Genomic DNA, 57,671 nt, shown 5'->3' on the forward strand with positions numbered 1-57,671 from the left:
CTGTTTTAATACAGAATTCGCACTTCGTTTGTGAATCCACCCCGGTATATTCCAAAATCCTATAAGGTTTGTTATGTAAAATAGAGAAGAATTTCCATCTCTGTGACCCTCAGGCATTGTCCAACGACTTCGGTACCTTTCGCTGGTCCAACTTCAAGGGAATGACGCGTCTATGCTGAGAATTGCCGCATAAAGTCACGATCAATCTTGTCCTTCAAGCGCCACATCAAGTGACCTGAAAACCCATATCCGGTTTTCTCGCCGAAGGCGTGTTTTCCTCCGAGTGAAACCAGCTTTAGATAGTCGGATTGCGGCTGGTAGGTTCGCAGAGCCCCACCAGACAGGGACAGGTGCAGGTTGGCCGTCAGAACGGGTGCCTGCCTTACGGCGAAAACACCGGCCTTTGGTCGTGGGTCGAAAGACATGTGCGCGCAATCGCCAACTGCAAACACGCCCGGCGCACTGGTTTGTAGCGTTGCATCGACTTCGATGAAACCGTTTTTCAGATGTAACCCAGTATTCCTGACCCAATCGTGAGGTGTGGCACCCGCAGCCCCGACAACGAAGTTTGCGTCAATAGACGTGCCATCCGTGAAGACAACAGAAGATGGCGTCACCTCGGCCACGTTGGCACCCTCCAGAAGCTCAACCGAGTTCCGCAATAGCGCCTGTCGCACAAGTCGTTGGGCTGTCTTGCTGTTGTGCGACAATATCTGACTGCGATCCAAAAGCTTGATGGAAACATCGTTCGGGTCGTTGCGCAGGGCAAAGGCCATTGCCATAGCGATTTCTGCTCCGGCGATACCCCCACCGATGATCGCCGCGTTCTTAGGGCCCTCGGCAGATCGATAGGTATCCCAACGAGATGCAAACTCTGCCAGCGGCTTGGCCGGAATGCCGTTTTCGGCAAAACCCGGAAGTGCTTTCATATGCGACGTGATACCAACATCAACGGACGCCAGATCATATGGCAGCCTGGTCTTGTCTTGCAGAATGACATGCCCCTCGTCGACGTCCATACCTACTGCGCGGCCATCAATGAGTGTTGCCCCAACACGATCAGCCAGTTCTTGAAGATCGATATCCAGATCATCGCGTTGATAGTGACCGGCGACGAAACCGGGCAACATACCAGAGTAAGGCGCGGTTTTGCCGGGGTTGATGACGGTCAGATCCACGTTTCTCAGTGGATCCCTTTTCAGTACATGAAGCACCAGGGCATGCGTATGGCCACCCCCCACAAGGACGACCTTCTTTCGCAAATTTCCGGGTGTGATCACGGTCACAGGCTCACCGGAACTTGCCCATTCAGTTCGGCAGTTGTTGGCGATCTGAGCGGTAAGTCGCGGGCGATCCAGCCGGGACCGGCACCGGACCCAAGCATACCTTCCGGCACATCGAGGATATCGGTGAATCCAGCAGCTTTCAGACGCGTGTTCATGCGATCGGAACGAACGCCTCTGGCGCAGATCAAAGCGACGGGCCTTATGCCTTGTTTGTCATACAGCGCCTGAAGTGTTGCCTCGAAATCCTTGCGGCGCATGTCGATGGGTATGGCCGATTGTCCGACACCCGTGCGTTCCCATTCATCTGGACGGCGAATATCAATGAGATAGATTTCCCCTTTTGTCGCCTGTGCGTCGGCGGCTTCTACCGAAAGTGCGCCTTTGGCATCGGCATCTGCAAAGATGTTGAACCACGTGGCCGCAAAAGTGCCGCCGCCCACCACCGCTGCAAGCCCGGTGCCCAGCATCCAGCGACGGGTGTAATTGTTTTTTGAGTTCGTGGGCATCACCAATTCCTACCAATTGGATTGTGGGCTAGAGACCAGCATCCAGTAGCGATTTGATTTGTGACTGAGAGGTGCCTGCGACAATGCGGCCCAGTTCGTCTTCGCCGCGCAATAGGATCAGTGTTGACCGACGCGGTATCCCGCGAAACACTGTCACTTCATGGTTCTTATAAGTGTCCCAATCGACTTTCACAAAGGTCATCGCCGCGTCATAGGACGGGTTCTCAGCGCGCAGCCCATTGATAACCCGTTCTTGGCGCTTGCACGTACTGCACCATGGCGCAGAGTAGTCAACGAATACCGTTTTGCCATCTGCCAATGCGGCTTCGATCAGGCCGGGTTTGTAATCGGTGAAGTTGGCTGCCAGTGCAGAAAGCGGTGCGACTGTCGCGGCGGCCAGAGTTGCCAGGAGGTGACGTCGTTTCATTTTCGTGTTCCTTTTCTAGAGGGCGACGGACAAGTCTTGCAGCCAGATTGGCATGATATCCAGCAGCCATGCTTCGATGACGTGATGAACCTTGAAGAGCAGCATTGCACCAACTGTAATGAAGGTAACCCCAATGATGGGTTTGGAGCGTTCCGCGAGGCCGCGCAATGCTTGGGCGCGGGTTCGGATTGCTTCGCGCGCACCAAGGCCGAGGCCGATGATCAGCGTCGATACACCAAAAGCGAACGCACACATAATGAGGGTGACATAGCCCAGGCTTTCACCTTGTGACGCCAGTGCGATAGCGCCCCCGAGCGTTGGTCCGATGCAGGGCGACCAAACTGTGCCCAACAGCAATCCGCCAAGGAATTGCCCCCATAGAGAACCTGTATCAATGCCGTCCATCCTCATATCTGCACCCGCCGCCATGCCCGCAGTCGCCACCTCGAAACGTCGCGCAAACGCCGGGGTTACAAGGATCAGTCCGAACGCGATCATCAAGACCGCGCCGACCGGCGCCAACCGGTCCTGTGTCAGCCCGATCCCCGCTCCGAAAGTGGTCACCAGGACGCCGAATGTAACAAACGAAACACTCATGCCGGCAGCAAGCGCGACTGGCCCGGCCTTGCTTGCGTTCAGGGCACCGACAAGAACGATTGGCAAGACTGGCAGGACGCAGGGATTGATCAGCGTCAATAGACCAGCAAGGTAGGCAAAGATAAATTCCATCGGATACTCGGCGCTCGACAACAGGGCATTCGGATAAGGGCGTAGACTATACCAGACGCCAAAAAGTGACACTGTCACAAAGACACTCTCACGTTCCTGTGTACGATGCGTTCAACAAGCTAATTCTTGCCTTTCGCGATAGACACATTCATATTCGTATACAAGAATTTATCGAGAGGATTGAAATGCCATTTTCGCGCCGAAGCGTGTTGCAAGGTGCGGCCACCCTGCCCCTTGTCACCTCCTTTCCTCTGGTTACCGAGGCAGAGCTCTCGTTCGGTAATGCAACACTCACGACTGTGAGTGACGGTAATCTGGTTCTACCTGCGGAGCTGATTTTCGAGCCGATGCCAAAAACTGAGCTTGCGCCGATTCTCACAGAATTTGGGATCTCATCTGAACGTCTGGCCCCTGAATGTAATCTGGCACTTTATCGCGACGGGACGAACACAGTCTTGTTCGATGTTGGCTCGGGACCGGATTTCGCGCCGACGGCTGGCAAAATTGTCGAAAGCCTCGACGCAGTAGGTCTCGGGCCCGAAGATGTGACTCATGTGGTTTTCACCCACGCCCATCCGGACCACATCTGGGGGCTTCTGGATGATTTTGATGAGCCCCTGTTTTCGGAGGCGACCTACATAATGGGACGTGCGGAATGGGATTATTGGTGGAACCCTGAAACCGTCAACACAATCGGGGAAGCGCGTGCCGCCTTTGCCGTGGGGGCAAAACGCCGGATGGAGGCGATCGAAGATGCGGTCGCGCTTATTGATGATGGTGATGAGGTTCTGCCCGGCATTTCGGCTGTTTCATCACCGGGTCATACACCGGGGCACATGGCGTTCGAGGTCCGCAAGGGGTCCGGCTCTGCTCTGATTATCGGTGATGCAATCGGCAATCATCATGTGGCGTCCCGAAAACCTGAATGGATCAGCGGCTCTGATCAGGATGGTACGTTGGGCGTCAAATCTCGCAAGATGCTGCTGGACCGACTGGCCGCAGAACAGATGGCCGTGATCGGCTTTCACCTGCCCGGTGGCGGTATGGGTCGGGTGGAGCGTGACGGCGATGGTTACCGCTTTGTGGGCACATGATGATGCGGTGGGTTGCCTTGCTTTGCCTGATGGCGCACCCGGTTCTGGCGGATGAGGATATTCCCGACCAGTACCCGGGCTCGCCGCTCTATTCCAAACCCATTGAGGTCATTCCAAACGTCTGGTCCGCCATCGGGGCCACTGCCCCGCCCACATATGAAAACTCGGGCCATAACAACAACCTCAGCTTCATCATCACCGGCAACGGGGTGATCGTGATAAACGGAGGCGCGGCCTACATTCTGGCCAAGGCCCTGCACATGGAAATCCGAACGATCACCAATCAGCCAGTGAAACTGGTGATCGACGAAAACGGTCAGGGCCATGCAATGCTGGGCAATTCCTATTGGACGGAACAGGGCGTTCCCATTTTGGCGCATGTGGATGCTGCCCATGAGTTCGAAGAACGTGGCAACCGGATCCTGGAAGGTATGAAACGCTACAACCGTGACAAGGCAGACGGCACCTTTGTTGCCCTGCCAACGGAGACGTTTGAAGACAAACGCGTTATCGAAATGGGTGATTTCACCATCGAAGTCCTTCACCTTGGACCCGCGCACGGCCCCGGTGACACGCAGGTCTGGCTGCCGGAGCAAAGCATGGTGATTGCCGGTGACATGGCTTTTCATCAACGTATGCTGCCAATCTTTGAGGAGACTATTGTCCATGATTGGATCGAAACCTGGGATGACGGTTTTGAGGCGTTAAACGCGACCTACGTCATCCCGGGTCATGGCACGCCCACGAATATGGCACAGGTGCGTCGCTATACGCGGGACTACCTTGTCTATCTACGCGAGAAAGTCGGCGAACATCTGGACAATGGCGGAGATCTGGCCGAAGCCTATTACGTGGATCAAAGCCCTTACAGACACCTTGATACGTTCGATGAACTTGCCACCCGCAATGCGGGCCGCGTTTACGAGCAGATGGAATTTGAGTGACCTCACCTGTACCGCATGATCTTTCGGCATATTTTGCCAAAGGCGATCGCCTTGAGGCACCCGATGGCGCATGCCTTTTTCGACCGGGTGATGAAGGGCGCGCATTTCTGATCGTGAAATCCGGTGCGGTGCGGGTCGAACAGACAAACGGTGCCGGGCGGACTGTCGTACTTTACCGCGTTGAGGCGGGTGACAGCTGTGTGCTGACAACCACGTGCTTGCTGTCCGGCAAGCCATACTCGGGCTATGGTTATGCCGAAGGCGCAGTCGCCGCAGCCGCGATATCAGCGGACAAGTTTCGCACACTGCTCGGCACGGATCTGCGGTTTCAGGCGCTTGTCTTTCGCGGGTTCGCCGCGCGGGTCGGAGAATTGACCGATGTCATCGACGACCTTCTGGAACACCGCACTGATCTTCGTCTGGCCCGCTGGCTGGCGCAGCGCGAAACATCGAACATCCGGATGACACAACAAGAGCTTGCGCAAGAGCTTGGCACGGCACGTGAAGTCGTCTCGCGCACGTTGAAGTCCTTTGAAGCACGCGGCTGGATAGAGATCGGTCGCGGTTCTGTGAGCGTTCTTCAGCCATCAGCCTTGGCAAGCTACGGAAACACGCAATGAAATGTGACACAGTCACTGATCGTTTTGCGCGATCCTGTTTGAATGCATCCCATGCAACAACAGGAACCTTAACGCATGACACGCAATCTTGGACAATTCGACCGCATCGCCCGCCTCGTGCTTGGTGCACTTTTGGCATTACTGGCGGTGACAGGAACAGTCGGCATCTGGGGCTATCTCGGCCTGGTCTTCGTCGGTACCGCCTTCGTGAATTTCTGCCCCATCTACAAAGTTCTTGGCCTCAAGACGTGCCAAGACTGCTGATCCAACGCTTCCTTTGGGTGATGGGTCTTGTGGCTGTCGCGGCTGTTGTCCTGATGATCGCAACCGCAGCTGTTTTCGCATAAACACCTGTCCTCAGCGTACCTGAAGCCTCTGAAAAGGCGGCTTTGGGCGAACTCATGCTGTTTTGGATATCCGCCCGCCCGAGAAATGGCGGCGATGCGGCGTTGCCAAAGGGGCTTGGCCCCTAACCGCCTCTTGAGCCTGCACATTGATAGCCCCAAAGCAGAATAGTGCGAGAATCAATTCGGATCTCGGGTCATCCCCGAAACGTGCCGCTGCTTTTGGCGGAATGATGAAACAGGCCCCGAGCTGAAATCGGGACCTGCGTTCATTGCTCAGACTTTTGCACCAAACATGTCGGCAGTGATGCCTGCGTACCAGCCTTCGGACTCCTCGTAGGTGGTCTGGCGCACTTCCGCGCTTTCACCTGTTGTGGAGATAAAGCCGTCAACCTTGGCAATCTTCTCGTCTGTCGCCTCATAAGTGGCACCGACTTTGACGCCATCGTTGGTATCGATCAGTGACCAGCAGGTGTTGGCGAACTTGGCGGGGAATACTTTTGACCCCGTCAGCGCACCACGAACCGCATTGGCGCAGACCTTGGCCTGACTGTTGGCAGCGAAACCGGATTTCGGCATATCACCCTGCTGGCTCGCGTCACCCAACACATACACATCCGCGTCTGCCTTCGTGGACATGTCCGCTGCGTTGACCGGTGCCCAGTTTCCATCCGTGACGCCAGCAATCTGTGCAATGCGGCCGGCCTTCATGGCGGGGATCACGTTGCAAACGTCAACCTTTGTCTCTTCATCGTCGATGCTCAAGGTCATGCCAGAAGGATCGACACTGACATTGCCGCCACCGAAGTCTTCGCCGATCCAGTCGATCATACCCTCGTAATGATCTGCCCAGCCTTCCTGGAACAACGCCATTTTGGAAAACTTCGGCTTGGGATCCGCCACGATGATCTTGGCTGTGGGGTTGTTGGCCTTGAGGTAATGCGCAACCATCGACACCCGCTCATATGGCCCGGGAGGGCAGCGGTATGGGTTTGGCGGTGCCACCATGGCAAAGGTGCCGCCTTCGGGCATTGCCATCAGTTGTGCTTTGAGAAGTTCGGTTTGCGAACCCCCTTTGTAGGCATGGGGCATTGCGTTCTGCGCATTCAGATCCCAGCCTGCGACAGCGTTATCCACGAAATCAATGCCGGGGCTGAGGATCAGCTTGTCATAGCCGAGGGTCGCGCCGCCCGCCAATGATACGGTCTTTGCGTCGCGGTCCACATCAACGGCCCAATCATGTACGACATTCACGCCGGCAGCGGCGAGACCACCATATGAATGACCAAGGTCATCCATTTGTTTGATCCCACCCAAATACAGGTTGGAGAAAAAGCAGGTGAAGTAAGTACGCGTGGGCTCAACCAATGTCACGTCGACAGCACCTTTGCTGTCCTTGGCGATATAGCGCGCTGCCGTTGCGCCGCCGGCACCGCCGCCGATGACGACCACGCGCGGCTCGGCGTGGCCATCGGCCAGAACCATAGGTGCCGCCAGCGTGGCTGATGCCGCCGCAGCCGTCCCGATAAAAAGTCTTCTGTTTATAGTCATATGGGTCTCCTCCCTAAAGTGGCCTCAATTTTCGAGGCTCTTGAAATATGCCGCGAGTGCAGCAATCTCTTCGTTGGACAGACGGCTTGTAACCATCTGCATGACCGGGTGCTCCCGGTTTTTCTGTTTGTAGGCATGCATGGCTGTTACGAAATCGTCGGTCTCCCAACCCACAATGGCGGGAATGCCATCGTCCGACCCGCTCTCCTGGTGGCAGGTGGTACATTCCGATGACAGGTATTCGCCGTACTCGACATCGCCCTCTATGGCCAGGATATCTGCGGAAATCACAAACCCCTCATCCACCTGTGCGGCCATGGCGCCACCAGAAAAGCTGGCCAGATAGGCAATCACATCAATGCGGTCTTCTTCGCTCTTGAGGCCCCGAAAACTCATCTTTGTGCGTGGGACCATTTGTTTGGGATCTTGCAGGAAGGCGTCGAGGGTCTCTGCTGTCCAATGCAGCCCATCTTGAGCGGCCTCTTTTATCGCTTCCGAGTACTTGAATTCAGGAACGCCAGCCGCGCGCGCCGACAGGATGTTGTTCAGCACCGGACCCACCCTGTTGCGGGCCTCGGGCCCCACCATGTGGCAGCTTGCGCATTTTTTATAGACCTGTTGGCCCCGCTCAGGATCACCGACAACTTCAGCCGCAGCGCCCGTGACAAACACGGACACTGCAACCGACAGGGAGAACCACTTAATGGACTTCATCGTTACTATTCCCCGAACGTCTTGAGGTATTCGGTGACGGCCTCGACATCACCGTCTTTCCTGAGGCCCGAGAAGGACATCTTGGTTCCCTTCATGTACGCCTTGGGCTTGGCGAGAAATCCGGCCAACGATGCCTCATCCCAGATCCGCCCGGCATCCAAGGCGTCTTGAAACGCCGCAGAATATTCGAAGCCGTCAACGGCACCCATTGTTCGGCCCATCAGCGCATTAAGCTGTGGTCCTGACCGGTTCTTGGCACCTTCACCTATCTGGTGACATGCTTTGCATTTCTTGAAGACTTTCTCACCTGCCGCCACAAGTTCCGCATTACCATCTGTGGGCTCAGTTGCCGCTGCTGCCTCTGTTTCTTCAGTGGGTGTTTCCGCGGGTGCATCTTCCCGCGGCTTTTCAGCGGCGACCGGAATAAACGAAGGCCCCGCCGCAGAGAAGGTTGGCAACTCTTCCACGCTGGCATGGTTCATCGTCGATTCACTGCCACCCTCCTCGGGTGTTTCCACAAGGAAGACAGAGCGCATCGTGACAGCGACCTCTTCTTTGCAGTTCTCCATGCAAGGCTCTGTGCGCCATTTCGCGTATTCCTGCGCGGGGCGATCATCGATAACAAACCCGCCACCGTTCGGCATCTCGAAAGTGCCGAGGTTGTCTCGGGTCAGCTCGAACTCATCGTCAATCAGGTCGTTTGAATAGAGAATATAAGCAACGATTGCATAGGTCTCATCCGGGGTGAGCGTGCCTGCCTCACCAAAGGGCATGGATCGGTTCACATAGTCCCAGACCGTCGACAGATGTGGCCAGTAAGAACCGACAGTCTTGACCGGGTCCTTGTCACCCAACGTGTCAAAACCGCCCGCCAGCACCGGCCAGTTGTCGACACCTTCGGCAAAGTCGCCATGGCAGGCGGCACATTTGTCAACGAATATTTCCTCGCCATCAAATGCGTTTCCTGACCCCGCGGGCAAACCCCTACCGTCAGGCAGAACATCAACGTCCCAAGCCGCAATTTCTTCGGGCAGGGCGGGGCGACCAATCGCAAGACTACCGTCGATCTCCGGCGCTGTCAGATTTACAGCTATTGCACTGCGTTCTGCGGCAGCGGCGTGCATCTCAGCAACCCTGGCTTCTAGCTCCGCAGCCCGCGCGGCTTCAGCTTTGGCCTTTTCGGTTGCGGTCATGGCGTTGGCTTCGACCTGGCCCAAACGGGTCTCCAAAAGCTCGATCTTGTCGGCACCATAGTCGCGCGACGCAACGCCATACGCCAGGCCCACAGCCAGTGCGGTGCCACCCAAAGCGGGAATGAAGATGTTAGGAGACTTCGACATTCTCGGCGATCCCTTCTGCGTTCACGTACCAGGTCTGGATACAGTTGTTGTGATAGACGGAGTTCTCACCACGCTCGGTGCGCAGTTGCTCTTTGGTTGGCTGGACATAGCCGGTGTCGTCCATTGCACGGGCCTGGAGCAGCATCGGCGCGCCGTCCCATTCGGTATCGAGATAGAACCGGGTAAGTGCTTTGGTGTCGCCCCGCTTGCCAAGACGTGCGGTTTCCCAGGAAATGCCGCCGTCTTTGGACACATCCACGCGGTTGATTTGCCCGTGACCGGACCATGCAAGACCTGAAATGACCGTCTGCCCCGGCCCATGCTTGATCGGCATCTGAGGGCTGGGCGACGTGATCACGGATTTTGCATCCATTACCCAGGTCCACTTGCGCGCGGTGCCGTCTTCCAGAACGTCGGTGTATTTCGAGGTCTCTTCTCGGCTTTCCACAGCCATGTCCGTGATCTCGATCCGGCGCAGCCATTTGACCCACATGTTGCCTTCCCAGCCCGGCACGACCAGACGCACAGGGTAGCCATGTTCCATCCGCAGCGCCTCGCCGTTGGCCTTGAAAGCCACCAGCACATCGTCCAACGCCTTTTCCATCGGTATGGAACGGCCATTCGAGGACGCATCCGCGCCTTCCACATAGACCCATTTGTCAGGTGATATATCAGCGCCCGCCGCCTTGAGCAGCGCCCGCAACGGCACGCCCGTGTATTCCATGTTGTGGATCATGCCATGCGTGAACTGCACACCGTTCAGCTGTGCGCCCGCCCATTCCATGCCGGTATTCGCGGCACATTCGCAGAAATAAACATGGTTCTCGCGTGGCAAGCGTTCGATGTCGTCATAGGTAAAGACCAGCGGTGTCTCTACCAGCCCGTTGATCATCAACCGATAGTCTTCCTTGCGCATTTCAATCGCACCGGAATGGTGACGTTCAAAAGCGCAGCCTTGCGGGGTGATCGTGCCGTCAAGCGCATGGATCGGTGTGAAGTTGATCGAAGAGATGGGCGAAGCGGTCAGCCACTCCACGTTGCGGCGCACCACATGCTTCTCGAACTCGATGGGCATGCCGTAAGGGACTTCGTCCACTCCGACGCCTGTGTAGGACGCCCAATCCTGCAATTCGGTGATCAGCGGGTCCGCCTCTTGTGCAGCGGCGGCTCCGGCAACGGACCCCGCAGCCATTGCAGCACTTCCTCTCAGAAACGCGCGGCGGGACGGTTTGAACATCTCATCCATGTTTCAATGTCTCCTGTAATTCGGGTCAGGCGCCGACGATTTCGACGCTGTTGTTTTCCTGCACCGTGACGGTGCCAAGCTTGGCGATATGGCTTTCCACCACGTCCCAGATCTGCGGACCTTCGGTGCCCTCATTGACGCTGGCCCATCCGGCAACAACGTAGTTGCGGGCCGCATCAATCGGTGTACCCGTGCCAAGCAGCGTCATGTTGGAAATCCGCGCGCCCTGGGGTTTGGAAATGTCGATGCGGTAGCCAAGACCGCCCGTGCGCACCATGTCACCGCCCTGCTGATAGTAGGGATCTGGGTTGAAGATATTGTCAGCCACATCTTCCAGAACCACCTTCAGGAATTCCCCTGTGAACTCGGTCCGATAGGCCTCTCCGTAAGTCATGGATGTCACGCCAAAGATGTCCTCGCGCGTAATGTCCTGACCGGGGATCAAGGATGGCCCCCAACGCACACCGGGGCTGAGGGCGATCTCAGCATCCCGCTCGCTGATGAGCGCATCGCAGATCAAGTCATCCCAGCTACCGTTAAAGTTACCCCGTCGATAAAGCAGGCTGTCGGTCTGACCGATGACCTCTGCCATCTCTGCCGCGTAAGGTGCGCGTTGCGCATCGATCAGAGCCGCTACATCGGCATCCGGCGCAATCACGTCCGAAAACAGCGGAATGAGCTTGGTCTTGTAGCCCATCATGCGCCCGTCCCGAATATCGAGATCTATGCGACTGACGAACTTTCCGTTGGATCCCGATGCGATGATGATCGTCTCGCCAATCAGCACAGGCTCGGGAAGCGCATCATGGGTATGGCCCGACAGGATCACGTCAATGCCGGGCACAACGCTGGCCATCTTCTTGTCCACGTCAAAGCCGTTGTGGCTAAGCACGACAACACATTCGGCACCGGCGGCACGTACCTCTTCGACCATCGCCGCCATGTTTTCATCACGGATACCAAAGGAATACTCGGGGAACATCCAACCGGGGTTGGCGATAGGCATATAGGGGAAGGCCTGTCCGATGACGGCGATCTTGGTGCCGCCACGTTCAAACATCTTGTAGGGCTTGAACAACTCAGCGGGCTCGTCCCATTCGGAATCAAAAATGTTCTGCCCGAGGGCGGCAAAGGGCAACCTTTCAACAATCTCGTTCACCCGTTCAGACCCGAGCGTAAATTCCCAATGGAAGGTCATCGCGTCGGGCTTGAGCGCATTCATCACGTTCACCATGTCTTGACCTTCGGTCTTGAGACAGGTGTAGGAGCCATGCCAGGTATCACCACCATCCAGCAAAATCGCATCAGGCCGGTCGGCACGGATCGCGTTGATCACCGTTGCCATGCGATCCAAACCACCAATACGGCCATATGTCTTTGCCAGAGCGGAGAAATCTTCAGAACTCAGCGCGTAGTGGCTGGGGCTCCCATCCTCGATCCCATAGAGCCGGCGAAAGTCGGCACCGGTCACGTGGGGCACAACGCCTTTGTTGTCTCCCACGCCGATATTTACTGATGGTTCACGGAAATGCAGTGGCTTGAGCTGGCCGTGAATATCCGTCACATGGATCAGTGACACATTGCCGTAAGTTTCGAACTGCAAAAGCCCGTCCTGCGACAGAGTCTGCTGTGCTGCCAAACGCGCCCAATTGCCAAAGCCCGAGGCACCCACCATGGCCGATGCCGCCATGCCAACCTGAAGAAAATCACGACGCGAGATCATGTGCTGATCCATTCCTTAAGTTAAATGCGCATATTTGAATATCGCGCATAAAGAAGAACCCCGAACAAACATGTGCGGGGTCAAACTTCAGATCAGTTGCGCACGGAGGGGGACTCGACTGCAAGGCCCTGACCACGAGACGCAAGATACAGCTCAAGCGCCTTGAACTCATCACCACCTTCGGCAAACGGTGTCGCACGAATATTCTTCATGCAGCCTTTGAAACGCCCATGCGTGGAGTTCAGCTTGGCATTTTTCAAACGATAGGTCGGGAAACCGTTGATTTGCCCCTGTGAAAGGTGATCGGCGCGGATCATCGTACCGTAGTTGTCCTCGTGGCAGTTGGAGCAGGACATATCCAGCTGACCGACACGGGTGTAGTACAGCTCTTTGCCTTTTTCCCAGAAGGGAGCTGCATCGCCGTCAATCGCCACATCGATTGGCATGCCGCGCGACTGCAACCCGATCAGGGCCGTCACAGCAGTCATCTGGCCACCAGACCATTTCCAGGGCTCTGCACCCATCCGTTCGGTCCGGCAGGTGTTGACAAGATTTTCCATGGAAACCAGTTTACCGTCCTGAACGCGCGGCAGTTGCGGGCGCAGACCGGCAAAATCCTCGATGTTCTCGTGACAGGATGAGCATGCCTTGCCCTCCGTGCCGTCAATCTTGCCGAACTGATCAATGCCCTGATCGACAAAGACCATTGCAGGATTGTCAAAGTCGTCCGTTTGCAGTGCCTGCGTTTCGCCAGAGCGGAAACGCCACCCCGAATAAATCGTGTCGACATTTTCCATATGTGAGGGTGCCGCGGCCTCAGTGACAAGGGCTGTGCCCTCAACATTGAGCGCTTTGCTATCCTGTGCGACAGCAGCCCCGCCAAAACCCATTGCGACCAGCGCAACCCATGGTGCAGACTTCATCATATTCCCTCCCTGACAATCCTGCGTTTTCTTATGAGACAGTGATTGACTTGGTTTCCTTGTAAATATCCCCGTCGTCGTCGTACCATGTGAACTGGAAGTCACCGGATTCAGGGACAACAGCCTCGAACTGGAAGTAGGGGTTTGTCGAGATCGCAGGTTCAAGCGTTACGTCAATGACGTTCTGGCCGTTAAAATCCGCCGTAAAGCGATTGATGATCGAACGCGGGATGATGTTGCCGTCATCATCCTTGCGCTGACCACTTTCCATCTTGTGGCTGATCAGCGTCTTGATGGTGATCGTATCACCCGCTGCGGCGTTCTTTGGGACTTTGACCCGTGGTTTTACACCAGATGCCATGGTTTATCTCCTTGTCTGTTTGCTTAGCCGCCGCAGCCGCCAATTGTGACTTTCACGTTGGCTTTCGCCATCTGGAATGAGCCGTCTTCCATCTTGGCCACAGCGACGACATTCTGCGTGGTGGCGAGCCGGATCCGCGTAGACGCGCTGCGCGACGCGCTGAGTGGGCCGAATTTGAAGGTTGCGACGTTCGGAACCGGGTTGCCGTCCGCGTATAGCGTCACTTCGACGGCACCGGGCGCGTCGACTTCGATTGGGACAGTGTTGCCGTTCTCAGCGATTTCCGGCGCGGTCAGCTTGATGGTGCCCTCACCCACATCCGCCCCGCCCGTCAGCTCGGCAATCGCATCATCTGTCAGGCTCGCAAATGCAGGCAGGCTGGACAGCGTTGCAAAAGCAACTGATCCGGCACTGAGGGCAAGAATCTTTCTACGTGTCAGTTCCATGTGAACCTCCGAATTGAGAAGTTTAGTCTTCTTTGAGCGTTATAAGGTAGGCAACGATGTCCTCGACCTGTTGTGCGGTCAGGATGCTCTTGCCTGCGAATTCGTCCAGCGGGCGTTCATAGCCGCTGTCGACGTAAAAGGCGGGCATGATCGTGCCCTCAAACATCATCTTTGAATTGGTCACGATGCCGCGCAGTTCAGCTTTGGTCCACCGATCCGCGACCCCATCCATTGGTGGGCCCACTTCGCCGTGAAAGCTTTCCTCGGGCAAATCGGCATTCATGTGACATGCAAGGCAATTTCCCTGCTTGCGGTTGGCAAACACTTTGCGACCGTTCGCCGGGTCACCTGCTGTACTTGTCAGCGCGGCCTCAACCGACCCATCCGCAAAGGACACGGCCATCGGCTTCACATCCTCAGCGAAAGCCATTGATGCGCCAAAAACGGCGATCGCGGCAAATCCCATTGCGTGTTTCATGTACCCTCCCTAGGCAGATTCTTCACGGATCTTTTTTCGGTACACTACGGCACACCCAGTTTCTGATGCAACGATAAATTCAATTACATGAATTTTAATATGTTTGCGCGCACAGCATCAGTAAGGCAATTGTCTTCCCGGATTCGGCACTACTGGGATTGTTCCGCAAATTTGCGTGCGTGGTATTTCTGGAAGGGTTCATCACTCTTGTACCCTTCCTCCACCACCCAGCTAAGCATGTTGAGAGTGGTCCAGTGCCCAAAGGCACCCGGCATGTTTGCAACGGCAGCCTGCGGTACGGTTTGGCTGCGTTCAACCTCTTGCGGGAGGAAGTAGATGTTGGGCGTGAACAAGGCACCCCATCGCTTTGCCATGTCTTTCTCAGGCAACACTGTCCCGTCAAAATCAGTGACCTCCACGTCGCCAAACATGTTGATCTGCACAACAAAGTATTTGTCTTCAATGTACTGCGCGATTTCTGGCACCACAAAGACTTCTTCGTGCATCTTCCTGCAGTAAATGCAGCCGCGCTGCTCGATGATGACCATCAGGCGTTTGCCTTCCGCGTTTGCCTCGGCCAGATCTTCCCCCAGATCCTTGAACGTGTCACGCATCCAGTCCGCCTTGTGCAAACCGTCATCACCCAATTCGGCGGCATGCAGGCTTGTGGCGATCATGCACGCCGCGAGAAATGCCAAAAATCGTTTCATGCGTTTTCCTCCTATCCAATGGCAGAGAACCAAGGGATGGTCTCCAGCATCCATTGCGCAATGTAGTTGATGGAATTGGTGGCGATCAGCACACCAAACAGGATGAGCAGCACGCCCATCCCCTTTTCCACAAGCCCAAGATGACGCCGGAAACGTGCCATGAACCGAATGAATGGCCCGATGAAAAGCGCGGCGATCACAAATGGCAAAGTCATCCCGACACCATAGACGAACAACAGCCCGGCCCCTTGCCCGGCTGTTTCCTGACCCGCAGCCGTAAAGAGGATCGCGGCCAGAACGGGCCCGACGCAGGGTGTCCAGCCAAAGGCAAAGGCCAGCCCGATCACAAAGGCACCAATGTAACTGACCTTTGAGCCGTTGCCCGCATCTGCCCGAAATTGTCGGTAAAGGATGCCGATCCGGATCACACCCAGAAAATGCAGGCCCATCGCGATGATGATGCCCGCAGCAACCCAACGCAGCACGTCAAAATACTCTCGCACCATTTGGCCAAAGATCGTGGCAGTCGCGCCAAGACCCATAAACACGACAATCACCCCGAAAGCGAAGAACAGCGCAGAGATCACCGCCCGGCGACGCACGGCCCCGGTCACCTCGGCTTCTGCACTGATCTGGTTCATCCCGACCCCTGCCAGATAGCTGAGATAGAACGGGACAATCGGCAGAATGCACGGAGATAAAAAGGAGAGCAGACCTGCGACCAACGCCCCAACGAACGTGACATCAAACATCAAGTGCCGCCTCTTGCCTTGAAGTATTCAAAGATTAGATTATGATGTATACAACAAATACGTCAACCACGGGAATTCAAGCAGTGTTGAAAGTGGTCTCACTGGCCTTTGGTCTCGCGCTTCCTTTGCCAGCAGCAGCAGACACGTATCTTCTGATGGCAGAGGAAAGTGGATGCTATTGGTGCGCGCGCTGGAACGAAGAAATCGCACATATCTATCCGAAAACCACTGAGGGCCAGATAGCGCCACTCCGGCGCTATGACCTGCACAGTGAAACGCCTGATGTGGATTTTGCCAAAAAAGTGCACTTCACGCCGACATTCATCCTTGTTGAGGACGGAAAAGAACAAGGACGTATCGAGGGGTATCCAGGCGAGGACTTTTTCTGGGGTTTGCTGACAATGATGTTCGAGGGGGCAAACATCTCCTTGGAAAAGGCGAGCTAGGTCAATATGAAAATGAAGATGTCCATCGATTCTGATACATCAGTCGTTACGCCCTCCGGATTGCCCGTGTTCAACAAGAATATGTGCGCGGAAGATATCGACAAAATGATGCAGAACGCTCAGGAGGCTTCCAACTTTCTCAAGGCCATCAGCCATGAGGGAAGGTTGATGATCCTGTGCCACCTCGCGTCCGGCGAAAAGACCGTTACCGAGCTCGAAGAATTGTTATCGGCACGTCAGTCTGCGGTATCGCAACAACTGTCACGGTTGCGCCTGGAAGGGATCGTCAAGCCCCGCAGAGATGGTAAGGCGATATACTACAGCTTGACAGACAGCCGCTCCACACAAATCATGGAAGTGGTCTACGAACTGTTCTGCAAGCAGGACTGACCTGATGCCTCGCCAGTATTGGGTACTGGGAGGGAAGCTATGCTGGAATTTATCGGAGAGACGAATGCCGTCGCTCTTATTGGCCTTTTGGGTGGGATCGCCCTTGGCCTTGCTGCGCGCATCGGTCGGTTTTGCACCTTGGGCGCAATCGAGGATGTCCTTTACGGCGCTGACGACCGCCGCTTGCGCATGTGGGGTATCGCAATAGGCATCGCCATAATTGGGACCCATATCGCCATGCCCCTGGGTTTGTTCGAGAGTGCAGAAACCGCATATCTGGATCGGGTCTGGAACCCCGTCGGAACGATCATTGGTGGTTTGTTGTTCGGCTACGGCATGGCCCTCAGCGGCAACTGCGGTTACGGTGCACTTGCCCGTTTGGGCGGGGGCGATTTGCGGTCTTTCGTCATCGTGCTTGTGATGGGGCTGTCGGCCTATTTTGTCATGTCCGGCCCGTTGGCACACGCCCGTGTCTGGCTTTTCCCTGTGGAAAACGACGCATCCTCGCCCCAAGGGTTTACTCAACTACTGTCAGCCGTCGGTGTCTCCCCACTTGTTACCGGCCTTGTGGCCGGTGGGGCACTGCTGATCTTTACACTGTCCAAGGCCGAAATGCGGGCGTCTCCATCGTATATCTTCTGGGGCGCTGTGGTCGGATTGGCTATCGTCACAGGCTGGCTTGGCACATTCTGGGTGGCCGCATACGGTTTCGAAGCCGAGCCCATCGAAACACATACATTCGCCGCCCCGATCGGAGACACAATCCTCTACAGCATGACAGCATCGGGCAACACCCTGTCTTTCAGTGTCGGGTCCGTTGTCGGCGTCGTCATTGGCGCGGCCCTTGGCTCCTACTCGAAAGGTCATTTCCGATGGGAAGCCTGTGAAGATCCCCGCGAACTGCGACGACAGATACTCGGTGCCGCGATCATGGGACCAGGTGCCATCCTGGCAGTTGGGTGTAGCGTCGGTCAGGGCATTTCGGCCTTTTCTGTCTTGGCATTCAGCGCCCCTGTTGCCTTCGTTGCAATCTTACTTGGTGCTGCCTTTGGCCTGAAACAATTGATCACGGGGTTTGCACCCGCCGAGTAGGACCTTGCACACCTCGCCTGTCGTTCTCTCGGGACTCTTCACAGGCTTCCCACCGGATCGCTCACCGTCGCGCCAACGGGGTCGACGTCAGAACCATTCAGGTTTGGGTTCAACAAATCGCGGCCAGAGCGAAGGGTTGCGAGGAAAGATGGGGCAAGATCAGGCAGGCAGGTCGCGTGACGTAGCGAAATGCGCTCGCTCCGCAAACCCCACGCCCGGCCAGCATCCGGTTGGCGTCACCAGAATCACGAAACATGGCGGGAGTGCGCAAAACATTCCTGACCATTTTAATCAGAAAGGGTTGCCTTGTACGCTCAATCCTGTAATTGACTATTTCTGTAAGGTTAATACCCCAGGAACCGGGAGAGCTTCCATGACGACCAAAACAACATTCGTAACGCTGGCCACACTGGCGATCACAGCCACCAGCGCCGTGGCCGAAGGCGAGTTGAACCTCTATTCGTCGCGCCACTATGATACAGACGAACGGCTCTATTCTGACTTCACCGAAGCCACCGGAATCACCATCAACCGCATCGAGGGCAAAGCCGACGAACTGATCGAGCGGATGAAAGCCGAGGGCGCGAACTCGCCCGCTGACGTCCTGTTAACGGTCGACACATCCCGGCTCGAACGCGCCAAGGATGCGGATGTTCTGCAATCCATCGACAGCGACGTGCTTGAGCGGCGTATCCCCGCCAGCCTGCAAGATGCCGACAACCAGTGGTTCGGTTTTTCGCAACGCGCGCGGATCATTTTCTATGACAAGAACGATGTGACAAACCCACCCCAGACCTACGTCGATCTGGCGGACCCCGCCTATAAGGGTCAGGTGTGCCACCGCTCGTCCTCAAATGTGTATTCCCAAACCCTTTTGTCTGCCGTGATCGAGAACCACGGAGAAGAGGCGGCCAAGACTTGGGCGCAGGGCGTCGTTGACAACTTTGCACGCGCGCCTCAGGGCGGTGACACCGACCAGCTGCGGGGTCTTGTGTCGGGTGAATGCGACATCTCGATTTCAAACACCTATTACTTCGCCCGTGCCGTGCGCAAAGACGTTGATGGCCTGCCCGCAGAGGCGCGCGCCGATATCGGTTGGGTCTTTCCTGCCCAAAACGGCGAAGGGGCCCACATGAACCTGTCGGGTGGTGGCGTCGCCGCCAACGCGCCGAACAAGGACAACGCGATCAAGTTCATGGAATATCTGGCAAGCGATCAGGCGCAGCAGTATTTTTCGGCCGGCAATGATGAGTATCCAGCCGTGCCGGGCGTGGGTCTCAGCCCGTCAGTGGCAAGTCTTGGGCTGTTCCGCCCTGACTCGGTTGATCTGAGCAAAGTGGCGAAGAACGTGCCAACAGCGCAAAGGATCTTCAATGACGTGGGTTGGGAATAACCCATCCGGCAAAAAAACAGACAAAGGCGCGGCGGAAACCCGCGCCTTTTTCTTTTCTTAGTTTAATACTCTGGATTGACGTATCCGACTAAAACAGTCAACATCTCTACAGTGAGTCTCAGCCACCCGACATTGGACAGCCCGGACGCCCCGATTTGACAGGAGCTGAGACATGGCAAAGACCCAGAAACGCGAGGGTACCGACGCGATCAAGCGTTGCGAAAGAGATTGGCGTCGCGAGTTGTTGCAGGAGGCCATGATGGGGGCCGTGCCCGCTGACCAGTGCCTCGAACGCATGCTCGATCATCTGGAGCGGACCCCATGAACGCGATGAGCCAAATTCCCGGCACCACCGCCGCCCCGGATCGGCAAACGATCGACACCTATGATGCCCGCGCGCTGATCAAGGACGGCGTTCAGGCCTGCATCGTTCTGGACGCGCAAATCTACTACCTGCGTATCACGCGTGCCGGAAAGTTGATCCTTACAAAATGACACCTCCACATCACGCACACGGCGGTGCCGCCATCGCCGCCCTGACCAGCATGGACGCTTGGGAAGCCGACTTGATCCTGAATCTGCGCCTTTGGTGCGACGGACCACGCGGTCAGGCAAAGGCCCGCCATGCCTATCACAACCTCTTCCCCGAGACAGAGGCGGATCGCGCGTGGTATATGTTCGAAACCCTGGTGACCAAGATTGTCGGGACCGCGAACCGCCCCCTTGTCCGGCACCAGCTTGGCTGCAACTGCGTCGGCTCGGATGAATGCGTCTTTGTGCATCTGATCCGCACCGCCTCTGACGGGCACCTGAACGATGCGGCCCTGATCGCCACATTGCTGTCCGGGGCAGCCCATGCCGAACATATCGCCATCCTCGCAGGCGAGGTTGGCAGCATCGCCCGCAGCTTTCACCGCAAACGCAAACCGCAATCGACCGCCGCCGCACCCAACGTGGTGCGCCTGCACTAGACCCGCTGAATGAACCAACAAGGGACAGCCACCTATGACTTTCAAATTTACGACCGCCGTCGGCACATTGCTATGCGCCGCCGCGCCCGCCTTTGCGGACAAGGCCGCGGTTCTGGACAATTACGCCGACATCGCATTGGCCAAATACACGGACAGCCTGACAACGGGCCAGTCCCTTCTGGCGGCGGTCAACAACCTCACTGAAAACCCCTCTGCCGAAGCACTGCAAGCGGCCAAGGACGCATGGCTTGCAGCCCGCGTGCCCTATCAGCAAACCGAGGTCTACCGTTTTGGCAATGCCATCGTCGATGACTGGGAGGGCAAGGTAAACGCCTGGCCGCTGGACGAGGGGCTGATCGACTATGTGGACGGCACCTATGGCGGTGCGACGGACGAAAACGAATATGCGGTGCTGAACGTCGTGGCGAACCCGTCCTTCACCCTGTCGGGCAACACGATCGACGCATCCGACATCACGCCTGCCCTGCTTGAAGGATCGCTGCACGAAGCGGACGGCGTGGAATCCAATGTCGCCACCGGCTACCACGCCGTTGAATTTCTGCTCTGGGGTCAGGATCTGAATGGCCACGGCGCAGGTGCAGGCAACCGCCCCTGGACGGACTATGCCTCGGGCGATGCCTGCACAGGCGGAAACTGCGACCGCCGCGCTGACTATCTGACGGCGGCAACGGCGCTGCTGGTGTCCGATCTGGAATGGATGGTCGCGCAATGGCAGGACGACGGGGACGCCCGCACCCAACTCAGCGCAGACGAAAACGCCGGGATCAGCGCAATCCTGACGGGCATGGGGTCACTGTCTTACGGGGAAACGGCGGGCGAACGGATGCGCTTGGGCGTGATGCTGAATGACCCCGAAGAAGAACATTCCTGCTTTGCCGACAACACCTACAACGACCATTTCTACAACGCGGTGGGCATCCGCAACGTTTATCTGGGCAGCTACACGCGGGTGGATGGGTCCATCGTCTCGGGCGAGTCGCTGGCATCATTGGTCGCCGCTGCGGATGCAGGCGTGGACGCAGAGATGCGGGCCAAGCTGGATGCAACCATCCTGAAAATGCTGGACATGAAGATCGCAGCCGAAGCCGGGTTTGCCTACGATTCAATGCTCGAACGTGGCAACGCCGCGGGTGAGGCGTTGATCATGGGCGGGGTGGACGCACTCATCGACCAGACCCGGTCGATTGAACGGGCCGTGGTCGCCCTGGGCGGCAATGCGATCGAGATCGAAGGATCCGACAGCCTCGATGATCCGGAGGCCGTGTTCCAATAAGGCTCCCCCGCGCGGTTGCGGCGTTCCCGAAAACGCGACCGCGCACATCTGTCACCCTCGGGTGGCACAGCGCGCACCGGTTGCCTTCGCAGGGCCGGTGCGCGTGTTGATTCCCTCAACCTTCAGGAATTGTCCGCAAGCGATGGACCATAGTCCGAAATGTGACCAACCAGATAGCGGATCAACCGACGGTGTTGCGGCAGCACGCGAGAACCCAACAGAAAATTCATGCTGGCGCTGTCACCGCGCGCATGGGCCTTGCCCAATTCCACCAGCCATGTCTCGTCAAAACTCATTTCAAGCGTGCCGGGTGCATGTAAACGAGGGGACTTGCCCAAGGCCTCGGCCAGACAGCGCATCAACGCCTCGGCGTGTGCCTCCCGGCTGGCGGATCGGGTCACTTGCAACAAGGCGCAGGCCTCAAACAGGTCCGCACGCGGTTTGGTGCGACATTCCATCGCCTTGAGGCGCAGCTGATCGAGATAGGCAAAAGCCTGCGGTGCAAGTGGGGTGACGGGCCGGGGCTCAGCAGATACATTCAAACGTAAGGGCACCATGTCGCAGGTCTTTCTTTGCAAAGCAGGCATGAATCATTTTGCCAAAACCTATTCCTGAGTATATTTATAAGTTATGAAGCAGATCACAACCTTTAAGCTGACACTTGTTGCCATAAGCCTGTCAATTCCTGGGGGTGCATCCGCTGAATTGGCGGATCTGCACATGCCGGTAATCCCCCGCACACAGGCCGAAGCCGAGCGGATCCTTCAGGTCATCGCCCCGACCACGGATTTCGAAAAAGCTGAACAATTTGAAAGCAATTCGGCAGGTTCGGCGACCGTACGGGTCATCAATACAGCCGATGCTTTCTCGTTGCCGTCAGACAATATCAGCTTTGAAAAAGAGCTGGATTTCAAGGTTGGGAACGGACTTTTCAGGAAGCTGTGGGTGTCCGCGCCCTCGTCCACGCTGGCTTCTGACGGTCTTGGACCCCTGTTCAACGCGCGGTCCTGCCAACGCTGCCATCTCAAGGACGGGCGCGGCCATCCGCCCGATGGCCCACATGACTCCGCGACATCAATGCTGATGCGCATTTCGGTCCCCGGCGGTGTCGCACCACAAGAGATCGCGGATTACATCGCAACCCTGCCAGAGCCCACCTATGGCACACAGATACAGGATGCTTCGGTGGCCGACATCCCCGCCGAGGCCAAAATCCAGATCACCTATACCGAGCAGACAATCGCACTTTCGGGGGGTAAAACGGCGACTTTGCGCCGTCCGGATTACGCATTGACCGATCTCGGCTATGGCGATCTGCACCCTGACGTTATGGTCAGCCCGCGCATCGCGCCGCAGATGATTGGCCTTGGCCAGCTTGACGCGATCCCGGCGGCGGACATTCTGGCGCGCGCAGACCCGGACGATGCAGATGGCGATGGCATTTCGGGCCGCGCCCAGATCGTGATGTCGTCGCGATACGGCGCACCGATGCTGGGCCGTTTTGGGTTGAAGGCAGGTCAGCCGTCGATCTGGGAACAATCCGCCAGCGCCTTTGCGGGAGATATCGGTATTTCGACCACCCTGCACCCTTCAGGGTTCGGGGATTGCACCCAGGCACAGACCAAATGCCGCACGGCCCCCAACGGGAATACCGCGGCGCATGATGATGCAGAGATCGGGGATATGGGTCTTGAGCTTGTATCCTTTTACTCCACCAATCTCGCTGTGCCTGCGCGCCGTGATGTAAGCGATCCGCAGGTCCTGCGCGGCAAACAGGTGTTTTATGAAACGGGCTGCATTGCCTGCCACACACCCAAACACGTGACCCACCGGCTTGAGGGGCAGCCCGAACAGAGTTTCCAACTGATCTGGCCTTATACCGACATGCTTTTGCACGATATGGGCCCGGACCTTGCCGACAACCGGCCCGAGGGGCGGGCGACGGGTCAGGAATGGCGCACCCCGCCGCTGTGGGGGGTCGGCTTGACCGAACAGGTGTCAGGCCACACCTTTTTCCTGCACGACGGGCGCGCGCGCAACCTGCTCGAAGCGGTGCTGTGGCATGGCGGCGAAGCCGAGGCGCAAAAACAATCCGTCATCGACATGGACCCGCCGGATCGTGCCGCCCTTCTCCGTTTCCTGGAAAGCCTCTGACATGCGACTCGCCCTTATCCTGCCCTTCTGCGCCCTGCCCGCATTTGCAGATGTGGATCGCGCACTCGACACCCACATCCTGCCCGCCCAGACGGAATTGGCGGACACGACGCAAGCACTGGCCGACACAGCGCAAGCTGATTGCACGCCGCAGGCCGTACGCCCCGCCTTCCACATCGCCTATGACGCCTGGATCAGCATCAGCCACATCCAGTTCGGCCCACTCGAAGATCAGGCACTCACGTTGCCCATGTCCTTCTGGCCCGACCCCAAGGACAGCACGGGCAAGGCCCTCGCCCGCCTGACCGCAGCGCGCGACCCTATCGTGGATGACCCCGACAACTTTGACGATGTGTCCGCAGCGGCCCAAGGGTTCACGGCACTGGAACGGATGCTCTATGACCCGCAGCCCGACGCCGATTATGCCTGCCGTCTGACGCAGGCCATTGCCACCGGGCTGGCCCGGAAATCGGAGGCCATCACCCATGACTGGCCCGCCTTTGCCGATCTCATGCGCAGCGCGGGCACAGACGGGAATACCCGCTTCCAGGATGAAGATGAGGCCCGCCGCGCGCTTTACACGGCCCTGTCCACCGGGCTCCAATTTCTGCATGACCAACGCCTTGGCCGTCCTCTGGGCACGTTCGATCGACCCAGACCCCGTCGGGCCGAGGCGCGGCGCTCTGAACGCACACTCCGACATATCCAACTGCAACTCGCAGCGCTCGAAACGCTTGCGACGGCCATGACTGACACCGACCTTACGCAAACCCGCACGGCCTTTGCCGAAGCCCGGCAACGAGCCAAAACGCTGGACGATCCGGCACTGCAAGATGTCGCGGACCCCGCCAGACGGTTCAAGGTCGAGGTGCTGCAACAGGCGGTTCGCGCCGTGCAAGTGGCCATGATCAACGAGATCGGCACACCCCTTGGCATCAGCGCCGGGTTCAACTCACTCGACGGGGACTGATGCCCTCGCGACGCGCCTTTCTGGCCGGGCTGGCCTCGGCCTCTGTCACACCCACGCTCGGGTGGTCTGACGTTGGCAATCCGATCGCCCTGAGCGCGGCAATGACCCCAGAGGGGCAACATGTTCTGGTCGGACTGTCGGTGACGGGAGCGATCACCTTCCAGCTGCCCCTGCCCGCCCGCGGTCACGCCGCCGCAGCGCATCCTCATCTGGCCGAAGCGGTTGCCATCGCCCGCCGTCCCGGCACCTTTGCCAAGGTGATCAACTGCGCAACGGGCCACGTCGCCCAAACCCTGACCGCACCCTTCGGGCATCACTTTTACGGGCACGGCGCATTTTCGGCAGATGGCGCGCTGTTGTTCACCACCGAAAACGAGATCGCAACCGGTCAGGGGCGGATCGGGGTCTGGGACCGCAGCGCAGGCTACACGCGGCTGGATGCGTTCGCCTCTGCCGGGATCGGACCACATGAAATCCTGCGGCTGCCCGGCGGCATGCTGGCGGTGGCAAATGGTGGGATCCGCACCCATCCCGATACGGGCCGGGATAAACTGAACCTGGACACGATGCGACCCAACCTGGCCCTGTTCGACACGGGCGGGCAGCTGACCGACCTTGCCGAAGGGCCCGCCGCCGAACACCTCAACTCGCTGCGCCACATCTCGGTGGGGACAAACGGCACCATTGCCTGCGGTTTCCAATGGCAAGGCGATCCGTTCGAGGCACCCGCCCTTGTGGGCCTCTACAAAGGGAACGGGACCCTGATCCCGGCACACATCAACGACCTGACCCTACGCCAACTTGATGGATATATCGGCAGCGTGAGTGCCTTTGGCACGCATATCGCCGCCTCGGCGCCGCGCGGGGGGCACATGCTGACCTTTGATCAAAGCGGCGCGGAGACCGGCGTGCACCGCGCAGCGGATGTGTGCGGGCTGTGCAGTACGCCGCAGAACAGCTGCCTCGTCACCGACGGGTTCGGGCATGTCTACACACTCTCGGACGCGGACCTCACCTTGCGGGCAAAACACCCGCTGGCCTTCGACAATCATCTTGTCGCCCTGACTGCGGCCTGAACTGTACAGACAAGGCACCATCGCCGATTTCATTTGACAGCTTCATGGGACGATGCTCTGCTTTGGCATCGATATTGATTGCATTGGCTCAATGGAAAACCACAGCGCACCCTGTTGTATCAGACGGTTGGACAAGTCCAATCTGGTCTGCTGTTGAAGGTGATGCACAACTGACGACTGGCCTGTGGTTGACAGTGGCACTGACAACACCGGACAAATCCCAAGCCTGATTTTCCCGCACCGTCTGACCTCAAGACAACCCGCCACGCGACATCACGTTTTCCAGCAATTGGACTGTGGGCCGTGCGCCTTGGATGCCTCGTCGCATCGGCCCGGCCACATTTGCATCTCGCACCGGATCAACACATGAACAACGCAGAACCCGCCCCCCGTCTGGCTGTCGATATTGGCGGCACTTTCACGGATATCGCCATCGAACATGGCACCAAAATCGACACGGCCAAAACCCTCACATCCCATGACGACCCAGTCCGGGGGGTCCTGCAAGGCATCCGCTACGCACTTGATGAAGCGGGGCGCGCCCCGGCTGAATTCGGGTCGATCATTCATGGCACCACACTGGCCACAAACGCGCTGATCGAACGACGCGGGGCATCGGTTGCCGTCATGACCACCGAAGGGTTCCGCGACATTCTCGAAATCGGGTACGAGCGCCGCTTTGACCAATACGACATCAACATCGAAAAACAGGACCTGATCGTGCCACGCGACATGGTGTTCACCGTGCCCGAACGGGTCGGGGTCTCGGGCGAGGTGTTGCAGCCGCTCGACCTCGCAGCCGTTGAGGCGCAGATCCTTGAGGCGCGCGATGCAGGTGCCGGCAGTCTGGCCGTCTGCCTGTTGCACAGCTACAAGAACCGCGCCCACGAATTCGCAATCCGGGAGGTCGCAGCCCGCATCGCGCCCGAACTGTCGGTGACCTTGTCTTGCGAAGTGTCCCCCGAAATCCGCGAGTTCGACCGGCTGTGTACAACGGTCTGCAACGCCTACATCAAGCCCTTGATGGCCGGATACCTCTCCGAACTCAGAACCCGGCTTGAGGCGACAGGGTTTGGCTGCCCACTGTTCATTATGACCTCGGGCGGGGGGATGACGGACCTGAAAACCGCCATCGACTTCCCCATTCGCCTTGTGGAATCCGGCCCCAGTGGCGGTGCGATCATGGCCGCAAAAATTGCGCAGGAACGCCAGATCGACAAGGTCGTGTCCTTTGATATGGGCGGCACCACGGCCAAGATCACGCTGATCGAAAACCAGGTGCCCAAATCCTCCCGCGCGTTTGAAATCGACCGGACCGCGCGGTTTATGAAAGGCAGCGGCATCCCGGTTCGCATCCCCGTCATCGAAATGATCGAGATTGGGGCCGGTGGTGGATCCATCGCGCGCATCGACGGGATGGGCCGGTTGCGCATTGGACCCAAAAGCGCGTCTTCCAATCCCGGCCCCGCCTGCTATGGCAAGGGCGGTCAGGATGCGACGGTGACCGATGCGGATGTGTCCATCGGCTATATCGATCCTGCTGCCTTTGCCGAGGGCCGCCTGACCCTCCGACCCGACCTTTCGGACAACGCAATCAAAGGCAGTATCGGGCAAGCTCTGGACCTGTCCCTGACCGAGGCCGCTGACGCCATTTCCCGGACCGTGGACGAGGCGATGGCCAACGCAGCGCGCATGCACGCGGTCGAGCAGGGCAAGGACCTGACAGACTGCACGATGGTGGCCTTTGGTGGCAACGGCCCGCTGCATGCGACGCGCATTGCCGAGCGGACGGGCGTGCGCAAGATCATCGTGCCACCCAATCCCAGTGTCGGGTCAGCCATCGGGTTCCTCTTTGCGCCGGTGTCCTTTGAAACCGTGCGCACCTTTCCGGCCCAATCCTCGGCGTTTCCGATAGCGAAGGTGAACGCACTGCTCAACGAGATGGCCGAACACGCGACCCAAATCGTCAAGGCGGGGGCCCAGGGGCGCGATGTCCAAGTGCGGCGCATCGCCTTTGCGCGCTATGCCGGTCAGGGTCAGGAAATTGAAATCGATATTCCACACGGGCCCATCGACGGCGCGGCCCTAAGGGCGCTGATCGCTGCGTTTGAGGTCGAATATCAACGCCAGTTCAGCCGCATCGTGCCGGGGATGGAAGTGGAATTCATCAACTGGTCGGTGACAGCCTCCAACGATCCACCACGCCCGACGCCAGTGGGTGCAACACCCGGCGACTGCGTTCAAGCCAAACCAAGCGCCACCCGGCAACTCAAGATCGGACCGAACGCACAAGGCGTCGATGTGCCCGTCTACCAGCGTGCTGCCCTGTCGGCGGGCCAGTGCCTGAGCGGCCCCGCCCTGATCACCGAGCCGCAGACAACCACCTATGTCTCGCCCCTGTTTGACGTCGAAATCGACGCCGCCCTCAACATCGTGATGCAGCGCAACGAGGTCGAGGCGGGCCGCGATGGGCAGGCACGCTCGACCCTCGATCTGCAAGTGATGTGGGATCGGCTGCTCGCGGCGGTCGAGGAACAGGGACAGGTCCTGATCCGTACCGCCTTCAGCCCCATCGTGCGCGAATGCGGCGATATCTCGGCGGGCATTTTCGACCCAGACGGTGATATGTTGGCGCAAGCCGTGACCGGCACGCCGGGCCATATCAACACAATGGCGGAAACGGTCAAACTGATGCTGCCGCATCTGGATGTGGGGGCGATGCGCCCGGGCGATGTCTATTGCACCAACGATCCGTGGATCGGGGCCGGGCATCTGAACGACATCGCTCTGATTGCACCCATTATCCTCGGCGGGGCACTGGTCGCCTTCACCGCCTGCACCTCTCACGTCTATGACCTTGGGGGGCGGGGCATGGGCCCGGACGGCACCGACGTCTTTGACGAAGGGCTGTTCATTCCGGTCTGCAAACTGGTGGATCGCGGCGACGTCAACCGGCTGGTTGTGGACTTCATCAAGGCCAATTCACGCTCCCCGATCTCGAATGAAGGGGACATCTACGCGCTGATCGCGTGCTGCGATGTCGCCGCCGACCGCGTGGTCCAAATGATGCAGGAATTCAGCCTGCCCAATCTGGATGAGTTGGGCGCACACATCCTGCACAGCTCGAAAATGGCGACCGAGGCGGCCATTCGCGCATTGCCCTGCGGCACCTATCACAGCGCGCTCGACATCGACGGCTATGATTTCGAGATCAGGCTTTGTGCCGCAATGACCATTTCCGATAACCGCATCACCATCGACCTGTCGGGGACCTCCGGGCATTCGGCATTGGGGATCAACTGCCCGATCAACTACACTGCCGCCTATGGCGTCTTTGCCATGCGGTGCCTGATCGGACCCGAAGTGCCAAACAACGCCGCCTCGCTTGCGCCCTTTGTCTTTGTCGCCCCCAAGGATTGCATCCTGAACGCACAGTCCCCCGCCCCCGTGGCCATGCGCCATGCCACTGGCCAGATGGTGGCCGATCTGGTGTTCGGGGCGCTGCATCAGGCTGTGCCGGGGCTGGCCCCCGCAGAAGGGGCCACATGCCTTTGGGATCTGCCGATCCGCAGTGCGCCCTCCGCCGCGCGCGGGGGCAGCACAGCAACCGTCTTTGCGACCGAGTTCACCCATTCGGGTGGCACGGGCGCGCGCCCCGCCAGGGACGGGCTGTCGGCCACGGCCTTTCCAAGTGGCGTGTTCGGCACCCAGACCGAGATCGCGGAAAGCACCGCCCCGATCCGCTATCTGCGGCGCGAGCTGATCCCCGACAGCGGGGGCGCTGGCACGTTTCGGGGCGGGCTTGGCCAGATCATCGAAATGGAAAGCAGCGAGGACGCGGATATCCTGCTGCTGGCAGGGGTCGAGCGGGTCAAATTCCCCGCCAATGGCCGCGATGGCGGATTGCAGGGTGCGGCAGGGCATATCCAACTCCGCTCTGGCCCTGTGCTGCGGTGCAAGGGCGAACAGACGATCCCGGCGGGTGATCTGTTGTACTGGCACACACCGGGAGGGGCCGGATATGGCGACCCGCTCGGGCGCGATCCGGCGCTTGTGGCCCGGGATGTGCGCCAAGGGCTGGTGACGCCCGAGGCCGCGCGGGATCTGTACGGTGTCGTCTTGCAGGCCGATGGGACCGTGGATGCTGATGCGACGGGCATGCTGCGCGATCCCGATCCCTAGGCCCCGGGCACCACCTTATCCCTCTGTTCTGAAGCCGTTTTGGCAAAATATGTCACCGGGACACAGGAAGGTCATTTACCTTTTGACCAGACCCCGCACTATTGTCCCTTAACAAGACGTCCCAGATAGAAGTACCCAAGCATGTTCAGCACCGAGATCGCGATGGATGCGCCCGTCAGGGACGGCTTGATGCTGGCGGGCGGGTCGGTCCTGCTGGCGCTGATCTGGTTCGTGTTCCGGCGCACGAGCGTCGGCACGCGGGTGCTGTCGTGCTATATGTGGATTGATACGGCCGCAAACTTTGTGATCATTCCACTGACGATCTTTGGGGTCGGTCGTTTTCTGACACAGCTGTTCGACGTTCTGCAATATGCGGAATTCGCAAACCTGACAGTCACGATCACGCAGCTTGCGCTTTATGTGACCATATCCATCGGGCTTGGGCGTATTGTCGAAGTGTGGATCAGCGTCGCCCACGCAGATGATGTCAGTGACGGGCATCTGCCCCAGCTTTTGCGGCTGATCCTCTACGGGCTGTGCGTGATCGGCGGGCTTGCGGTCTTTCTGACCATGAACGGCTATCGCCCGACCGAACTTTATCTGTCGACCGGGGTGCTGGCTGCCATCCTTGCCTTTGCGACGCAACAAACGCTTGGGGACTTTTTCGCCGGGCTCACGCTCAGCCTCGAAAGCCCCTTCAAGCTCGAAGACTGGATCATGCTTGAGGATGGCACCGAAGGCCGGGTGATCGACATCAACTGGCGCACCACCCGACTGCGGCAATGGGACAATGCCACGCTTGTGGTGCCCAACAGCGTGCTGGCCAAAACGCGCATTCGCAACCTGCACGACCGCAACCACAAATATTCGCCATGGTACATGATCCGCATCTCGGCAGATTACGACCCGCGCGCAATCAAGGTTCTACTGCTTGAGGCCGCGTTGCGGTGCAAACGGTCGGTTCCGGGGGCCTTGCCCACGATCCGTCTGACGGATGCGACCCAATCGCCTTATTCCTACATGGTGTGGGTGCATTTCCCCAACTACCAGGCCATGTTCGCCGGACGCGAAGAGCTGTTTCGCGAAATTCACAACGCCCTGAAAGACGCCGGACTGCAAGTCGCCGTCGACCTGCAAGAGGTCCGCTATGCCCGCGCCACCCACAGCCCGATGGAGCCACCAAACGTCCTGATGGCCCTCAAATCACTGGATTTCGCCGCCTTCCTCACCGACGAGGATCTGGGCAAAATCGCCGCCATGAGCGAGCGGTCCTTTTTTGAGGCGGGCAGCGTGATCCTCAACGAGGGCGAACAGGCGGACCAGATGCAGATCATCTCGACCGGCGTGGTCGAGGTCAGCGTGTCCTCAAATACAGGGCGGCGCCACCATGTCGAAGAACTGAACCCCGGCCAGTATTTCGGGCTTGCCGCGATGCTGACCAATGAACCTGCCGCCATGCAATATCTGGCCAGGACCGACGTGTCGATCATCCGCGTCAATGTCGATTGTCTGCGCCACGTTGTCTCCGGCAGGGACGGGATCACCGAACAGTTTGCGCAACTCGTGCAACACCGCCGTCAGCGCGCCGAAGACGCCAAGACCTACGTTCAGGACAGCGGGCAGGCCATCACCTTCCAGGACCTCGTGCGTCGTGTGGATCGTGTGTTTCGGGGCGGGACGCGCTGATCACGCGCAAGCCCCACTGCACCTGTCAGCGCCGTGTTCATTGCACAACAACCCCGTCCAAGATCGGCCCCTGCCCCCTCGCAATGATTGCCTTCATCATTCAATACTGCGCGGAGTGCAGCACACCAGATACGGGAAAGCGATTTGCAGATGTCCATTACACCTGTCCTCCTGTGCGGCGGCGCGGGGTCGCGCCTGTGGCCCCTGTCGCGCAAAAGCTATCCCAAACAGTTTGTGCCCCTGCTTGGTGATGAAACACTGTTTCAGGCCTCGGCCAGCCGCCTCCGGTCGTTCGAGGATCCGCTGATCGTAACCGCGTCCGACTTCCGGTTCATCGTGACCGAACAACTGGCCGCCATTGGCATCGACCCCGGTGCCATCCTGCTTGAACCCGAGGGGCGCAACACCGCGCCCGCGGTTCTGGCCGCCGCGCTTTATCTGCACGCGCGTGATCCCGATGCGATCATGCTGGTTTGCCCCTCCGACCATCTGATCCCCGACCCTGCCCAATTTCTTGACGCCGCGCAGGTCGCGCAGGACGTGGCCGAACAAGGGCAGCTCGTGACCTTCGGGATCACACCGACCCATCCCGAAACCGGGTACGGATATCTCGAACTCGCCGAGGCACCCCAAGGCGGCCCCGCGCCCCTGAAACGTTTTGTGGAAAAGCCGGATGCGGCCACGGCAGCGACACTTGTCGCCTCGGGCAAACACATGTGGAACGCCGGAATCTTCATGTTCCGCGCCGCCGCCATCATCAAGGCATTCAAGGCCCATGCCCCCAACCTGATGGACCCGGTATCAGCCGCGCTTGATACGGCAAAGCCCGACCTTGGATTCCTGCGCCTCGCACCCGACCCATGGGGACAGGCCGAAAACATCTCGATCGATTATGCGGTGATGGAACGGGCCGACAACCTGTCGGTCGTGCCCTACACCCACGCGTGGTCGGACTTGGGCGGATGGGAAGCGGTCTGGCGCGAAAGCGCACGCAACGACCGCGGCGTCGCCACCCACGGGAATGCAACAGCCATTGACTGCGACAACGCCCTGTTACGCTCGGAAAGTGACGAGATGGCCCTCGTGGGCATCGGCCTCAGGAACATCGTGGCCGTGGCGATGAACGACGCCGTGCTGGTCGCCGACACCGCGCGCGGGCAGGACGTCAGGCTGGCGGTGCAATCCCTCAAGGCGCAAGGGGCGGTGCAGGCCGAACAGTTCCCCAAGGATCACCGCCCATGGGGCTGGTTCGAAAGCCTCGTGATCGGGAACCGCTTTCAGGTGAAACGGATCGTCGTGCATCCCGGTGCCGCACTCAGCCTGCAAAGCCACCACCACCGCGCCGAACACTGGATCGTTGTCGAAGGCACCGCCAAGGTCACGATAGATAATGAGGTCAAGCTGATCAGCGAAAACCAGTCCGTCTATATCCCGCTCGGGGCGGTGCACCGGATGGAAAACCCCGGCAAGATGCCCATGGTCCTGATCGAAGTGCAGACCGGATCCTATCTGGGTGAGGACGACATCATTCGCTACGAAGACGTCTATGCGCGCGGCGCCGGGGCCAAAGGATAACGCCGCACGCATCGGCGCAAATATCGCGTCAAATCAAAGCCCACTTGCGACATTGACGCCAAAGCGCTTAGTCTGAATGTCCAACGCCCCCGGCAAAACCATGTCCGAGGTTGGAACCTGAAGCCATGCGGGGGTGTTTACCCTTGCCTGTCTCGCAGGCGCACACGATTCCGGCCGGTCTCCGGCACCGCGCGAACCCGTCAGCCAAAAGGTATGCCACACATATGGCCGCACCATCTCACACCGACCCGGGTACGCGCCCCGCCTTCCTGACAGCAAATGACATCTCAGCCTTGAACGCAGGCGACCACCCGGCCCCCTTTGACGTGCTCGGCCCGCACAAAATCAAGAACCGGCGTTGGATCATTGCGCTCAAACCCGGGGCCGTTTCGGTCACCGCCCATGTGGGCAGCAAGGACACCGAGTTGCTGCGTCTGGACGGCGACGTGTTCGCCGCCCCCGTGCCCGGCAAATCCTACACGCTGACAGCACATTATGCGGACGGCACCACCCATATGGCTGGCGACCCTTTCGCCTATGACCCGGTGCTGACCGACTTCGATCAATACCTGGTCGGCGAAGGCACGCATAAGGAACTCTGGCGCGTTCTGGGCGCGCACGTCATGTCCCATCAGGGCACGCATGGCACCCATTTCGCGGTCTGGGCCCCGAACGCGCGCAAGGTCAGCGTGATCGGCGATTTCAACGGATGGGACGGGCGGCAACATCCCATGCGCCGCGCCGGCATCACCGGCGTGTGGGAGACGTTCCTGCCCGGCGTCGGTGACGGTGCGCTTTATAAATACGAGATCACGTCGGATGCGGGCACCGCCCTCAAGGCCGACCCGGTGGGCTTCGGCTCTCAGCATCCGCCAGAAAAGGCATCCATCGTGCGCGACATCACAGGCTATGGCTGGAAGGATGCGGCATGGATGAAATCTCGGGCGGCACGCGCAGATCGTGGCCAGCCCATTTCGATTTACGAGGTGCATCTGGGGTCGTGGCGGCGACGCTATGACGACGGGGGCCGCCCGCTCAGCTACAAGGAACTCGCGCACGATCTGATCGGCTACGTCAAACATATGGGCTTCACCCATATCGAACTCATGCCGGTATCGGAATTCCCCTTTGACGGCTCCTGGGGCTATCAGCCCGTGGGCATCTACGCCCCCACAATCCGCTTTGGCCCCCCCCACGAGTTTCGCGACCTGATCGAGGCGGCCCATGCCAGCGAGATCGGCGTGCTGCTCGACTGGGTGCCGGGGCATTTCCCCACCGACGATCATGGGCTGGCGAAATTCGACGGCACCGCCCTTTATGAACATGCCGACCCGCGCGAGGGCTTTCATCAGGACTGGAACACGCTGATCTACAACTACGGGCGGGTTGAGGTGAAAAACTACCTCGTCGCCAACGCGCTCTACTGGATGGAGGAATATCACCTCGACGGGCTGCGCGTGGATGCGGTCGCCTCGATGCTCTACCGCGACTATTCGCGCAACGATGGGCAATGGGTCCCGAACAAGGACGGGGGGCGCGAGAACTACGAGGCCATCGACTTTCTCAAGGACATGAACGTGGCCGTCTACGGGGCCAATGCAGGCGTGATGACCGTGGCCGAGGAAAGCACCTCCTTTCCCGGTGTGTCGCAACCTGTGCACAGCGGCGGCCTCGGGTTCGGCTACAAATGGAACATGGGGTGGATGAACGACACCCTGCGCTACATGGAAAAGGACCCCGTCTATCGCCAATACGATCATCACCTGATGACCTTCCCCATCGATTGGGCCTTCAGCGAAAATTTCATCCTGCCGATCAGCCACGATGAGGTGGTGCATGGCAAAGGGTCGATGCTGTCCAAAATGCCCGGCAGTGACTGGGAAAAATTCGCAAACCTGCGGGCCTATTACGCCTATATGTGGATGTTTCCGGGCAAAAAGCTGTTGTTCATGGGTTGCGAATTTGCACAACCGGCCGAGTGGAGCCATGACGGCGAACTTGATTGGGGTGCTGCCGAACAGCCCGCCCACAAGGGTGTGCAGAAACTCGTGCAGGACCTCAACGTGCTTTACCGCGCCACCCCTGCCCTCTTTGCTTACGACTGCGAGGCGCGCGGGTTCGGCTGGCTTGGCAACGATCCGGCACAATCGACCATCGCTTTCGCCCGCTTTGGCACGGACGGGGACGCGCCCGTCGTGGTCGTGTGCAACTTTACGCCCATCGAGCGCGTTGGGTTCCAAATCGGCGTCCCGGCGGCAGGGCATTGGGCCGAAGTGCTCAACACTGACGCAAGCAGCTATGGCGGCGGCAATCGGGGCAATCTCGGCGGCGTCACGACATCCACCGACCCACGCGACGGGCAGGATCAGTCGATCACGCTGACGCTGCCACCGCTGTCCGTGATCGTACTGCGCCACACGCAGGAATGAAATTCTTTGGGAGGAGATATTCAGATGAAGACGAAACGCCTAACACAACGCTCCATGGTCTTTGTGCTGGCCGGGGGTCGTGGAAGTCGCCTCAAGGAATTGACAGATCGGCGGGTAAAGCCAGCCGTGCCGTTCGGGGGCAAGGCCCGGATCATCGACTTTGCGCTGTCCAACGCGATGAATTCGGGCATTCGGAAAATGGCCATCGCTACTCAATACAAGGCCCACAGCCTGATCCGGCACGTGCAACGGGGCTGGAATTTCCTCGGGGCCGAGCGCAACGAATTCATCGACGTGCTGCCCGCCTCGCAGCGGGGTGGTACCGAAAGCTGGTACAAGGGCACGGCCGATGCGGTCACCCAGAACATCGATATCGTGGACAGCTACGGCGTGGACTATGTGGTGATCCTGGCGGGCGACCACATCTACAAGATGGACTATGAAATCATGCTGCGTCAGCACGTGGAATCCGCCGCCGATGTGACCGTGGGCTGCCTGACCGTGCCGCGGATGGAGGCGACGGCCTTTGGCGTCATGGCCACCAACAAGGAGGGGCAGATCACCAGCTTTCTTGAGAAGCCCGCCGATCCGCCCGGCACGCCCGAAGACCCCGAAAAGGCGCTCGCCTCGATGGGAATCTATGTGTTTGATTGGACATTCCTGCGCGATCTGCTGCGCAGGGACGCGGAAAACCCCGACTCCTCCAACGATTTCGGTAACGACCTGATCCCCGACATCGTGGCCAACGGCAAGGCAATGGCGCACCGGTTCGACGACAGCTGCGTGCGGGCCGACGAGGCACCGGCCTACTGGAAAGACGTGGGCACGGTCGATGCCTTCTGGCAGGCGCATATCGATCTGACCAACTTCACCCCCGAACTGGACCTGTGGGATCGCGACTGGCCGATCTGGACCTACAATGCCAGCGTGCCACCGGCCAAGTTCATCCACGACGAACGCGACAGACGGGGGATCGCCATCTCGTCCATGGTGTCGGGGGGGTGCATTGTCTCGGGCACCGAAGTCCGCAATTCCGTCCTGTTCACCAATGTGCACACCAACTCCTACGCTGTCCTTGATCATGCGGTGGTCCTACCGGATGTGGTCGTCCACCGCTCGGCCCGGCTGCGGCAGGTGGTGATCGACGGCGGCGTCATCATTCCCGAAGGACTTGTGGTCGGCGAGGACCCGACCGAGGACGCCAAGTGGTTCCGCGTGACCGAACGGGGCACGACCCTGATCACCCAGGCCATGCTTGACACGCGCGCAGCCGCCACATGATCAAGGTCCTGTCCATCACGTCCGAATGCGCCCCCCTGATCAAGACGGGCGGGCTCGCGGATGTGGCCGGGGCCCTGCCCCTCGCGCTGACCCGGCAGGGCTGCGAGATGCGCACGCTGCTGCCTGGTTACCGCGCGATCATGGGCAAGCTCGGGCAGACGAAAAAGGTGGCGACGTTCAGGAACCTGTTCGGCGGCAAGGCAACGCTGCTGGTCTGCTCGGTCGCTGGCCTCGACCTGCTGGTGCTGGACGCGCCGCACCTCTTTGACCGTGACGGCGGGATTTACGTTGATGCGGCGGGGCAGGACTGGCCCGACAACCCCGAACGGTTTGCGGCCCTCAGCTTTGCGGCGGCGCATATTGGGGGGGGTGCGCTCGACTGGACACCGGACATCCTGCATGGCCATGACTGGCAGGCGGGGCTGACGCCGGAATATCTGCACAGCGCGGGCGTGCAGACGCCCTTCGTCTTCACGATCCACAACATCGCATTTCACGGCAATTGCAGCAGCGACAAACTTGGCGATCTGCATCTCGACCAGGCCCGCTTTGACGTGGATCATTTCGAATTCTGGGGCCAGATTTCCGCGCTCAAGGCCGGGCTGATGGGCGCGGCCAAGATCAACACCGTCTCGCGCACCTATGCCGAAGAGTTGCTGACGCCCGAGTTCGGCATGGGGCTGGATGGGGTGCTGGCCCGGCGCAAGGCGGACCTGACGGGCATCGTAAACGGCATCGACACGGCGGCCTGGGACCCTCAAACCGACCCCAACATCAAACCCTTCAAATCCCCCGCGGGCAAAGCCGCCAACAAGAAGGCCCTGCAAAAGACCTTTGGCCTCACCCCTGCTGACGGCCCACTCTGTGTCCTGATCTCACGATTGACCGAGCAAAAGGGCATCGACCTGCTAATCGACGCCCTGCCCACTCTGCTGGAGCGTGGCGGCCAACTCGCCCTGCTTGGCTCGGGCGATCCAAGGCTCGAGGTCTCGCTGCTCGAAGCCGCCGCGCGCCATGACAATGTCGCCGTCAGGATCGGCTATGACGAACCGCTCTCGCATCAGATGGTGGCCGGGGGCGACGCCATCCTCGTGCCCTCACGGTTCGAACCCTGCGGGCTGACGCAGCTTTACGGGCTGCGCTATGGCGCACTGCCGCTGGTGGCGCTGACCGGGGGGCTGGCCGATACGGTCATCAACGCCTCGCCCGCCGCCATGTCCTCAGGGGTCGCAACGGGCATTCAGTTCTTCCCCGTGACCGCCCCGGCGCTGTCGAATGCCTTCACCCGTCTGCATGACCTTTATCGCCAGCCCAAACTCTGGCAACAGATGCAGCGCAATGCGATGAAACAGCAGGTCGGTTGGGAAACGTCCGCCGCCGCCTATCGCGCCATCTACGCACCCCTTGTCGAGGCAGGCAACGCACAGTGAGCAATTTCGGAATTCGGCCCGGCCTTCCGGCCCCGCTTGGGGCCAGTTTCGACGGTGAAGGCGTGAATTTCGCCGTCTACTCGCGCCACGCGACCAAGGTCATCCTATGCCTGTTCGACGACAGCGGTGTGGCCACACAAGAGATCATCCTGCCCGAACGCGAAGGGCACATCTGGCACGGCTACTTCACCGGCATGCGACCGGGCCAGCAATATGGCTACCGGATGGACGGGCCCTACGTGCCGGAGGAAGGGCATCGGTTCAACCCGTTCAAACTGCTAATCGACCCCTATGCCAAGCAGTTGACGGGGCATCCGATCTGGAATGATGCGCTGTTCGGCTATGTACCGGGACACAAGACCAAGGATCGCAGCTTTTCCAAGACCGACAGCGCGCCCTACATGCCGCGCTCGATCGTGGTCGACCCAAGCTTTGACTGGGGCAACACCCCGCGCCCGCATCACAGCTATGAGGACACGGTGATTTACGAGGCCCACGTCAAAGGCATGACGGCCGGGCGCAGCGACGTATCCAATCCGGGGACCTATCTGGCCATGGCCTCCAACCCGGTACTGGAACACCTGACAAATCTTGGAATCACAACGGTCGAATTGCTCCCGGTCCAAGCCTTCCTCAACGAAAAATTCCTGCTGGATCGGGGGCTTACCAACTACTGGGGATACATGACCTACGGGTTCTTTGCGCCCGACCCGCGGTACATGCGTGGGGCCGACATCGCAGAGTTTCAACAGATGGTGGCGCGCTTTCACAGCGCAGGCATCGAAGTGATCCTAGATGTCGTCTACAATCACACCGCCGAAGGGTCCGAACTGGGGCCGACGCTGATGTTTCGCGGTCTCGACAATGCGAGCTACTACCGGCTGGCCGAAAACAAGCGGTTCTATATCGACGATGCGGGCTGCGGCAACACGCTCGATTTCGAAAACCCCGCAGTGATCCGGCTGGTCATGGACAGCTTGCGCTATTGGGTCGATGTCATGCATGTGGACGGGTTCCGCTTTGACCTCTGCTCGGCGCTTGGGCGCACCCGCGAAGGGTTCGACCGCAACGGTCCCTTCTTCCGGGCCATCGGACAGGACCCGGTGCTGAACCGCGTGAAACTGATCGCCGAGCCGTGGGATATCGGGCCCGGCGGCTATCAGCTTGGGGCTTACCCAGCCCCCTTTGCGGAATGGAACGACCAGTACCGCGACGACGTGCGCGCCTTCTGGCGGGGCGATCCAGGCAAGGTGGCGGCGGTGGCCGCGCGGCTGTCAGGCTCCGCACAATTCTTTGACCATGACGGGCGGCACGCCACCTCATCGCTCAACTTCCTGACGGCCCATGACGGGTTCACGCTGCACGACAAGGTCAGCTACAACCAGAAACACAACCTCAACAACGGCGAGGGAAATCGCGACGGGCACTCCGACAACCACAGCGACAACATGGGCATCGAGGGGCCAACAGACGATCCCGACATCCTCGCGGCGCGCACAAGGCGCAAGCGCAACATGATCGCAACGCTGATGCTGTCGCAAGGCACCCCGATGATGCTGGCAGGCGACGAGGTCAGCAATTCGCAAAGGGGCAATAACAACGCCTATTGTCAGGACAACGAAGTAGGTTGGGTGAACTGGCCGGAAAAGGGCGATCCGTTCTTCACCTTCTGCCAGCAGGCCATCGCGTTTCGCCGGATGCACCCGCTGCTGCGCCAGCACCGGTTCCTGCATTCGCGCCAACGGCTGATCGACGGCGAACCCGACCTGTTCTGGCGGAGGCCTGATGGGGAGCCGATGGAACAAGGCGATTGGGACAATCCCGATCTCAAGGTCATCGTGGCGGAAATGCGCATGGCCTCCGGCACACCCGAATATGTGCGGCGCGAGGGCGTGTTGCTTATCGTGCTCAACAGCGGCGATGCGGTCACGATCAATCCACCCGAATTGCCGCAGGGCGATGCGTGGGTGCGCCGCTTTGACACCAGCCAGGACGACGCCATCGCCGTCACACCGGGAATGGAGGTGGCGGCGGATGCGGTCGTCGTCTTCTCGCATGAACAACAGAACTGAGGGGCCGCGCGGGCGGATCAAAGAGGGAGAGTAAGACCATGCCGATGCAAACAGTCAGAACCCACCCAATCGAGGGGCAAAAACCCGGCACCAGCGGGTTGCGCAAGAAAACCGCGATCTTCATGCGACCGCATTTCCTGGAAAACTACGTGCAGGCAACCTTTGACGGGATCGGCGGCGTGGCGGGCAAAACCCTCGTGATTGGGGGCGACGGGCGGTATTTCAACGACCGCGCCATTCAGGTCATTCTGCGCATGGCCGCCGCCAACGAGGCGGCCCGTTGCATCGTCGGTCAGAACGGCATCCTGTCCACACCTGCCGCCTCGAACCTGATCCGCACGCGTGGGGCGAATGGCGGGCTGATCCTGTCGGCCAGCCACAACCCCGGCGGCCCGGACGCGGATTTCGGGCTGAAATATAACGGCGACAACGGCGGGCCAGCCACCGAAAGCGTGACGGATAAAATCTATGAACGGACCCAGAATATCGAGGTCTACCGCATCTGCGCAGCCCAAGACGTCAACATCGCGGATCAGGGCACAACCGACCTTCACGGCATGAAAGTCGAGGTGATCGACCCTATTGCGGATTACGTCACTGCCATGGAAAAACTATTCGATTTCAGCAAGATAAAAGCCCTGTTCGCCCGCGGTTTTACCATGCGGTTCGATGCGATGCACGCGGTCACGGGCCCCTACGCACATGCCATCCTCGAGGACATGCTCGGCGCGCCCAAGGGCACCGTGACCAACGGCATCCCCTCGCCCGACTTCGGTGGCGGGCATCCCGACCCCAACCCGATCTGGGCCAAGGATCTGATGGACACCATGTATGGCAACAACGCGCCCGATTTCGGGGCTGCATCTGATGGCGATGGGGATCGCAACATGATCGTGGGGCGGCACGCCTATGTGACACCCTCCGACAGCCTCGCGCTGCTGGTGGCCAAGGCGCATCTGGCACCGGGCTACAAGGGCGGGCTGGCAGGGGTTGCACGCTCCATGCCGACCTCGCGCGCGGCAGACAGGGTGGCGGCCAGCCTCGGGATCACCTGCTATGAAACGCCCACGGGGTGGAAATTTTTCGGCAACCTGCTCGACGCAGGCAAGGCAACGCTCTGTGGCGAGGAAAGCGCAGGCACGGGATCGGACCATGTGCGCGAAAAGGACGGGTTGTGGGCGGTGCTGCTGTGGCTGAACATCCTCGCCGAAACCGGGCAATCGGTGGCCGAGCTGATGCAGGATCTCTGGGCGACCCACGGGCGGTACTACTACTCGCGGCTGGACTACGAAGACGTGGACAGCGACAAGGCGGGCGCAATGATCAATGCCTTGCGCGACAAGCTCGCCACCCTGCCCGGCACCACCATCAACGGGCTGACCTGCGACATGGCGGATGAATTTGCCTATGACGATCCGGTGGACGGGTCGCGATCAACCCATCAGGGCATCCGGCTGATCCTTGAAAATGACGCGCGGGTGATCTTTCGATTGTCCGGCACCGGCACCGCAGGCGCAACCATCAGGGTCTACCTCGAACAGCTTGAAACCGACCCGGCCCGGCTGGACCTGCCCCCCCAAGACGCGCTGCGCAATGTGCAAACCGCCGCACTCGCCGTCTCGGACCTGATCGCGATGACGGGCCGCACCAACCCCGACGTCGTCACATAAACACAAGGACCATGCCCTTTGCGGCGGCAGGCTTTGCATTTCAACGTATCGCACCCGCCCGCATGCTTCTTTGGCTTTTTAATTGCGCGCAAACGTGGCAACACATCCGTGGCCACGCGCCCGCAGCGCAAGCGACCCTCAGGATGCAGTGGCGGATTTGGAAAACGATACGTTCGCCATGCCGCCCCCGGGCGGGTCTGGCTGACCTGAACAAGGCAACGACGCCAGATGAATGTGATGACAGACCTGTCCGCCGAAGGGCTGCGCGCGCGCATCGCGCAACACCTGACCTATACGCTTGGCAAGGACGCAGCCCACGCCAGCACCTATGACTGGCGCATGGCCGTCAGCTATGCGGTGCGCGACCTGATCGTCGAGCCGTGGTTTGCCGCCACCCGCAAGACGTACCAAGCGCAGGGCAAGCGGGTCTATTACCTCTCGCTCGAATTCCTCATGGGGCGAATGCTTGAGGATGCGATGGTCAATCTGGGCCTGCGCGACACACTGCACGACGTGCTGGCGGACGAAGGTATCGCACTCGATGATCTGATCGAGGATGAACCCGACGCCGCCCTTGGCAATGGGGGTCTGGGGCGGCTGGCAGCCTGTTTTCTGGAAAGCATGTCCACCCTCGCCTGCCCCGCCTATGGCTACGGCATCCGCTATGAACACGGGCTGTTCAGCCAGAAATTCGAAGCAGGCCAACAGGTCGAGTGTCCCGAGGATTGGCTGAACCAGCCCCACCCGTGGGAGTTTGAGCGGCCCGAGGCGCGCTATACCATCCCGTTCAAAGGCAGTGTGCGGATAGACAAGGACACCGCCATCTGGACGCCTGCGGAAACCGTCTATGCCCGCGCTTATGACATGCCCGTGGTGGGCTGGCAGGGCAAATGGGCCAACACGCTGCGGCTCTGGGGGGCGCATCCCACCGACCTCTTTGACCTCGAACGGTTCAACGCGGGCGATCACACCGCCGCCGCCGCACCCGAGGCGCTGGCCCGCACCCTCTCGCGCGTGCTCTACCCCGACGACACCACCGATGGGGGCAAGGAATTGCGGCTGAAACAGGAATATTTCCTGACCTCCGCCGCGCTGCAAGACATCCTGCGCCGGTTCCTCAGCGAATATGACGACCTCACGCTGCTGCCCCACAAGGTCGCGATCCAGATGAACGACACGCACCCGGCCCTCGCCGGGGCCGAGTTGATGCGGCTGCTTGTGGACGTGCACGGGCTTGACTGGGACGTCGCCAAACCGCTCGCCGTGGGCTGCCTCAACTACACCAACCACACCCTGCTGCCCGAGGCACTGGAAACGTGGTTCACATGGCTGATGGGCCGCGTCCTGCCGCGTCACATGCAGATCATCGAACGGATCGACCGCGAACATCGGGCAATGACAGAATGTGCGGACCATCTGCGGATCGTGCACCACGATCAGGTCCACATGGGCACGCTGGCCTTTGTGATGTCGGGGCACGTAAACGGCGTCTCGGCCCTGCACACCGAGTTGATGCAGGAAACCGTCTTTGCCGACCTCGCACGGCTTTATCCCGGACGGATCCTCAACCGCACCAACGGGGTCACGCCCCGGCGGTGGCTGCGGCTGTCCAATCCGGCACTGTCCACCATCCTGACCGACACCATCGGGGCCGGATGGGAGGGCGATCTTGACCAACTGCGCACGCTTGCCGACCATGAAAACGACAGTGCCCTGCGCGACGCCCTGCACGGTGCCAAACGCGCCAACAAGGTCGCCTTTGCGGCCTGGGTGCAGGACCATATGGGGCTGACGCTGAACCCCGACGCCATGTTCGACGTGCAGGTCAAGCGCATCCACGAATACAAACGCCAGTTGATGAACCTCTTTGAAACCATCGCCCGCTGGCAGATGATCCGGGCCAACCCGACCGCAAACTGGACGCCGCGCGTCAAGATCTTCGGGGGCAAAGCCGCACCCGGCTACATGATCGCCAAAGAAATCGTGCATCTTATCAACGATGTCGCAACCACAATCAACAATGATCCCGTCACGGGCGATCTGCTGAAGGTCGTCTATCCCGCCAACTACAACGTTTCCATGGCGCAGCGGATGATCCCGGCGGCGGACCTCTCCGAACAGATTTCGACCGCCGGCAAAGAAGCCTCCGGCACCGGTAACATGAAATTCACCATGAACGGCGCACTGACCATCGGCACGCTCGATGGGGCGAACGTTGAAATCCGCGAACACGTGGGGGCCGACAACTTTTTCCTGTTCGGCATGACGGCTGACGAGGTGCGCACACGTGGCCAACACCGCGACCATGCGCGCCAAGCCATCCTCGCCAGCCAGCCCTTGCAGGACATCCTGCAAATGGTGGTCGAGGGCCGGTTCAACCGCACCAATCCCGACCGCTACCACGGGCTTGTGGCGCGCACATGGGACGATGATCCGTTCTTTGTGACCTCGGATTTCACCAGCTACATGGCCTGTCAGGCCAAGGTCGACACCGCCTTTGCAGACCCCGACGGATGGACACGTACCGCCCTGCGCAATATCGCAGGGTCGGGCTATTTCTCGTCAGACCGGACGATCCGGGAGTACATGGACGGCATCTGGGACACCAAAAGCCTCGGTTAATCCGCGCTCAACGCCAGCGCCCCGCCATGCGACAGATACGCAAACCCATTGCCCGGCAACGCAAGGGTCGCGCCATCAAGCGTTGCGGCATGCGGCCCGGTCAGCTTTGCTGCCCCGTCCAAGGCCACCATCTGCGGCGTCTTTGACAGGTTGAACACGCAAGTCAGCGCCCCCTCCCCTGCCCCACGCGTGAATGCAAGCAACGGCTCGGGCAGATCGTGAAACGCCGTCGCCCCGGTGCGCAGCGCGGGCACGGATTTGCGAAAGGCAATCGCCTCCCTGTAAAACGCCAGAATACCATCCGAGCTCTGCTGATCGACAGCGCGGGCAAGCTGCGGTGCCTTCACTGGCAGCCACGGTTTCGCTTCGGAAAACCCCCCATGGGGCGCGTTCTTTTCCCAGACCATCGGCGTGCGGCAGCCATCGCGGCCCTTGACCGCAGGCCAGAAGCGGATCGCGGGCGGGTCTGTCAGCTCTTCAAAGGTCATTTCAGTCTCTAACTGGCCCAATTCCTCGCCCTGATAGATGCCGATGGTGCCCTCGAACGACATCAACATCGCGCAAGTAAGGCGGGCCATCGCATCGTCGGACACAGCATAGTCCGCCCACCGGCTGACTTGGCGCGCGACATCATGGTTGCTGAACGACCAGTAGGGATGCCCATCAGGCGCGCCCTGCTGGAACCCTTCGATACAGTTGCGAAAGTGCTCGGCCGAGAAATCCGGCCCAAGCATCGCAAAACTGTAGGCCATGTGGAGGCGGGTCGTCCCGGCGGTGTATTCGCCCATGATCTGGATCGATCGGCGGCCCATCTCGCCCACTTCGCCCACCATCATAATGTCGTCATATTGATCGGTCAGCGCGCGCAGCCGCTCAAGAAAGCCCAGATTTTCAGGCCGCGTCTTGTTGTAAATATTGTCCTGCATCCCATAAAGATCGGTCGCCATCACCTGTGGCTTGGACTGCGCAGGCGGGTTCGAGCGCAGCTTTTGATCGTGGAAATAGTAGTTCACGGTATCAAGGCGAAAACCATCCAGCCCCCGATCCAGCCAGAACCTGCAGGTCTCAAGGATCGCGTCGATCACATCCGGATTATGGAAATTCAGATCGGGCTGCGAGGCGAGGAAATTGTGCAGGTAATACTGCCCCCGTTGCGGATCGAACTCCCATGCGGGGCCGCCGAAATGACTGTGCCAATTGGTTGGGGGCGACCCGTCCGGCTTGGGGTCGGCCCACACATACCAGTCCGCCTTGTCATTGGCGCGGTTGGTGCGGGACTGGGCAAACCACTCATGCTTGTCAGAGGTATGGGACAGAACCTGATCCACGATCACCTTCAGGCCCAGATCATGCGCGGTCGCGATCAGTCGGTCGAAATCATCAAGGTCGCCAAACAACGCATCGATGGTCAGATAGTCCGACACATCATAGCCCATGTCGGCCTGCGGTGACTGAAACACCGGGGACAACCAGATGCAGTCCGCCCCCAGTTCGGCGATATGGGGCAGACGGCGGGTGATACCGTTCAGATCGCCCACACCATCCCCGTTGTCGTCCTGATATGAGCGGGGATAGACCTGATAGACAACCGCGTCGCGCCACCATTCCTGCATGAAACTCTCCTTGTTGGTGATGCTTCATATCAGGAGGGGACTGATTGACAAATCCGGTTCGCCCCCTGCGCGCACGCGCACCTGTCACTCTCAGCTTTGGTAGTACGGCGCACTGTGGGGCAACTCATAGCCATAGCGTTTCATGCCCTTGGGACTGATCTGACTCAGCACCAATCCCGTAACGCGCTGCCCAGAGGTGTGGAAAACGCGCAGCGCCTCCTCGACCTGGGTTTCACTGGTCTTGTCCCATTGCACGGAAAAGATGATGGCATCGACCTGTTCGGCGATAATGCGGGCATCCGGGACAACCAGAACAGGCGGCGTGTCGATGATGATGGTGTCGTAAACCGCCCGCGCCTCGCTCATCAGGGCGCGGAAACTCTCCGAGGCGAACAGGTCCGCCGCGCTGACCGTCGTGGCCTCTCCGGCCAGTATGTCCGCGCCGAAATGCGCGCTCCGAAACACCGCCTCAGTCAACGACTTTTCCCCGTTCAGCACGGACACGATCCCATCGTCCGGCAGGGCCGTGAAATATTCGTGCAAGGTGCGCCGCCGAATGTCGCCCTCGATCAGCAACACACGTTTGCCCAGACCCAACAGGTTCTGCGCAAGGGCAAGCGCATTGGTGGTCTTGCCCTCACCCGGCACAGAAGAGGTGAACAAAATCACCTGCGGTGGCGTGTCGACATTGGACAGCATGATCGAGGTACGCAGATTGCGGATCGCCTCGACCGCGGCCGAAGTCGGCTTGTCCGACAGATATTGCAGCACATCACGCCGGCCGGCGACGGGCATGATCGGCACCTGCCCCAACACCGCATATCCGGCAAAGGCCTCAAGATCCTGCGCCGTGCGGAACCCGTTGTGACCCATCTCGCGCAGCAATACAAAGCCGGTGCCCAGCATCAGGCCCAACACGCCGGACATGGTCAGGATCAGTGATTTGCGCGGCTCAGAAGCAAACAGCGGCACAACCGCATCCGACAATATGCGGCTGTCGGCCTGCTGAATGCCCTGTTGGGCCGAGGTCTCGTTAAAGCGGGTCAGAAAATACTCATAAAGCACCCGCGTCGCCTCTGCTTCGCGGGTCAGTTGTTGCAAGGTGATCAGGTCTTCGCCTTGACGCTCCAGCGCCTGTTTCAACTCGCGCTCCGAGGCGCGCAAAGCCTGCACTTGCTGATCGGTGCCGCTCAGGGACGCGGTGGTGATACGGTCGCGCACATCCTTGATCTGACGCTCAAGCGCCTGCATCCCACCCACCGACACCAATTCCGTCGATCCGCGAAAGGTCGATACATCGGCCTCCGCGCCCTCCAGCCGTGCCTGCAACTCAGCCACCCGCGTACCCAGCCAAAGCGTTGCTTGCCGGGTCGTCTCGAACTTCACCTCGACCTGATTGAGGATATACAGCTCCACAATCATATCCGCGATGCTTGCAGATTTGCGCGGGCTTTCCGTCTCTACTGTGACCTGAAACACAAGGCTCAGCGGGACATTGCGCACCGTCACCGCGTGCAACAGGGTCGAAATCACCGCGTCCCGGGTCTGTTGTGTCTGCTCCTCCGGGGTCAGCTCAAATATGGGGCCGCCCAGACCCAGGCCCGATTTGATCAGCCCCTTGATACGATCCCACAGCGTGACAGGGCGCAGGGCGCGGTTGAATTCCGGGTCCTGGGTCAGGTTCAGCCGGTCCACAACCTCTCCCATCAGGCCACGGGCGCGCAGCACCTCGACCTCGGAATTGACCTCGGATGTGTCACCGGACAAACCGCCCACCACGCTTTGCAAATCGATGATCTGTTCCTGATTGGTCTCAAGGATCACCACCGCGGTGGAGCGGAAGATGGGTATGGCCAGCACATAGGCGTAATAGCCGCCAAGCAGGATCGCAATTGCAGTCGCCGCACAGATCACCCATTTGCCGCGCCAAATGGTCGACGCCAGACCGCCCAAATCAATGACATCGCCATCGCTGTGCGGTCGGGCGGGCGATATGCTACCGGCCGAGATATGTCTGCTGTATTGCATGGTTTTTGCTGCTGATGCCCTGCGATTGGGGTGGTGTCACACGGGTTCGACCCAAGCGTGCTGCGGCACCCTAGCATTGCCAAGGTTACCGATATGTTAACGCCAAACGGGCACTGAAACCGCTTCAGATTCGGGCCACGTCGAAATGACTATGGTCTACTCAGCGAATAAGGGGGCGGTTGTGTCTGTGCTGACGGTTCAGCACTGAGGCTAATTTATCATTGAAAAACAATAGCTTGCCGCTTTTCTTTCAGGCATCCCACGCAATTAAAAGAATTACTTGCCTTAGTCCTTGTATTTAGCGCTATATTGCCCTCAATATCAAGAGTAAGCGGCACTAGACCGCACCAGAGGCTGGCGATGCATATACACTACCGCAAACGATGGGTCATTCCCGTTGGGGCCCTCCCTGCATGTGCTGTCGCAGCCGCGACACGCAGGAGGCATGATCCATAAACAGGCAAGGCTAAACGAAACAGGGCCGGACGGCGGCAACCATCCAACCCTGTGAAATGAAACCAAAGAGGCCCATTCTGTTCGCAGTTTCAGAATAGCCTCGTCGCGCAGAACCCGCAAGCTTTTGCTGTGCGGGAACGAGGAAAATATGTCAGAAACAATCGAATTTGACCGGCGCAAGGGCTTTGTCGCCCTGCCGGTTGAAGTGCTGGAACTGGAACTGTCCCCCGGTGCCTTCAGGCTGTTGGTGGAACTGTGCCGCATGGCAAATATGGACGGGTTTTGCTGGCCTTCACTAGGGCAATTGGGTGAACGGTTGGGTCGGTCCAAGGCGGCGATTTCGGGATATGTGACCGCCTTGCGAGAAGCGGAACTGATCTCGACCGAAACACAGACCACCGCCAATGGGTACAACTATCGCCTGCGCTATTGCGTGGTGTTCTGGAAGGCTTGGCGCGCGTCACTGTCGGGCAAAGTGGCCGCCTCTTGCACCGAAAAAGTCGATCACAAAGATGAATGCAGTGTTCAAAAGAGTGAACGCCTTAGGGATTCAAAAAAACAGATTCATATAAAACATGACCCCTGCGGGCTGTCCGTTCATGCAAAATTGATTTCTGAGTGGGCCGAGTGCACCAAAGGGACCCCGTATCCTGCATTAAAGCATACTCCCTCCGAGGGCCTCGTCGCTGCAACGAACCGATGTGTTCAAGACACTGACACAACGATTGAGCTTATGTCCGCGGATATACGATCTGCCTTGGAGCGCACATTCAGCGCTGTTGATCTGGACAAAGATCGGGTTGCTGTGACTGCGGCGGTCGATCACCTCGCCGAAAAAGGGCTGTCGCGACCGGAGCTGAATGCGTTTTGTGCAGCACTCACGAAAAGCTGGCAGCGGCATTGGCGCAAGGTTCCGACCCCAAAACAGCTTGACCAGACACTCAAATCCGCGGCCATAATCCCCTACCGCGCCCAACTCAAACTGCTTGAGGGCTATCTGCGGCGGTGGACATTGGCGCAAAAGACCTTGCGCCCCGCCCCGCCTTGCGAGAAGTTGCCGGTGCGGATTGGGGCCCCTGCCCTGTCCGGCACACCCACATATATCCGTGGATATAATTAACATGGCGTACGGGCAGTTTGAGCAATTTATACGGAACATGACCCGCGTCATGGGGGCCGTGAACACAAAGCTGCAACGCGATCTGACGCTGCGCACCCGGGTTGCCCGTCGGTTTTCGATGACTGAAGTGGCGCAATTGCTGGCTGTCGACACCACTTATCTGACCCGCTTGACCAATGACGAACCACAATTTCCTGAAGGTGAGCGGATCGGGCGCGAGCGCACTTTTTCGCCATCCGAGATCATGTTGATCCGGGCCTTGATCGGGTCAAATCCGGGTGCAAAACGCGATCACGTGCATTGGCGCAAACCCGGCGACCCGGTCAAGGTCGTGACCTTTGGTGCCCAGAAGGGCGGCACGGGCAAGTCACTAAGTGCGGCGCATTTTGCGCAATATATCAACCTGTTCTACGGGTTGCGCGTGGGCGTGATTGATGCCGATCCACAGGCCACGGTCTCGCTTTACTTTGCGGATGAGGGGCTGCCCTTGTTTGATCCCGACACGGCGACGCTCGCGGACTTCATGGGGGTGGACAACCCCGGTGCGGATGCGGTCACGCCGCGCACGGCCGAGGATCTTGACGCGATCTGGCACGCCACACCCTGGCCGGGCATCCGGTTGATCCCGGGTGGTGCGAATATCCAGAACGGGGATATCAGCCTGTTTTTCCTGTCCCAGTCCAGCCGGGTGCCGGTGTATCGCGTGCTCAAGGACGCGATTGCCACGTGGGACGCTGGCAATGGGCCGCGCACGCGCCCTGAGGATTTGCGCGATAACAGCGGTGCATTTGATGTGGCCCGCTATGAGCAGGCGCTGAATGAAACGGTGGATGTGATCGTGATTGATCAGCAACCCTCGTTGACGCTGATGCAGCTGAATGGGCTGATCGCGGCGGACAATGTGGTGATCCCGCAGACCATGAAGGGCTTTGATCTGGCGACGCTGGCGACATACGTGTCCAACATTGGCGAATACCTTGAATTTATCATGGGATTTGAGGCGGATCTGGAGATTGGGGCCGGGGCCCACATGGTGCTGCCGACGATCGTGCAAGAGCAGAATAATCAGGATGTGGACCAGATTGTGGACCTGTATCGTAAGGCACCGCGCGAGGTGATGCAGGTGTGGTATTCACGCTCTGACGCGATTGCGAATGCGGCCGAAGAGTACAAGAGTATCTATGAATACCTGCCGCCCAAGACCCGCCGTGTGTCTGCGCGGGCGTTTATGGACAATGCCAATGCGGTGAATGACGCCCTGGTACAACGGATTTGGCCCACCCTGCCACCACGTGATTTTGCGCAGGCCTTTATGGAGGAGCGTTGGGACTGATGGCAAAGAAACGGAAATTGAGCGGGGCCTTGCCCGACGAGGATGTGAACGCTGTGGCGGACGAGCCTCGCAAGGGTGCGATGGGGGGCATGTGGGCCGGGTCGGCGATGAACATGCTGCAACAGCGCATTGAATCGACCCGTGGATCGCTGGTTGAGGCGGTGCTGGCCGGGACCATGGCCCTTGATCTTGACCCTGATCAGATCGTTGATGATCTGGGCAGCGACCGCATGACCAATTGGGTGGCGGACGAAGATTTTGACAAGCTGGTCGCCAATATCGCGCGCCGTGGGCAGACGCAGCCCATTCGTGTCCGCCCTGCCGAGGCGGGATGGGTGCCCAATGAAGATACGCCGCTTGAGACTGATGCCCGCTTTGTCATTCAATCGGGCCGCCGCCGCCTTGAAGCCTGCCGGAAACTGGGCCGCACGGTCCGCGCGGTTGTGTCGACCGAGGTTGGGGATCAGGCGCTGGCCGACCTCGAGGAGCGGTTTCACGAGAACACGATGCGCCGCGACCTGAACGGGTTTGAGGAGCTGATCTCGATTGGTTTGCTGGCTGAAAGCATGACCGAGATGACCCAGACCGAGATCGCTGAACGCATCGGTGTGAGCCAGGCGGATGTGTCGTTGGGGCAGGGGTGTCTTGCATTTCGGGACGAGATTTTGCGTCAGGTCGATATCGAGGACACCCCCAAGCGCGCCTACCGCACGATCCTGCCCAAGATTAAAAAGGGTGAGCGGCTGAAGGTGCCGGATTATGACAAGCCGATCCGCCAACGCTATGACGTGCGGGGCATTCCGATGGTGACGGTCCCGGTCACGGGTGGGTTTGATATTGCCATCAGCAAGGCCCGCGTCGATGAGGATGATCTGGATGATATGCTGGTCGAGATGGCGAAGCTGATTATGAAGTACCAGCGCAAGAAGCCTTAAGTCCGCGGATATAATTGCGGTGCCCTGCCCCACCGCGCGCTTGCTTAGCAGTTGATTAACCCGTTTTCCGCATCTTCCGCCTGTCTTTTTCCAAGGAGGCTGCGATGCCCATTTCCGATACATTCCGTGCGTTTCAACCCGGCCTGAACAGCCCTGTCGAAGGTGGGTTTGATGTGACGCCTGCGGATGGCGTTGATCTGCAATCTGTTACCCGTGCCGTCATGGTTGCCGGTGCTGGCGATCTGGCTGTGACGTTGAAAAATGGCGACACGATCACCCTGCCGGGCCTGACCGCTGGTGTGATCTATCCCGTCCGGTTGGCGCAGGTGGCAGCGACCGGCACAACGGCGACGGGCATCAAGGGGCTGCTTTGATGCTGGGTGTTGCGGTCGGTTTGCACCCTCAACATAGCGCGCGGCGTGCTGTTGCTTTTCCTGCGGGGTTTGGCTGGGATCAGGGCCGCTTTGGCTTTGGCATTGCGGAGGTGGGTGGCCGGTTCGAGACGGATCTGGACCCGCGTGCGCTTGTCGATCCGGCGATCTGGACGGCCCCCGCCTTTCATGTCGACACGGGCGGCAGTGATGCCAACAGCGGGTTGGGTGCACAGGACGGTGATTTTTCCGATGCCAAGCGCACGATCTATGCCGCCTTTGTTGCGGGCAATGCGACCGGTGCGCCCTATCGTGTGTTGGTGAACGCTGGCCAATACAAGGAAAGTGAATTCACCCGCAACGGCAACGATGAGCCGGATCAGCCGGTTGCGCTGATTGCCTGGGGTGGTCGTGTGCAGTACCGCACCGGCCCGTTCACCGTGAACTGGAGCGATGCGGGCGGCACCTACTCCGCCTCGGCCAGTGCGGTCAAGCGCGTGTTTCGCACCGATGTGCTGACGCCTGAGGGCTTGTATTCCGAGCTGGAGCAGGTCGCAGATGTTGCTGTCTGTGCTGCGACGCCGGGGAGTTGGGTCCTTGATGGGTCTGTGGTTCATGTGAATGTGGGCGGTGTGCCGGGCCCTTCTGATATTGCGCTGATGCGTGGGTTTCATGGTGCGCGGTTCATGCAGCATGTCGATGATTTCTATATCGAGGGGTTTGATCTTGAGGGCGGGATCACCGGCACGTTGCATTTCGACAAGCTGTCGGTGCGCAACATTGTGGGTGTCGATTGCACCTTTCGGTATTCGGCACCGTACAATCTGGGCGCGCCTTTGGATGCAGTGCGTGTGCGCCGGGTTGATGGGCTGTGTGCTTTTTTCCGCTGTGATGCGAGCTTTGGCGCCAAGGATGGCTGGTCTTTCCATGATGATGGCGCTGCGGGCATGCATGTGCTGTTGCAGGATTGCTCGGGGTGGCGCAATGGCGCGTTGGGCGCGACGTCGGTCAATGCGTTTACTGTCCATGATGCGGTGCGTGCGATTGGGCTGAACGGTCGGTTTGGGTTGTCGCGCAATGGGTCCGAACTGCATTCGATCCAGGATGCGCAGTGGTGGCTGGCTGGCACGCGGGTTGTGGCGCGGGATGTGGATGGGTCTTCGGTGGCGTATCAATGTTCGAACGCGTCGCAGATGTGGCTTGAGCGTTGCGTGGCGGATGCGGCGGGTGGGGCCGACAATTTCGCGATCGAGGCGAATGGTGGAACTGTCTCTATCCGGCGTTTTGAGCCTGTATCAGGGTCTATTGAGGTCTATTCGGGTGGGTCTGTGACTCCGTTCTGAGCTGCGGGGTATGTGTGGCTGGTCAGGCAGCGTTCCGGGGTGTCCGGGGCGCTGTTTGTGTTGTTGTGTCAGTTATATTGACCTTTCTGCGTCCGGCGTACAGTGCCGCTGCGTAGAATGCTGTTCCGAGCAGGACCTGAGTGGCGAGGTTGAGTGCGGGTATCAGTAGCAGTCCGCCTGCCATGAGTGCCCCTGCGATGAGGGGTGCCATGATGGGGGAGAGGTCGTGGCGTGTTAGCTTTAGCGGTTTCAGGCTGTGTGGCAGGAACCAAAGGCTGGTGATCAGGGCCGCCATGCTGAGGCTGGCCGCACTGAGTGTCGGATTGCACAGCAGTGTTGGTGCGACCAGTATGACGGCGAGCATTGATCCGAGGGTCGCGTGTCTTAGCACAAGTTGTGTGTGTCCGGTCGCCGTGAGGGCTTGGAGAAGCGGCATCCAGAGCGCGGTGAACAGCCCGGTCAGTGCGAGTGCCCGCAGGATGGGGCTGACCGTGTTGGCGTGTTCTGTGCCTACCACCAGTGCGAGGATGTTTGGGGCGGCTGCCACTGTGCCCCCCCAGATCCATGCTGCCAGCGTTGCATTAAGTCGTAAGTGTCGCTGCAGGGAGGTGCGCAGATCGGTTGCCGCGCGCAATTGGGGCAAGGCGATAAAGCGCAGGGGGGACAGTGTAAGTGCCTCGATCAGGCTGAGCATCCGTGTGGCGATTTGGAAGGCCCCTGCGGCGGTCATTCCCAGGGTCAGTCCGATCGCGAGTTGCGCGAGCGGGAATTGCGCATTTGTCAGCAGGTCTCGGGTTGTGATCTGGGTGATCAATGGCCTTATTAGGCTCTGATATCGCCAGTTGGGCACGGATTTGGGGTAGTACCCTGCCAAACAGATCGAGAGGCCACAGGACAGCCCCGTGTTGAGCAGCGCAAATGTGGCGAGCGCCCATGGTCCGATGCCGCTGACCAGCATCCAGAGGGTGATGGCAGCGGCAAATGTCTGGACAGCCATCGTGCGCAGGGCCAGTGCGCGCAGGGCGAGGCGGCGGCGCAGGAGCCCTTCGGAGACGGCGGCGAGGCCGTTGAGCGTCGGGATTGCTGCCAGAGTGGTCAGCAGGGGTGTTTGCGTGGCGATGCCGACGCTGGCCAGCAGTACCGACAGCAGCAGCCCTGTTCCCGTGGACATCGCAAAGAGCGCGTCGCAGCGGCGTCGGGATTTGCCGGTTATGATGACCGCTTCGCCGATGCCCGCCTTGTGCAGACCTTGGGTCAGCCGCACGGGTGCGATGGCGGTGGCGAAAAGCCCGATCTCGGCCAGGGTCAGGAACCGCGTGGCGACCAGAAACACCGCAGCGGCGATGCCGACCCGCGCCCATTGCAATGCGAAGGACCAAAGGCGCATTGTCATGCGGGCAGGGCTTTGGGCTTGGGTGCGAGGGTGCGCATCATTGGCCGTTCGATCAACAGATGCGTCAGCAGCCCGACGGCAAGCGCGAGGGCGCAGACGCTGATCACATAGATTGCCGCCCCAAAGGGCGAGGCGGGCAGCAGTGGTAACAGCAAGATCGTTGCGGCCCGCAAGGCAAAGCGGTGCGACAGATAGAGCGCATAGGACGCATCCCCCCAGATCTGGCCGGGCAGGTTGCGTTGTGGGCACAGCAGCGTGCCGCTGGCGACGATCAGTGCGGCGGGCACGCCAGCGGCGATGAACCGGGGCAGGGGGGTCGGATCAAGCACGATCAGCAGGCCCAACCCGATGCCCACGAGTGCCGCCGCCCCGCCCCAATGCGGCCACCGCCAGCCGCGTTGCCAGAGCTGTGCAAGGCCGATGCCTATGAGGAACTCAAGGATGATCGGATCGCTCCAGAATACCAAGGGCGCGCTGGTCCATGGGATGAAAGCCCCGAGGGTCGCGATGCTGCATATCAGTGCCGTCAGCGCCAGAAACGGGCGTGGCAGGGCGAGGCAGAGGGCGGCGAGCGCGTAGAAGAAGATTTCGTAATTCAGCGTCCAGCCGAGGGACAGGACAGGCGCAATCCGCCCGTCGCCGCGTTCGTAGGGGATGAAGCTGTAGGAGCTGAGGATTTGGGCGGGGTCCAATGTGGTGTCCTTGGCCCCGCCGGGCAGTGCGATCAGCACCGCCACCATCAGCGTTGTGAACAGGAAATAGAGCGGCACCACCCGCACCAGCCTGCGCCACAGGAACGGGCCGGGCTGGCCCATCAACCGATTGGCTGACAGCGTGATCACGAAGCCCGAAATCACGAAGAAGATGTCGACCCCGCGTGTCCATGGTACCGCGTCGCCGGGCAGGGGCAGGCCAAAATAGTGTTCGGCCTCGGCCAGCACATGCCCGATCAAGACCATGAGGGCGGCAAGCGCGCGCAGGACTTGCAAACCGGGGAGGCGCCGCGGGGTCATGTGCGCACCTGTGATGAGAGCGCGTGCCTGCGTCGCCGACTGCGGAAGGTGATGCGCGGGGCAGGGCGCGCCGCTTCTCCGCTTGGTCGTTTCCTGGACAGGAAGATGACCCCGCCCATCAGCGCCACGGAAAAATAGAAGTTCTGATGCGTGAAATAGAGCGAATGGCTGGAAAACAGCAGCGCTGCCCCGATCTGTGCATAGACCACGGCCCAGCCAAGTGATGTGTGCGCCCGCATGAAAATCTGCCGAAACACAAAGGCGCAGATCGCGATGAAAATCGCGCCGCCGATGGGGCCATAATCCACATAACCGGCCGTGAAAAATGGGAACTCACCGCCCCCGAGGACCCCGTCCAGCGTTCGCATCTTGCTGGCGAGCAGGGTTTGGAAATAGCCGTCACTGAAGGTCATAAACATCAGCCCCTCAAGCGTGACCCCGCCATATGTGTGCGGGATCGGGATCGACAGGGGCGCAAAGCCGTTGAACATGTCGTTGACCAGATAGAAGGCCAGTTTTTGCGTCGCGATATCGAGCGCCGGACGTTGGATGATCGGGTTTGTGATCGCCTCGCGCGCGGTCCACAGCGCCAGAAACAGCAGGATACCGCACCCCACCCAATGCAGCGCGATCACCCGTTGTTTGACGATGCAGGCGACGATGTAGCTGCTGAGCACCAGTTGCAGCAAAAGCAGTCGCTGGCTCATCACGATGGGCAGGATGAACAGGGCTGCGGTGTTCACGGCCAGCACGCTCCACATCATCAGGCAGGCCTGGCGGGGCAGGGTGTGTGTGGCCAGAAGTGCCGCGGCAAGGCAGGCGGTGGCTGGCAGTGCGGCATAGAACAGCCGCATGCCGGTGAAGAGTTTGTTCTGAAGCAGGATATCGCGGGTTGTGAGGCTGTCGGCATAGGCCGCCCTTGCCAGTTCGATCAGCCCCCCCGCATTGGCCGCTGCCCCAAAGATCCACAGTGCTGTCACCCCAAGCAGGACCAGATTGGCGAGCCCCGTCAGGATCGCCATGCGTTTGAGATCAAAGGCAGCGGGCTGCGCCCGTGTTGGCTGTCGGATCATCCGTGCGCAGAGGTCCCCGACCAGATAGATGACCAGCCCGAGCAGCGTCCATGACAGCCCCGCCCA

The 57,671-nt window shown here is 59.6% G+C and carries 51 protein-coding genes (1 of these 51 running past the window's edge); 29 read left to right on the forward strand and 22 right to left on the reverse strand.

All coding sequences use genetic code 11. The features are described from left to right. Window positions 1-170 precede the first annotated feature (170 nt). From Q0859_RS19520 to Q0859_RS19535, 4 genes are all read right to left on the reverse strand, one after another. The gene (locus tag Q0859_RS19520; protein WP_366523233.1) at window positions 171-1,286 is read right to left on the reverse strand and encodes an FAD-dependent oxidoreductase; all 1,116 of its coding nucleotides are present in this window, start codon (window positions 1,284-1,286) and stop codon (window positions 171-173) included. Further along, entirely contained in the window at window positions 1,283-1,753 is a 471-nt protein-coding gene (locus tag Q0859_RS19525) for a rhodanese-like domain-containing protein (RefSeq protein WP_299154441.1), read from the reverse strand. The genes Q0859_RS19520 and Q0859_RS19525 overlap by 4 nt, the downstream gene beginning before the upstream one ends. Window positions 1,754-1,820: 67 nt before the next feature. Beyond that, window positions 1,821-2,219, reverse strand: a complete 399-nt coding sequence (locus Q0859_RS19530; protein WP_299154442.1) for a thioredoxin family protein — start codon at window positions 2,217-2,219, stop codon at window positions 1,821-1,823. Between the two features lie 15 nt (window positions 2,220-2,234). Then, window positions 2,235-3,026 (reverse strand): cytochrome c biogenesis CcdA family protein, encoded by a 792-nt coding sequence (locus Q0859_RS19535; protein WP_366523234.1) that lies wholly within the window; start codon window positions 3,024-3,026, stop codon window positions 2,235-2,237. A 107-nt stretch (window positions 3,027-3,133) separates the two neighbouring features. On the opposite strand from Q0859_RS19535, the gene Q0859_RS19540 reads away from it, so the two are divergent. The 4 genes from Q0859_RS19540 to Q0859_RS19555 all read left to right on the forward strand — a co-directional run bounded on the left by Q0859_RS19540 (window position 3,134) and on the right by Q0859_RS19555 (window position 5,870). After that, window positions 3,134-4,042 carry an MBL fold metallo-hydrolase gene (locus Q0859_RS19540; protein WP_299154443.1) on the forward strand — a complete coding sequence of 303 codons (909 nt, stop codon included), beginning with the start codon at window positions 3,134-3,136 and terminating at the stop codon, window positions 4,040-4,042. Beyond that, window positions 4,042-4,986 (forward strand): MBL fold metallo-hydrolase, encoded by a 945-nt coding sequence (locus tag Q0859_RS19545; RefSeq protein ID WP_299154445.1) that lies wholly within the window; start codon window positions 4,042-4,044, stop codon window positions 4,984-4,986. The genes Q0859_RS19540 and Q0859_RS19545 overlap by 1 nt, the downstream gene beginning before the upstream one ends. Next, window positions 4,983-5,606: a Crp/Fnr family transcriptional regulator gene (locus tag Q0859_RS19550; protein WP_299154447.1), complete on the forward strand. Its 624-nt coding sequence runs from the start codon at window positions 4,983-4,985 to the stop codon at window positions 5,604-5,606. Before Q0859_RS19545 ends, Q0859_RS19550 begins: the two co-directional genes overlap by 4 nt. Before the next feature lie 75 nt (window positions 5,607-5,681). Continuing rightward, the gene (locus Q0859_RS19555; RefSeq protein ID WP_299154449.1) at window positions 5,682-5,870 is read left to right on the forward strand and encodes a DUF2892 domain-containing protein; all 189 of its coding nucleotides are present in this window, start codon (window positions 5,682-5,684) and stop codon (window positions 5,868-5,870) included. Between the two features lie 356 nt (window positions 5,871-6,226). Here Q0859_RS19555 and Q0859_RS19560 read toward each other — a convergent pair whose 3' ends face one another. From Q0859_RS19560 to Q0859_RS19610, 11 genes are all read right to left on the reverse strand, one after another. Continuing rightward, window positions 6,227-7,501 (reverse strand): NAD(P)/FAD-dependent oxidoreductase, encoded by a 1,275-nt coding sequence (locus Q0859_RS19560; protein WP_299154451.1) that lies wholly within the window; start codon window positions 7,499-7,501, stop codon window positions 6,227-6,229. A 24-nt stretch (window positions 7,502-7,525) separates the two neighbouring features. Then, window positions 7,526-8,215 carry a c-type cytochrome gene (locus Q0859_RS19565; protein ID WP_299154453.1) on the reverse strand — a complete coding sequence of 230 codons (690 nt, stop codon included), beginning with the start codon at window positions 8,213-8,215 and terminating at the stop codon, window positions 7,526-7,528. Between the two features lie 5 nt (window positions 8,216-8,220). Then, complete coding sequence (locus Q0859_RS19570; protein ID WP_299154455.1) at window positions 8,221-9,555, reverse strand: c-type cytochrome; 1,335 nt, start codon at window positions 9,553-9,555, stop codon at window positions 8,221-8,223. Then, window positions 9,539-10,801, reverse strand: a complete 1,263-nt coding sequence (soxC, locus tag Q0859_RS19575) for a sulfite dehydrogenase (protein WP_299154457.1) — start codon at window positions 10,799-10,801, stop codon at window positions 9,539-9,541. Before soxC ends, Q0859_RS19570 begins: the two co-directional genes overlap by 17 nt. Window positions 10,802-10,826: 25 nt before the next feature. Then, window positions 10,827-12,524 (reverse strand): thiosulfohydrolase SoxB, encoded by a 1,698-nt coding sequence (gene soxB, locus Q0859_RS19580; RefSeq protein ID WP_299154555.1) that lies wholly within the window; start codon window positions 12,522-12,524, stop codon window positions 10,827-10,829. A gap of 92 nt (window positions 12,525-12,616) precedes the next feature. Then, a complete protein-coding gene (gene soxA, locus Q0859_RS19585; protein WP_299154557.1) occupies window positions 12,617-13,447 on the reverse strand; it encodes a sulfur oxidation c-type cytochrome SoxA in 831 nt (276 codons plus the stop codon). A gap of 31 nt (window positions 13,448-13,478) precedes the next feature. Beyond that, on the reverse strand, window positions 13,479-13,808 hold the full coding sequence (soxZ, locus tag Q0859_RS19590; protein WP_299154458.1) for a thiosulfate oxidation carrier complex protein SoxZ: 330 nt from the start codon (window positions 13,806-13,808) through the stop codon (window positions 13,479-13,481). A gap of 23 nt (window positions 13,809-13,831) precedes the next feature. Then, window positions 13,832-14,254 (reverse strand): thiosulfate oxidation carrier protein SoxY, encoded by a 423-nt coding sequence (soxY, locus tag Q0859_RS19595; RefSeq protein WP_299154460.1) that lies wholly within the window; start codon window positions 14,252-14,254, stop codon window positions 13,832-13,834. Between the two features lie 22 nt (window positions 14,255-14,276). Beyond that, complete coding sequence (gene soxX / locus Q0859_RS19600; protein ID WP_299154462.1) at window positions 14,277-14,732, reverse strand: sulfur oxidation c-type cytochrome SoxX; 456 nt, start codon at window positions 14,730-14,732, stop codon at window positions 14,277-14,279. Window positions 14,733-14,881: 149 nt separating this feature from the next. After that, window positions 14,882-15,442, reverse strand: coding sequence for a thioredoxin family protein (locus tag Q0859_RS19605; RefSeq protein WP_299154558.1), 561 nt, complete (start codon window positions 15,440-15,442; stop codon window positions 14,882-14,884). An 11-nt stretch (window positions 15,443-15,453) separates the two neighbouring features. Continuing rightward, window positions 15,454-16,194, reverse strand: coding sequence for a cytochrome c biogenesis CcdA family protein (locus Q0859_RS19610; protein WP_299154463.1), 741 nt, complete (start codon window positions 16,192-16,194; stop codon window positions 15,454-15,456). 155 nt (window positions 16,195-16,349) lie between these two features. On the opposite strand from Q0859_RS19610, the gene Q0859_RS19615 reads away from it, so the two are divergent. Genes Q0859_RS19615 through Q0859_RS19625 form a run of 3 tightly spaced genes read left to right on the forward strand, consistent with a single transcriptional unit; the run spans window position 16,350 to window position 18,122 of the window. Then, a complete protein-coding gene (locus Q0859_RS19615; protein ID WP_299154560.1) occupies window positions 16,350-16,640 on the forward strand; it encodes a hypothetical protein in 291 nt (96 codons plus the stop codon). 18 nt (window positions 16,641-16,658) lie between these two features. Beyond that, entirely contained in the window at window positions 16,659-17,030 is a 372-nt protein-coding gene (locus Q0859_RS19620; protein ID WP_299154466.1) for a metalloregulator ArsR/SmtB family transcription factor, read from the forward strand. Between the two features lie 39 nt (window positions 17,031-17,069). After that, window positions 17,070-18,122: a YeeE/YedE family protein gene (locus Q0859_RS19625; RefSeq protein WP_299154469.1), complete on the forward strand. Its 1,053-nt coding sequence runs from the start codon at window positions 17,070-17,072 to the stop codon at window positions 18,120-18,122. Window positions 18,123-18,231: 109 nt separating this feature from the next. Here the strand turns inward: Q0859_RS19625 and Q0859_RS19630 are convergent, their stop codons facing one another. Next, window positions 18,232-18,378, reverse strand: a complete 147-nt coding sequence (locus tag Q0859_RS19630; protein WP_299154472.1) for a hypothetical protein — start codon at window positions 18,376-18,378, stop codon at window positions 18,232-18,234. A 117-nt stretch (window positions 18,379-18,495) separates the two neighbouring features. Between Q0859_RS19630 and Q0859_RS19635 the strand changes: the two genes are divergently transcribed. The 5 genes from Q0859_RS19635 (at window position 18,496) to Q0859_RS19655 (ending at window position 21,780) form a co-directional block, all read left to right on the forward strand. Beyond that, window positions 18,496-19,515, forward strand: coding sequence for a Fe(3+) ABC transporter substrate-binding protein (locus Q0859_RS19635; RefSeq protein ID WP_299154475.1), 1,020 nt, complete (start codon window positions 18,496-18,498; stop codon window positions 19,513-19,515). Window positions 19,516-19,687: 172 nt separating this feature from the next. Then, on the forward strand, window positions 19,688-19,840 hold the full coding sequence (locus Q0859_RS19640; protein WP_299154477.1) for a hypothetical protein: 153 nt from the start codon (window positions 19,688-19,690) through the stop codon (window positions 19,838-19,840). After that, complete coding sequence (locus Q0859_RS19645) at window positions 19,837-20,010, forward strand: hemin uptake protein HemP (RefSeq protein ID WP_299154478.1); 174 nt, start codon at window positions 19,837-19,839, stop codon at window positions 20,008-20,010. Before Q0859_RS19640 ends, Q0859_RS19645 begins: the two co-directional genes overlap by 4 nt. Further along, window positions 20,007-20,486: a hypothetical protein gene (locus Q0859_RS19650; RefSeq protein ID WP_299154480.1), complete on the forward strand. Its 480-nt coding sequence runs from the start codon at window positions 20,007-20,009 to the stop codon at window positions 20,484-20,486. Before Q0859_RS19645 ends, Q0859_RS19650 begins: the two co-directional genes overlap by 4 nt. A gap of 34 nt (window positions 20,487-20,520) precedes the next feature. Then, entirely contained in the window at window positions 20,521-21,780 is a 1,260-nt protein-coding gene (locus tag Q0859_RS19655) for an imelysin family protein (protein ID WP_299154482.1), read from the forward strand. A 122-nt stretch (window positions 21,781-21,902) separates the two neighbouring features. On the opposite strand, the gene Q0859_RS19660 is transcribed toward Q0859_RS19655, so the two are convergent. Next, a complete protein-coding gene (locus Q0859_RS19660; RefSeq protein WP_299154484.1) occupies window positions 21,903-22,322 on the reverse strand; it encodes a hypothetical protein in 420 nt (139 codons plus the stop codon). Between the two features lie 178 nt (window positions 22,323-22,500). Between Q0859_RS19660 and Q0859_RS19665 the strand changes: the two genes are divergently transcribed. From Q0859_RS19665 to Q0859_RS19720, 12 genes are all read left to right on the forward strand, one after another. After that, window positions 22,501-23,934, forward strand: a complete 1,434-nt coding sequence (locus Q0859_RS19665) for a di-heme oxidoredictase family protein (protein WP_299154562.1) — start codon at window positions 22,501-22,503, stop codon at window positions 23,932-23,934. A 1-nt stretch (window position 23,935) separates the two neighbouring features. Further along, window positions 23,936-24,904, forward strand: coding sequence for an imelysin family protein (locus tag Q0859_RS19670; RefSeq protein WP_299154486.1), 969 nt, complete (start codon window positions 23,936-23,938; stop codon window positions 24,902-24,904). Then, on the forward strand, window positions 24,904-25,980 hold the full coding sequence (locus Q0859_RS19675) for a DUF1513 domain-containing protein (protein ID WP_299154488.1): 1,077 nt from the start codon (window positions 24,904-24,906) through the stop codon (window positions 25,978-25,980). The genes Q0859_RS19670 and Q0859_RS19675 overlap by 1 nt, the downstream gene beginning before the upstream one ends. Window positions 25,981-26,346: 366 nt before the next feature. Continuing rightward, window positions 26,347-30,162 carry a hydantoinase B/oxoprolinase family protein gene (locus Q0859_RS19680; protein ID WP_299154490.1) on the forward strand — a complete coding sequence of 1,272 codons (3,816 nt, stop codon included), beginning with the start codon at window positions 26,347-26,349 and terminating at the stop codon, window positions 30,160-30,162. Window positions 30,163-30,303: 141 nt separating this feature from the next. Next, window positions 30,304-31,848: a mechanosensitive ion channel domain-containing protein gene (locus Q0859_RS19685; protein WP_299154493.1), complete on the forward strand. Its 1,545-nt coding sequence runs from the start codon at window positions 30,304-30,306 to the stop codon at window positions 31,846-31,848. A gap of 150 nt (window positions 31,849-31,998) precedes the next feature. Continuing rightward, the gene (locus tag Q0859_RS19690) at window positions 31,999-33,423 is read left to right on the forward strand and encodes a mannose-1-phosphate guanylyltransferase/mannose-6-phosphate isomerase (protein WP_299154495.1); all 1,425 of its coding nucleotides are present in this window, start codon (window positions 31,999-32,001) and stop codon (window positions 33,421-33,423) included. Window positions 33,424-33,647: 224 nt separating this feature from the next. Continuing rightward, complete coding sequence (gene glgB, locus Q0859_RS19695) at window positions 33,648-35,852, forward strand: 1,4-alpha-glucan branching protein GlgB (protein ID WP_299154498.1); 2,205 nt, start codon at window positions 33,648-33,650, stop codon at window positions 35,850-35,852. A gap of 24 nt (window positions 35,853-35,876) precedes the next feature. Then, window positions 35,877-37,133 (forward strand): glucose-1-phosphate adenylyltransferase, encoded by a 1,257-nt coding sequence (gene glgC, locus Q0859_RS19700; protein ID WP_299154501.1) that lies wholly within the window; start codon window positions 35,877-35,879, stop codon window positions 37,131-37,133. Beyond that, a complete protein-coding gene (gene glgA, locus Q0859_RS19705; protein ID WP_299154503.1) occupies window positions 37,130-38,563 on the forward strand; it encodes a glycogen synthase GlgA in 1,434 nt (477 codons plus the stop codon). The genes glgC and glgA overlap by 4 nt, the downstream gene beginning before the upstream one ends. After that, a complete protein-coding gene (gene glgX / locus Q0859_RS19710) occupies window positions 38,560-40,635 on the forward strand; it encodes a glycogen debranching protein GlgX (RefSeq protein ID WP_299154505.1) in 2,076 nt (691 codons plus the stop codon). Before glgA ends, glgX begins: the two co-directional genes overlap by 4 nt. Window positions 40,636-40,673: 38 nt before the next feature. Then, a complete protein-coding gene (locus Q0859_RS19715; RefSeq protein WP_299154507.1) occupies window positions 40,674-42,305 on the forward strand; it encodes an alpha-D-glucose phosphate-specific phosphoglucomutase in 1,632 nt (543 codons plus the stop codon). Between the two features lie 228 nt (window positions 42,306-42,533). Continuing rightward, window positions 42,534-44,927, forward strand: coding sequence for a glycogen/starch/alpha-glucan phosphorylase (locus tag Q0859_RS19720; protein WP_299154509.1), 2,394 nt, complete (start codon window positions 42,534-42,536; stop codon window positions 44,925-44,927). On the opposite strand, the gene Q0859_RS19725 is transcribed toward Q0859_RS19720, so the two are convergent. After that, window positions 44,924-46,540: an alpha-amylase family glycosyl hydrolase gene (locus Q0859_RS19725; protein ID WP_299154511.1), complete on the reverse strand. Its 1,617-nt coding sequence runs from the start codon at window positions 46,538-46,540 to the stop codon at window positions 44,924-44,926. The genes Q0859_RS19720 and Q0859_RS19725 overlap by 4 nt on opposite strands. A gap of 90 nt (window positions 46,541-46,630) precedes the next feature. Then, on the reverse strand, window positions 46,631-48,568 hold the full coding sequence (locus Q0859_RS19730; RefSeq protein WP_299154512.1) for a polysaccharide biosynthesis tyrosine autokinase: 1,938 nt from the start codon (window positions 48,566-48,568) through the stop codon (window positions 46,631-46,633). 604 nt (window positions 48,569-49,172) lie between these two features. On the opposite strand from Q0859_RS19730, the gene Q0859_RS19735 reads away from it, so the two are divergent. The 5 genes from Q0859_RS19735 (at window position 49,173) to Q0859_RS19755 (ending at window position 54,126) form a co-directional block, all read left to right on the forward strand. Continuing rightward, entirely contained in the window at window positions 49,173-50,144 is a 972-nt protein-coding gene (locus tag Q0859_RS19735; protein WP_299154515.1) for a helix-turn-helix domain-containing protein, read from the forward strand. Between the two features lie 37 nt (window positions 50,145-50,181). Beyond that, entirely contained in the window at window positions 50,182-51,477 is a 1,296-nt protein-coding gene (locus tag Q0859_RS19740) for a ParA family protein (RefSeq protein ID WP_299154517.1), read from the forward strand. Then, window positions 51,477-52,412 carry a ParB/RepB/Spo0J family partition protein gene (locus tag Q0859_RS19745; RefSeq protein ID WP_299154519.1) on the forward strand — a complete coding sequence of 312 codons (936 nt, stop codon included), beginning with the start codon at window positions 51,477-51,479 and terminating at the stop codon, window positions 52,410-52,412. The genes Q0859_RS19740 and Q0859_RS19745 overlap by 1 nt, the downstream gene beginning before the upstream one ends. Before the next feature lie 104 nt (window positions 52,413-52,516). Continuing rightward, window positions 52,517-52,786 carry a hypothetical protein gene (locus Q0859_RS19750; protein WP_299154521.1) on the forward strand — a complete coding sequence of 90 codons (270 nt, stop codon included), beginning with the start codon at window positions 52,517-52,519 and terminating at the stop codon, window positions 52,784-52,786. Next, window positions 52,786-54,126: a hypothetical protein gene (locus Q0859_RS19755; RefSeq protein WP_299154523.1), complete on the forward strand. Its 1,341-nt coding sequence runs from the start codon at window positions 52,786-52,788 to the stop codon at window positions 54,124-54,126. The genes Q0859_RS19750 and Q0859_RS19755 overlap by 1 nt, the downstream gene beginning before the upstream one ends. A 22-nt stretch (window positions 54,127-54,148) precedes the next feature. On the opposite strand, the gene Q0859_RS19760 is transcribed toward Q0859_RS19755, so the two are convergent. The 3 genes in view from Q0859_RS19760 to Q0859_RS19770 are tightly spaced (each overlapping or abutting the next) and all read right to left on the reverse strand, a layout consistent with a single transcriptional unit that may run on beyond the window. Further along, window positions 54,149-55,519: an oligosaccharide flippase family protein gene (locus tag Q0859_RS19760; protein WP_299154525.1), complete on the reverse strand. Its 1,371-nt coding sequence runs from the start codon at window positions 55,517-55,519 to the stop codon at window positions 54,149-54,151. Beyond that, entirely contained in the window at window positions 55,516-56,532 is a 1,017-nt protein-coding gene (locus Q0859_RS19765; RefSeq protein WP_299154526.1) for an acyltransferase, read from the reverse strand. The genes Q0859_RS19760 and Q0859_RS19765 overlap by 4 nt, the downstream gene beginning before the upstream one ends. Continuing rightward, window positions 56,529-57,671: the 3' portion of a hypothetical protein gene (locus Q0859_RS19770; RefSeq protein ID WP_299154528.1), read on the reverse strand. 150 nt of this gene lie beyond the right edge of the window; only the last 1,143 of its 1,293 coding nucleotides appear in the window; its start codon lies beyond the right edge, outside the window; the stop codon is at window positions 56,529-56,531. The genes Q0859_RS19765 and Q0859_RS19770 overlap by 4 nt, the downstream gene beginning before the upstream one ends.

The sequence above is a fragment of the uncultured Tateyamaria sp. genome, assembly GCF_947497045.1.
GTDB lineage: Bacteria > Pseudomonadota > Alphaproteobacteria > Rhodobacterales > Rhodobacteraceae > Tateyamaria.

What these genes read in the sequence shown, in the direction of transcription:
- Q0859_RS19530 (WP_299154442.1), bottom strand. Translation starts at nt 2,219, where the DNA reads ATGAAACGACGTCACCTCCTGGCAACTCTGGCCGCCGCGACAGTCGCA.
- Q0859_RS19640 (WP_299154477.1), top strand. Translation starts at nt 19,688, where the DNA reads ATGGCAAAGACCCAGAAACGCGAGGGTACCGACGCGATCAAGCGTTGC.
- Q0859_RS19565 (WP_299154453.1), bottom strand. Translation starts at nt 8,215, where the DNA reads ATGAAGTCCATTAAGTGGTTCTCCCTGTCGGTTGCAGTGTCCGTGTTT.
- Q0859_RS19610 (WP_299154463.1), bottom strand. Translation starts at nt 16,194, where the DNA reads ATGTTTGATGTCACGTTCGTTGGGGCGTTGGTCGCAGGTCTGCTCTCC.
- Q0859_RS19715 (WP_299154507.1), top strand. Translation starts at nt 40,674, where the DNA reads ATGCCGATGCAAACAGTCAGAACCCACCCAATCGAGGGGCAAAAACCC.
- soxA (WP_299154557.1), bottom strand. Translation starts at nt 13,447, where the DNA reads ATGAAGTCTGCACCATGGGTTGCGCTGGTCGCAATGGGTTTTGGCGGG.
- Q0859_RS19555 (WP_299154449.1), top strand. Translation starts at nt 5,682, where the DNA reads ATGACACGCAATCTTGGACAATTCGACCGCATCGCCCGCCTCGTGCTT.
- soxC (WP_299154457.1), bottom strand. Translation starts at nt 10,801, where the DNA reads ATGGATGAGATGTTCAAACCGTCCCGCCGCGCGTTTCTGAGAGGAAGT.
- Q0859_RS19650 (WP_299154480.1), top strand. Translation starts at nt 20,007, where the DNA reads ATGACACCTCCACATCACGCACACGGCGGTGCCGCCATCGCCGCCCTG.
- Q0859_RS19625 (WP_299154469.1), top strand. Translation starts at nt 17,070, where the DNA reads ATGCTGGAATTTATCGGAGAGACGAATGCCGTCGCTCTTATTGGCCTT.
- Q0859_RS19755 (WP_299154523.1), top strand. Translation starts at nt 52,786, where the DNA reads ATGCTGGGTGTTGCGGTCGGTTTGCACCCTCAACATAGCGCGCGGCGT.
- Q0859_RS19670 (WP_299154486.1), top strand. Translation starts at nt 23,936, where the DNA reads ATGCGACTCGCCCTTATCCTGCCCTTCTGCGCCCTGCCCGCATTTGCA.
- Q0859_RS19605 (WP_299154558.1), bottom strand. Translation starts at nt 15,442, where the DNA reads ATGAAACGATTTTTGGCATTTCTCGCGGCGTGCATGATCGCCACAAGC.
- glgB (WP_299154498.1), top strand. Translation starts at nt 33,648, where the DNA reads ATGGCCGCACCATCTCACACCGACCCGGGTACGCGCCCCGCCTTCCTG.
- Q0859_RS19735 (WP_299154515.1), top strand. Translation starts at nt 49,173, where the DNA reads ATGTCAGAAACAATCGAATTTGACCGGCGCAAGGGCTTTGTCGCCCTG.
- Q0859_RS19525 (WP_299154441.1), bottom strand. Translation starts at nt 1,753, where the DNA reads ATGCTGGGCACCGGGCTTGCAGCGGTGGTGGGCGGCGGCACTTTTGCG.
- Q0859_RS19655 (WP_299154482.1), top strand. Translation starts at nt 20,521, where the DNA reads ATGACTTTCAAATTTACGACCGCCGTCGGCACATTGCTATGCGCCGCC.
- Q0859_RS19730 (WP_299154512.1), bottom strand. Translation starts at nt 48,568, where the DNA reads ATGCAATACAGCAGACATATCTCGGCCGGTAGCATATCGCCCGCCCGA.
- Q0859_RS19690 (WP_299154495.1), top strand. Translation starts at nt 31,999, where the DNA reads ATGTCCATTACACCTGTCCTCCTGTGCGGCGGCGCGGGGTCGCGCCTG.
- Q0859_RS19540 (WP_299154443.1), top strand. Translation starts at nt 3,134, where the DNA reads ATGCCATTTTCGCGCCGAAGCGTGTTGCAAGGTGCGGCCACCCTGCCC.
- Q0859_RS19615 (WP_299154560.1), top strand. Translation starts at nt 16,350, where the DNA reads ATGGCAGAGGAAAGTGGATGCTATTGGTGCGCGCGCTGGAACGAAGAA.
- Q0859_RS19750 (WP_299154521.1), top strand. Translation starts at nt 52,517, where the DNA reads ATGCCCATTTCCGATACATTCCGTGCGTTTCAACCCGGCCTGAACAGC.
- soxX (WP_299154462.1), bottom strand. Translation starts at nt 14,732, where the DNA reads ATGAAACACGCAATGGGATTTGCCGCGATCGCCGTTTTTGGCGCATCA.
- soxZ (WP_299154458.1), bottom strand. Translation starts at nt 13,808, where the DNA reads ATGGCATCTGGTGTAAAACCACGGGTCAAAGTCCCAAAGAACGCCGCA.
- Q0859_RS19630 (WP_299154472.1), bottom strand. Translation starts at nt 18,378, where the DNA reads ATGTTTCGTGATTCTGGTGACGCCAACCGGATGCTGGCCGGGCGTGGG.
- Q0859_RS19680 (WP_299154490.1), top strand. Translation starts at nt 26,347, where the DNA reads ATGAACAACGCAGAACCCGCCCCCCGTCTGGCTGTCGATATTGGCGGC.
- Q0859_RS19570 (WP_299154455.1), bottom strand. Translation starts at nt 9,555, where the DNA reads ATGTCGAAGTCTCCTAACATCTTCATTCCCGCTTTGGGTGGCACCGCA.
- Q0859_RS19740 (WP_299154517.1), top strand. Translation starts at nt 50,182, where the DNA reads ATGACCCGCGTCATGGGGGCCGTGAACACAAAGCTGCAACGCGATCTG.
- Q0859_RS19560 (WP_299154451.1), bottom strand. Translation starts at nt 7,501, where the DNA reads ATGACTATAAACAGAAGACTTTTTATCGGGACGGCTGCGGCGGCATCA.
- soxY (WP_299154460.1), bottom strand. Translation starts at nt 14,254, where the DNA reads ATGGAACTGACACGTAGAAAGATTCTTGCCCTCAGTGCCGGATCAGTT.
- glgA (WP_299154503.1), top strand. Translation starts at nt 37,130, where the DNA reads ATGATCAAGGTCCTGTCCATCACGTCCGAATGCGCCCCCCTGATCAAG.
- Q0859_RS19745 (WP_299154519.1), top strand. Translation starts at nt 51,477, where the DNA reads ATGGCAAAGAAACGGAAATTGAGCGGGGCCTTGCCCGACGAGGATGTG.
- Q0859_RS19620 (WP_299154466.1), top strand. Translation starts at nt 16,659, where the DNA reads ATGTCCATCGATTCTGATACATCAGTCGTTACGCCCTCCGGATTGCCC.
- Q0859_RS19725 (WP_299154511.1), bottom strand. Translation starts at nt 46,540, where the DNA reads ATGCAGGAATGGTGGCGCGACGCGGTTGTCTATCAGGTCTATCCCCGC.
- Q0859_RS19645 (WP_299154478.1), top strand. Translation starts at nt 19,837, where the DNA reads ATGAACGCGATGAGCCAAATTCCCGGCACCACCGCCGCCCCGGATCGG.
- glgC (WP_299154501.1), top strand. Translation starts at nt 35,877, where the DNA reads ATGAAGACGAAACGCCTAACACAACGCTCCATGGTCTTTGTGCTGGCC.
- Q0859_RS19635 (WP_299154475.1), top strand. Translation starts at nt 18,496, where the DNA reads ATGACGACCAAAACAACATTCGTAACGCTGGCCACACTGGCGATCACA.
- Q0859_RS19685 (WP_299154493.1), top strand. Translation starts at nt 30,304, where the DNA reads ATGTTCAGCACCGAGATCGCGATGGATGCGCCCGTCAGGGACGGCTTG.
- Q0859_RS19720 (WP_299154509.1), top strand. Translation starts at nt 42,534, where the DNA reads ATGAATGTGATGACAGACCTGTCCGCCGAAGGGCTGCGCGCGCGCATC.
- Q0859_RS19765 (WP_299154526.1), bottom strand. Translation starts at nt 56,532, where the DNA reads ATGACCCCGCGGCGCCTCCCCGGTTTGCAAGTCCTGCGCGCGCTTGCC.
- Q0859_RS19665 (WP_299154562.1), top strand. Translation starts at nt 22,501, where the DNA reads ATGCCGGTAATCCCCCGCACACAGGCCGAAGCCGAGCGGATCCTTCAG.
- soxB (WP_299154555.1), bottom strand. Translation starts at nt 12,524, where the DNA reads ATGATCTCGCGTCGTGATTTTCTTCAGGTTGGCATGGCGGCATCGGCC.
- Q0859_RS19545 (WP_299154445.1), top strand. Translation starts at nt 4,042, where the DNA reads ATGATGCGGTGGGTTGCCTTGCTTTGCCTGATGGCGCACCCGGTTCTG.
- Q0859_RS19675 (WP_299154488.1), top strand. Translation starts at nt 24,904, where the DNA reads ATGCCCTCGCGACGCGCCTTTCTGGCCGGGCTGGCCTCGGCCTCTGTC.
- Q0859_RS19760 (WP_299154525.1), bottom strand. Translation starts at nt 55,519, where the DNA reads ATGACAATGCGCCTTTGGTCCTTCGCATTGCAATGGGCGCGGGTCGGC.